Here is a 42,634-nt window from a genome sequence, read left to right as displayed (position 1 = left end):
GCCGGTGTGGCCGAGCCGATCCTGCTGGAGCTCGCAACCAAAGCGGGCGCGGCGGAGGTGGCCAAGGCCGGGCGTTATCTGCGGGCGGTGCTGGATCCTGATGGGGAGGACCGTGATGAGCGGGCCGAGTACGGGCGGCGGTTCCTGCGGGTGCGTCCCGGGCGGGGCGGCGGCCTGGAGGGGGAGTTCTCCCTGCCGCGTGAGGCGGCAGCCCGGCTACGGGCCCTGCTGGACGCCTACGCCAAACCGCGGGCGGAGGGCGATGACCGGCCGCTGAGCGTGCGTCAGGCCGATGCCCTCATCGCCCTGCTGGAGCAGAAGATCGCCACCGAACTCCTGGTCCTGGTCAACGCCGAATCCCTCCCCACCGACCCCACCACCGACCACCCCGAGGACACCAGCGGCTCTGCCGTGGGTGAGGCCGCCACCACCGAGCACCCCGCCGACCCTGACCACGCCGGAAGCACCGACGGCCCCAGCGAGGCCGACGACACCGTCCCCGGCGCGACGGGCGACCCCGGTCACGCGGGCGGCACCGACGACCCGGACGAGCCGGACGACCTCGACACTGGCGAGGACGAGGCAGATGCCGGTGCGGGGAGCGACGCCGGTGCCGGAAGCGCCGACCGCGCTTCCGCCGGTCCCCGCGATGAGGAGTCTCGCCAGCCAGGGCCCGACGAGCGCGGGGCGGGTGAGCACGGAACCTCCGAGCGTGGGACCGGTAGGCGCGCACCCTGTAAGCGCGGGACTGGTGAGCACCGGGCCGGTGAGTGCGAGCCGAGCGACGCCGCGAACTCCGCCTCTGCCGAGGGCGACGACCGCGGCCGTGCCGGGACACAGACTGGGGCAACGCACGCCAGGCGGCGCGGGTCAGCATGGCCTGCTGACGGTGGCGGGCCTTTGCACGCAGCGCCTTCGAACAGAACACCCTCGAACACAGCACCCCCGGGCACAGCGCCTTCGGATGCAGAGCGGCCCGATCCTCCTCCCGAGGACGCCTTCTTGCATCACACCCACGCCGGGCCTCGGTCTGCGGGGGACTGCTGGCATGGGCAGGGCGCGTGCCGGTGCGGCGGCGCGGGGCGGTGTTCGTGTGCGACGCAGGCACCGGGAACAGCGGGAACGCCGGGGCAGGGAGCGTCACCGGGGACGGCGCCGGGGGCATTGTTCGGGACGGCGCCGGGGGCGTTGCTGGGGATGGCGTTGGGGACGGTGCCGGGGTTGTTGCTGGCGACCGGGCAGATGCTGCCCGTCACCAGCGTGCACCGCCTGGCCCGCACCAGCACCCTGGTGCGGCTGGTCATGGACGCCGAGGGGCAGGTGCTCGACATGGGCCGCAAGGTCCGCCTGGCCACCCCCGCCCAACGACGAGCGATCTTCGCCCGCTACGCCACCTGCTGGATCGACGGCTGCCCGCTCCCGGCGACCATGTGCCAGATCGACCACGCGGACAACTGGAGCACCGGCGGCCTCACCGACCTGAAGCTGCTGGGCCCGGCGTGCCAGTTCCACAACCGCGACCGCTACCAGCACCCCCACCGCTACACCCGCCGCCGAACCGGCACCGACCGCTGGACCTTCACCTACCACCGTCTCGGAGCCACACGGCTACGGGTTTAGGCGGGCAGTGCCCATGCCTGCTGTGCTGCGACACGGCCGGGAGGATGACTCGGAGCAAGTTGCTGTGATCGAATCGAGGGGAGGAGGCGGGCGATGTCACGGTTCACGGGGAAGTTCGCGGTGGTCACCGGTGCGGCGCGGGGTATCGGTGCGGCGATCGCACGCCGGCTGGCTGCCGAGGGCGCGGCGGTGGCCTGCGTGGACCTCACCGCGGACCGGTGCGTCTCGATCGTGGACGAGATCACCGTCACCGGGGGCAGAGCGGTCGCGTTCGGCTGCGACGTCTCTGACAGCGCTCAGGTAGAGGCGCTGGTGCCGGGGGTGATGGCCGAGTTCGGGCGGATCGACGTGCTCGTGAACAACGCCGGGCTGACCCGCGACAACCTGCTGTTCCGCATGTCGGAGGAAGACTGGGACAAGGTCGTCGACGTGAACCTCAAGAGCGTCTTCCTCGTGAGCCGGGCCGTCCAGAAGCACATGGTGGAGCAGCGGTCGGGAGCGATCGTCAACCTGTCGAGCAGGTCGGCGCTGGGAAACCGGGGCCAGGCCAACTACGCGGCGGCCAAGGCGGGCATCCAGGGGCTCACCGCGACCATGGCGATCGAGCTGGGCCCGTTCGGCGTGCGGGTGAACGCCGTCGCGCCGGGGTACGTCGCGACGCCGATGACCGAGGCGACGGCCGTCCGACTGGGGGCGACGCCGGAGGAACACCAGGCCGCGGTCGCGCAGGGGGTGCCGTTGCGGCGGGTCGGCCAGCCGACCGAGGTCGCGTCCGTGGTGGCGTTCTTCGCCTCCGACGACGCGTCGTACGTCACCGGCCAGACGCTCTACGTCAACGGTGGCCCTCGGTAAGGACGCGGCCGCGAGCATGAGGATCGGCGTCTTCCTGGTCGCGGCGGGCTTCCCGGGTATGGCGCCGGGGGACGTGCTGCGCGGCACGACGGAGGCGATCGAGGCCGCCGAACGGGCCGGGTTCGACGACGCCTGGATCGCCGAGCACCACTTCATGTCGTACGGCGTCTGCCCGTCGGCGGTGACGCTGGCGGCCGTGGCGCTGGGCCGGACCTCGCGGATCACGGTCGGGACGGCGGTCAGCGTGCTGTCCGCCCAGCATCCGGTCGCGTTGGCGGAGCAGGCGGCGATCCTCCACCACGTGTCGGACGGGAGGTTCCGGCTCGGTGTGGGGCGTGGTGGGCCGTGGCTGGAACTGGAGGTCTTCGGGACCGGTACGGCGAGGTTCGAGCGGGGTTTCCCGGAATCGCTCGATCTGCTGTGCACGGCACTGAACGGCGGCCCGGTGGCGGCGGAGGGCGAGTTCTTCCGGTTCAGGGAGGTCTCGATGGTCCCGCAGGCCCGGATGACGCCGGTCGTCGCCTGCACGTCGGACGGCACGGTCCGGCTCGCCGCGGAACGGGGACTGCCCATGCTCCTCGGCATGCATGTCGGCGACGACGAGAAGACGGAGACGATCGCCGCCTACGAGTCGTACGCGACAGGCCTGGCGGCGATCGTCGGCGCGGCGCACATCGGGGCCGCGCTCGGCTACGTGGCGGACACCACCGAGCAGGCCGTACGGGAGATGCGGGAGTCGCTGCCGCGCTGGCTCGGGCCGGGGCTGGCCGGGTATGTGCCCGTGGACGGCCGGCCGCCGCCGCGACGGGACATCGCGGAGTACGTGGACCTGCTGTGCCGGATCCACCCGGTGGGCTCGGCGGAGCACTGCGTGGAAAAAATCATGACCACGGCGGCGCGGACCGGGCTGCGGCATCTCATCCTGATGGTCGAGGGCGCCGGAGACCGTGCGCGGACGCTGGAGAACATCGCACGCCTCGGCGCGGAGGTGCTTCCGGCCGTGCGAGCGCTGAGACCGGGGGCGGCGTGAAACGGATCGCCGCCCCCAGCCCGATAAGACAGCCCGATCGAACCGGCAGGATCAGCAGTCGACCAGTTCGGGGCTCTGGTTCAGGATCTGCGCGCGGGGAGTGACGAACTCCCGGTACGCCTCGGTGGCATCGGGGCGGAACACCGCGACGCGGTGGCAGTTCTGGAAGGCCAGCCGTACGCCGAAGTGCCTTTCGAGGGCGCCGCGCATCGCGTCGCTGGCCAGGCAGCGCAGCAACTGACCGCGAGCGGTCTCGTCGGGCGGCGGCACCTGGTTGTCGGCGAAGTCGGCGCCGGACCGGTCCCGCCGCTCGACCAGTGTGGTGATCGTCGCCCAGGCGTACGGCAGCGAGTCGCGGACACAGGCGACGAAGGCCGCGTCGTCCACCTCACCGGTACGGGCCTGGTCGAGCAGGTCGTTGGACACGGACAGCGACATGAGCTGTTCTCCTCTCGGCGTCTGCTCAGAGAGCGGGGACGCAGTTGACGGTAGATCGAACACCGTGGTCCTCCATCTGGCGCGGAGGCGACACGTTCATGAGGCGGCGACGGCGGGGCCGTACACGAAACCGGGGTCGATCTGCGCGACCAGGTCCTCTCCTGTCGCCCGGTTGGCCCACGCATGGGCGTTCCTGATGTGGAACTCCGCGGCCTGCCTGCCGAACTTCGGCCAGTCCTTGGGCTGCCCGTCGAGGCGGTCGAGCATGGTGGCGAGCGCGTGGTGGGCGGCGGGCTCCAGGTCGTCGAGCGCGAAGGGCCGGCCCTGCTCCATGCCGCGGATGGCGGGGGAGTGGCCGAACCAGGTCAGCAGGTCGTCGCCGACGTGCTCGCGGAGGAAGTCGACGTCTTCCGGCGAGTGGACTTTGTTGCCCAGGACGGCGATCGCGACGTCGAACCCGGCGGCGTGGTCGCGGTACTGCCGGTAGACGCTCACCCCCTGACGGGTCGGCTCGGCCACCAGGAAGGTGAGGTCGAAACGGGTGAACAACCCGGAGGCGAAGGAGTCGGCCCCCGCGGTCATGTCCACCACGACGTACTCGCCGGGGCCGTCGACCAGGTGGTTGAGGTAGAGCTCCACCGCGCCCAGCTTCGAGTGGTAGCAGGCGACGCCGAGGTCGTCCTCCTCGAACGGGCCGGTGACCATGAGCGAGACGCCCTCGACGGAGCAGGAGGGGAAGAACGGGTCTCCGAGGCGGACCAGCCGCGATCCGCGCCCCGGCGGGGTCGTCTTGACCATGGACGCCGCGTCGCGGATCAAAGGATTGTCGCCGCGCAGGTAGTCCTTGATCTCGGTCAGCATCCCGCCCAGTGGCGGCGGGTGCTCAGCCGGGTCCACCCCCAGGACCAGGCCGAGGTGCTGGTTGATGTCGGCGTCGATCGCGACGACCGGCCCTCTCCGCGTCGCGTACCTCACGAACAGCGACGACAGCGTGGTCTTGCCGCTGCCGCCCTTGCCGACGAACGCCACTCGCATCACGGCCCCCGATCAGGAATGAAAACCGTTGTCACTTTCACTGTGCGTAATCATGACACAGCAGAGGAGCGCGCGGGTGGATTTCAGGCCGCGGAAGGCGTCGGGACGGCCGACGGAGGCTGGAAGAGCGCGAGCACCTTGACGAGCGTGGGCCGCAGGGCGTCCCAGCCGGCGGCGGGGGTGGTCCAGGTGAGCACGCTCGTCGTCGTGTCCGTGGAGATCACCCGGCGGTACTGGTGATACTTCACTCCCCTGGCCAGGTGGTCCCGTGGCGAGGCCTTGCGCGGGGTCCAGGTGAACTCCCAGTCGGCGGACGCGCCGTGCTCGCCGGTCACGGTCCGGAGGCGCAGTTTGCGATAAGTCCCGGCGTCCGGGCGGAGAATCTCCTCCGCCTCGCCGAGCGCCGCCAGGGGATCGGTGCCGCGCTGCGCGGTCACCTCGACCGTGAACACCGCCTCGCCGTCGTGCGAGCGCCACGAGGTCGAGTACGGCCCGTCCTCGCGTGTCCAGCCGCGGGGCACACCGGCCCGCCAGCCGGCGTCGGACGTGTGCCACTTCAGCTTCAGCCGCCGCGCGGGCGGCCCGGACGCCGATGCCGATGCCGAGACCGAGACCGACGGGGTGCCCGACGGGGAGACCGGGGCCGATGCCCCGCGAGAGGCGGCCGCCTGGGCCCGGTTGTCCTCGCCGGGACGCAGCCCCGCCCACCCCCCGACAGCCCAGCCCCCGACCGCCCAGCCTCCCACCGCGCAGGCGACGAGCACGGCCGCCGCGATTCCGGTGATGCGACGAGCACGGCCGGGGCGGTGGCGTACGGGCCGAGATGGGGCGGGCGGTTCGATCTCGGCGAGCAGACGGTCGGCGGTCTCCGCGTCGATCCGCCGCCTGGGCTCCCGGGCCAGCAGCCCGGCGAGCACCGCGCGCAGTTCGCCGGGCACCTCCTCCGACGGCCCCTGAACCGCGGGCGGTCTGCCGGTGGCGGCGGTGTGGAGGGTGGCGCCCAGCGACCACAGGTCGGCGGCGACCGTGCGCGGCCCGCCGCCGGCCCGTTCCGGGGCGAGGTAGGTCTCGGCGCCACGATCGGTGAGAGAGCCGGCGGGTCCGGGAATCGACACGCCGAAATCGGCGAGCACCACCCGTCCGTCGTGCGCGAGGAGCACGTTGGCGGGCCGGACGTCGCCGTGCCGTACGCCGGCGGCGTGGGCGTGCGTGAGCGCGGACAGCACCGTGCGGGCGATCCGCGCGGCCTCGGCCGGGGGCAGCGGTCCGTCGCCGGAGACCACCCCGTCGAGCGAGCGCGAGGGGACCAGCTCCGTCACGACGTAGAGGGCGCCGTCCTCGTCGACGACGTCGTAGACGGCGGCGATGTGGGGGTGGCGCAGCCGCTCGGCCTGGCGGGCGTCACGGGAGATCCGCTGGACGAGCCGTAACCGCGCGGTCTCGCTCAGGTTCGGGGGCAGCAGGACCTCGCGGATCGCGACGGGCCGGTCGAGCAGCGTGTCGCGGCCCTCCCACATCAGCCCGGAGCGGCCGTGGCCGAGGGCGCGGACCAGCCGGTATCGCCCGACGATGAGCTGCCCAGCAGTACCCATCCCGCCTGCCTCTACGCCCCGGCACGTTCCACCTGAATGTGGAGTCTTCCATAACTATCGGGATCAGAGGGGTGGAAGTGAACCGGTAGCGATGTGGGCGAGCGTGACCTCGGTGAGCGTCGCATGCTCGTGGTCGCGCAGCGCCGTCCAGACGTCGCCGAGGGGCTCCGCGACCCCGTGGAAGCCCTCGTTGTCCGGGGGCGTCCCCTCCATGATGAGGACGACGTCGGCGAGCGTGATCTGCTCGGCGGGCCGGGCCAGCCAGTAGCCGCCGTCGGGCCCGCGCTGGCTGTGGATGAGGCCGGCCCGCCGCATCTGCAGCAGGATGTTGTCGAGAAACCGCCGGGGAATGCGCTGGGCGGCCGCGATCCGCTCGGCCGGGACCGGTCCCGGCGCCGCCGCGGCCAGTTCGGCGGCGGCGCGCAGGGCGTACTGGGTCCGTACGGATAGCCGCATGTCTCACACAGCGTCCATAACAGCGTCCGTCGCTGTGTCCGTCACAGCGCGAGCACCAGGGATCGGGCGCCCGGCGCGGGCCGGACGTGCACGGTGTCGCCCGGCCCGAGACCGAGCCGGTCGGCCTGCTCCCGCGTCACCTGGACCCAGGCCTCCTGCCCGCCGATCTCCACCTCCACGCGCACCTCGAAGCCGAGCCGTACGACGCGGGAGACCACGGCGGGCGAGGCGCCTTCGACGGGGCCCGGGCTGATCTCGATGTCGTGCGGGCGGACCAGGCTGCCGCCGATCTCGGTGACCGGGCCCAGGAAGCGCATCACGAACGGGTTGGCCGGGTTGTCGTACACCTCGCCGGGGCTGCCGGTCTGCACGACCTCGCCCCCGGCCAGCACCACGATCGTGTCGGCGACCTCGATGGCCTCCTCCTGGTCGTGGGTGACGAACACCGTGGTCACGTGGACCTCGTCGTGCAGCCGCCGCAGCCACGTCCGCAGTTCCTTGCGCACCTGCGCGTCGAGGGCGCCGAACGGTTCGTCCAGCAGCAGCACCTGGGGCTCCACCGCGAGGGCCCGGGCCAGGGCCATGCGCTGGCGCTGGCCGCCCGACAGCTGGGACGGGTAGCGGTCGGCCAGTTTCTCCAGGTGGACCAGCTCCAGCAGCTCCATGACGCGTTTGCGGATCTCGTCCTTGGGCCGCTTGCGGATCTCCAGTCCGAAGGCCACGTTGCGGAAGACCGAGAGGTGCTTGAAGGCGGCGTAGTGCTGGAACACGAAGCCGACGCCCCGCCGTTGCGGGGACAGCCGGGTGGCGTCGACGCCGGAGATCCGCACCGTGCCGGTGTCGGGCCGCTCCAGGCCGGCGATCACCCGCAGCAGCGTCGACTTCCCCCCGCCGCTCGGGCCGAGCAGGGCGGTGAGCGACCCCGCGGCGACGTCCAGCGACACGTCGTGCAGGACGGGCGTCGTCCCGAACGACTTGTTCACGTCGCGTACCTCAATTGCCATCGATGCGATCCTTCGGGCGCAGGAGCTTGGTGAGCAGCAGGGTGACCACGGCGATCAGGGCGAGGGCCGTGGCGGCGGCGAACGCGGCCGGCTGGTCGAAGTTCTGGAACCGCTCCTCCACGAACAGCGTCAGCGTCTGGGTCTGGTCCACGAGGCGGCCGGATACCACCGCGACCGCGCCGTACTCGCCGAGCGAACGGGCCAGGCAGAGCACGATGCCGTAGCCGAGGGCCCAGCGGATGCCGGGGAGCGTGATGCGGAGGAACGTCTGGAGGCGGCTCGCCCCCAGCGTGTGCGCCGCCTGCTCCTGCTCGTCGCCGAGCTCCTCCAGGACCGGAACGACGGCCCGTACGACGAGCGGCAGCGCCACGAACACGGTGGCCAGCACCATGCCGGGAGTGGAGAAGATCACCTGGATTCCCCAGCTCTCCAGCAGGCCGCCGAAGGGGGAGAACCGGCCGTACACGAGGATGAGCGCGAGCCCGACGACGACCGGCGAGACGGCCATCGGCAGGTCGATGAACGCCCCCAGCAGCCGCTTTCCGGGGAACTCGTGCCGGACGAGCAGGAGCGCGGTGCCGACCCCGAAGACCGTGTTGGCCACGACCGCCCAGCCGGCGACCGTCAGCGTGACTTTGAAGGCGTGCAGGGCCGACGGGGAGGTCAGGGCCTCGGCGAACGGCGCCAGCCCGTCGCCGAAGGTCCGCCAGATGATCAGCATCACGGGCAGGACCAGCAGGAACAGGACGTAGGCGACGGCGACCAGGCGCAGGACGTGCTTAGCCACGGCGGCTCCCCCAGCGCTGCAGGACGTCGAGCGAGATCAGCGCGACCAGGGCCACCACGAGCAGGACCGTCGAGATCGCCGCCGCGCCGGTGGTGTTGTCGCCCTCGATCTGGCTGAAGATGTTCACCGCCGCGACCTGTGTCTTGAACGGCAGGTTGCCCGAGATGAGCACGGTCGAGCCGAACTCGGCGATCGCCCGGGTGAAGGCGAGGGCGGTGCCGGACAGCATCGCGGGGATCAGGTTCGGCAGGATGACCCGGCGGAAGATCTGGAACGGGCCCGCGCCGAGGGAGGCCGCCGCCTGCTCCATCTCCGCGTCGAGCTCCAGCAGGACCGGCTGCACCGTGCGGACGACGAACGGCAGTGTGACGAACAGCAGCGCCAGCACGACTCCGGCCCTGCTGTAGGCCAGGTTGATCCCGAGCGGGGACTGCGGGCCGTACAGCGCGAGCAGGACGAGGCCGGCGACGATGGTCGGCAGCGCGAACGGCAGGTCGATGATCGTGTCGAGCACCGCCCGGCCGGGGAAGCGGTCGCGGACCAGCACCCAGGCGATCGCCGTGCCCATGACCAGGTTGATCAGGGCGACGAGCGCGGAGGCGCCGATGGTCAGCGTGAGCGCCGCCCAGGCGTCGGGGGTGGTGACCGAGCGCCAGAAGTACCCCGGCCCCTCGTCGGCCGAGCGCCAGACGACGGCGGCCAGCGGGATCAGCACGATCAGGCTCAGGTACAGGACGGCGACGCCGAGGCCGGCGGCGGTGCCGCCGGCCAGGCGCCGGGCCGGACGTACGGTGATCGCGGTCATCTTCGCGTCACTTCTCGCGTCACTTCTCGGTGGCCACGCCGAGCTTGCGCTCGATCTCCGCGACCTTGCCGGCCTTGGGGTCGAAGAACTCGGTCGTGATCTTGTCCCAGCCGCCGAGGTCCTGGATCGTGAACAGCTGCGGCGGGGTCTGCCAGTCGAAGCCGGTGACACCGTCGATCACCGGGCGGTAGCCGTTCTTCGCGAAGATCGTCTGGGCTTCGGTGGAGTAGAGGTACGTGAGGAAGGCCTGGGCCTCCTTGGGGTGGGCGCTGGTCTTCGTCACGGCCACGGGGTTCTCGATGAGGAGCGTCGCGTCCGGAATGGTGTACTCCAGCTCCTGGCCGTTCTGCTGGGCGAAGATGGCCTCGTTCTCGTACGTGAGGAGCGCGTCGCCCTTGCCGCCGGCGAAGGTCTGCAGCGCCTTGCGGCCGCTGTCGTCCTGGACCGGCACGTTCTTGAGGAGCGCGTCGAGGTAGGTGAGCCCGGCCGCCTGGTCGGCGCCCTTGTTCGACTTGGCGCCGTAGCCCGCGAGGAGGTTCCAGCGGGCGGCGCCGGAGGTGAAGGGGTTCGGGGTGAGCACCTCGATCCCCGGCTTGACGAGGTCGTCCCAGGTCTTGATGCCCTTCGGGTTGCCCTTGCGGGTGCCGATGACGACGACGGACTTGGTGAGCATCCCCTTGGTGGGGCCCGAGTTCCAGTCCTCGGCCACGATGCCGGCCTTCACCAGCCGGGTGATGTCGGTCTCCAGGGAGAACTCGACGATGTCCGCCTTGAGGCCGTTCGCCACGGCGCGGCTCTGGTCGCCGGACGCGCCGTACGACTGGGTGAAGGTGACGTTCTTGCCCTCGGGCGTCTTCTGGAAGGCCTTGATGACGTCCTCGAACGCCGCCTGGGGGGTCGAGTAGGCGACCAGCGCCAACTGCACCTTGCCTCCGCCGTCGCCCCCGCCGGCGTTGTCTCCCCCGCAGGCGGTGACCAGGGTGGTCGTCGCCACGACGGCGGCTGCGATGGCCCCGAGCCTGCGCACTGTCATGCCTGTTCCTCTATTCCGGAGATTCCTACCAAGTCAGTCGGATTAGTCGATATTAAAGACCGTTCCAGGATTCCCGTCAAGCCCGATGGGTTTCCTGGGTTTGTGGCGTACGTGACAAATCTGCTTCCAGTGATTGTTGTGAAATTTCCAGACAAGACGTGTCGACCAGTGCTAGGAACGTTCGCTATTGGGACATGACCCAAAAGCTCTCTGAGGAAGGACCTTCATGCGCGACCCGGTCACCGAGGACGCCTACGAGCAGGACGGCTCCTACCTCCGGCCGTACATCACGGGCGAAGGCCAGTACGGCGGGGAGGGAGACCGGTTCTGGTCCGAGGAGCAGGACGAGCACGCTCTCGCCGGCGCGCCGGGCGAGCAGGGCGACGTGTTGTCAGAGGACTGGCAGCCGGACCATCCGGCGCAGACCCCCGCCGACCACGCCGACCAGGACGACTACGCCGCCGGACGCACCCCACGGTTCCGGTCCGAGGGACCGGTGGGCGACGAGGAGATGATGCGCGACGGGGAACTGATGCGCGACGGGGAGATGATGCGCGACGGGGACACCGATCCGCGCGGTTTCCTCGGCTCCGGCTGGCGCAGCGCCCCGGACTTGGACGAGGACGACGACGAGCGTTCGGGGCGCGGCGGGATGCTGCTGCGCACCGGGCTGATCGCCGTCGGCGTCCTGGGCGCGATCTGGGCGCTGGCGCTGTGGGTCGGGCAGCCCGACGGGGCGGAGTGCGAGGGCGGGGCGAACTGCACCGCCAAGGCGGGGACGGCCGCCACGGCGCCGGTCTCGCCGGCGCCCGACGGCGACGCCACGGGCGGGGAGTCCGACGCGCTGCCCACCGACGAGCCCACTGACGAGCCCGTCGACGAACCCACCGCGACGGCGCCGACCGACGCTCCCACGGCACAGCCCGCACGCACCCGGCCGGGAACGTCCGGGACCTCGGCGCCTACCGCGTCGTCCGCGCCCACGCGCAACTCGTCCCGGTCGCACGCGCAGGACACCGGCTCCCAGGGCGACGACGCCCAGCGCCCGTCGCGGTCCCGGGTGTCGGTCGACACGAACGAGCGGTCGTCCGCCGGCGAGCGGTCGGGCGGGCAGACCTCGGGAACGAACACCGGTGGGTCCGGGGACCAGGCGGCCACGGCCCCCACCGCCGATCCGGCCACCGAGCAGCCGACCAGCGCGCCCGCCCCCACGCAGGAGTCGTCGGGCCGGGGCGGCGGTCTGTTCGGCTGGCTCTTCGGCTAGCGGCCAGCGGCTCAGGAGGCCGTGCAGCTGTCCTGAGTGGCGTCGAAGCCCTCCACGTCGTCGAGCGTCTTGGGGGGCTTCATCCCCTGCCAGTCGGCCCCGATCCCCAGGATGAGGGTCTGCGTGGTTCCCGTGCGCACCAGGTGGGACCGCGACTTCTTGAGTTCGCGGAACAGCCTGGACGCACGGCTCTCGCCGTTCCCCGAGTACGCGACGACGGTCTTGGCGTACGGCCTGGGCGCCTGCTCGACCTTGACGATGTGGTAGCCGCGCTGCTCCAGCTCCGCGGCCACCTGGGTGCCGAGTCCCTGCTGCCCGCTGCCGTTGCGGACCACGATGTGGATCTGCGACTTGGGGATCTTCTGCTCGCCGCTCTTGACGTTCTTGGCGATCTGGTCGGCGGCGACCATCTTGAACAGCCGCTGGGCCTGCGGCTCCACCCACTCCACCCGGCCGGGGTTGGTGATCGAGTAGCGCCAGGGGGTGGTGACGAAGCGGATCTGCCCCGCGGTCAGGCCCTCCGCGCTCGTCGCGAGGTCCTTCATCACGCCGATCGTGAGGTCGGGGTCGGTGGTGATCGACTTGGTCGCCGCGTCGAGGAACCCGAACAGCGTCGCGGGGTTGGTCAGCGTCTCGCCGCTCATGGCCTTCTTGGCCATCGAGGCGAGGAACATCTGCTGGCGCTGGATCCGTCCGATGTCGGAGCCGTCGCCGAGCGAGTAGCGGGCGCGGACGTACCCCAGTGCCTGCTCGCCCTTGAGGGTCTGCCTGCCCGCGGGCAGGTCGAGCAGCGCCTTCTTGTCGTGGACGGCCTGCGGCAGGCAGACCTGCACGCCGCCCAGCGCGTTCACCATCGTCTTGAAGCCGGTGAAGTCCACCTTCACGAAGTGGTCGATGTGGATGTCGGTGAGGCCCTCGATCGTCTTCCAGGTGCAGGCGATGCCGCCGGAGTTGAACGACTCGTTGATCATCCCGACGTGCGGGCGCTGACCCGGCAGGTTGCCCCTGGCCGGGCAGGCGGGGAGGCGGACGAGTGAGTCGCGTGGGAAGCTGATCAGCACCGCGCCGTCCCGGTTCGGGGAGATGTGCGCCACGATGATCGTGTCGGTGCGCTCGCCGGGGAACTTGCCGTATTTGGCGTTGGCGCCGTTGCGCTGGTCCGAGCCGACGATCAGCACGTTGAGCGCCTTGCTGATCTTCTGCGGGCGTGCCTCGCCCCCGAGATCCTTCTGGGTCACCGTCTCGTGCTTGACGTTGCCGCTCAGCTTGACGTACCCGCCGACGGCGAAGGTGGCGGCACCGGTGAGCACGCCCAGCGCTCCCGACAGCGTGACCCATAGCCACGGCCGCCATTTGGGCGGCGTCCGTTGCGGCGGCGCCGGGAGGTCCTCCACCGGGGGGGCGGGACGGACGTCGACGTGACCCACTGTCGTGCTCCTGAGGGTCGGACCAGGTGTTTCTCACCAGGTCGAGAGCCAGTAGCGGCAAACGGGGCCAAGTGTAGCGATCTCTCCTGAACGTCACCTTTCAAACCCGATAACCGTCCTGTAAGCGTTGACCAGAGCCGTCCGCGGGTTCGCGCTCCCCACGCAGGTCTGACCTCCCTTGACAGTCGCTTGAGGGTCGGCGATCCTGATGGCGGCGTCGATCCAACGCCCAACCTCCCTCGGCCCTCCCCGGCAGGGCCGCCCGGCGGAGGCAAAGGGGATCCCTTTCCTCGGATCGCTGGTCATCCGCCCGCCACGGGCTCTTCGCCGGGGGTGGGGCCTCCGTGGTCGTCGAGGGCCTGATGACAGCGAACAAGCACTTCAAACGGCGTGTCCGCGAGCGCGCCCGCCGCACCGGCGAGTCCTACACGGCTGCTCTCAGGCACCTGCGACGCGTCGACGCCGAGGAGCATCGCGTGCAGTGGAAGCGCATCGAGCGGCCGGACTTCGCCTACGCCGTCCACGTCCCGCAGGGCTGGCACGAGCGGCCGCCGAACACGAAGAACAGTCCTTGGGAGACCGCCAGATATGGAGATCACTCCGATCGCCGGCACGGCGCCATCGTCTTCCGCCAGCCCGTCAGGCCCGGCCGCACTTCGGCCGAGATGGCGGAGATCGCGCGAAGCTCACTGGAGAGCCTGGGCTTCGCGGACATCGAGATCGTCCCCGCCCGGCTCGGCGAACGCGACGGTGCGCTGCTGAGCGGCGTGAAGCGCGACGCCGGCCGAGCCCTGTCCATCCGCGAATACATGGCCATGGACGGTGACGTCGGCTTCTGCCTGGGCTGCTGGTCGACCGTGCCGGAGGAGGACCTGCCCCTGTTCGAGGCCATGGCCGGGCGCTTCGAGATTCTCGTGGATGTTTAGGGACGACGCTGGAGACTAGGCGGGCGGCGCCGTGCTGCCGCGGGTGGTCAGGCGCGGGGCCTCGTCCTCCAGCGGCCTGGTCTCCGCGCCGTCGATCAGCGCGAGCAGCCGCTGGGCCGCGTGCGCGCCGTACGCCGGGATGTCGCGGGTGAGCACGGTCAGCGGCGGTCGGACGACCTGGCAGAGCGGGGAGTCGTCCCAGGCGACGACGGACAGGCCGGCCGGTACGTCGAGCCGCATCTCCTGCGCGACCGACAGGCCGGCCACGGCCATGATGTCGTTGTCGAAGACGATCGCCGTGGGCCGCTCGGATGAGCTGAGCAGCCGCCGCGTGGCCCGCGCGCCCTCCTCGCCCGTGTAGTCGGTGTGCACGATCGGGCAGGCGTCCAGCCCGAGGCCCGCGCAGACCTCGTCGAACGCCCGGTCGCGGATCGCCGTGTGCGACAGCCGGGGCAGCCCGGCGACGCGGGCGATCCGCCGGTGCCCGAGCGCGACGAGATACTCCACCGTCTCGCGTACGGCCGCGCGGTCGTCGGCCCAGACCGGCACGAGCGATCCGGCGGCCGAGGGGTGCCCGAGGACGACGACGGGCATGCCCATCTCCTCCACCTGCGGCACGCGGGGGTCGTCGAGGTGGAGGTCGACGAGGATCGCGCCGTCCACCCGGCCCTCTCCCCACCAGCGGCGGTAGACGCCCATCTCGGCCTCGTGGTCGCCGACCACCTGGAGCAGCAGCGCGTAGGAGCGGGAGGACAGCTCCGCCTCGATGCCGCTGATCAGCTCCATGAAGAACGGCTCGACGCCGAGGAACCGGGCGGGCCGGCACAGGGCGAGGCCCACGGCGTGCGCCCGGGCGCCGTTGAGCGCCCTGGCCGCGATGTTCGGGCGCCAGCCGATCTCGTTCGCGATGGCCAGGATGCGGGCCCTGGTGGCTTCCGACACTCCTGGCTGGCCGTTCAGGGCGTACGAGACCGCGCCCTTGGAGACCCCCGCCTGCCGTGCGATGTCCGCGATGGTCGGTCTTCTCACGTGTCCCCTCGACTGAACCGGTCCAGTGGCCCTCACCTTACTACCGTTACTTTGCCTCCATCTTCTTCCTATTGACACCAGATACATGCTGATTTTACGGTCTCGGTACTTATCCGGTTCAGCAATTGCGAGCCGAACATCATCGGGGCCTGGCGGTAGTGCGGACCCCGCGCGGTGTCGCGTGGGGGAAGGAGAGTCACCATGCGAAACCGAACGCGGTTTCTTATACCGGTGCTGGCGGCCGGCCTGTTGAGCGCGGCATGTTCGGGAGGCGGTGGGTCGTCCACGCCGACGGGCCCGGCGGGAGACGGCGCGGCGGGAGGCGGCGCTGCCGCGCCCGCGGGCGGCAGCGGCGGGGCCTTCCCCCGCAACGAGACCCTCTACACCAGCGGCACCCAGTGGGGACCGCCCGCGAACTGGAATCCGCTGCGCGAATGGGATTTCGCCACCGGCACCAAGGGCCTGGTCTACGAGACGCTTTTCATGTACGACCCGAACACCGACAAGTTCACGCCCTGGCTGGCCGAGAGCGGCGACTGGACCGGAGAGCTGGAATACACGCTCAAGCTGCGCAAGGGCATCACCTGGTCGGACGGCAAGCCGTTCACGGCCGACGACGTCATCTTCACGTTCGAGCTCGGCAAGATGGAGACCGTCCCCTACCACCCGCTCTGGGACTGGATGAAGAGCGCCGAGAAGGTCGACGACTACACGATCAAGTTCACCTTCGCCACGGCCAACTACCAGGAGTGGGCCAACCACCTCTACAGCCGGGCCATCGTCCCCAAGCATCTGTGGGAGGGGCGGTCCGAGGACGAGGTGATGAACGGGGTCAACGAGAAGCCCGTCGGCACCGGCCCGTACGCCTACCAGTCGCACGACCAGGACCGCATGGTCTGGGTCAAGCGCGACGGCTGGTGGGCGACGAAGGCGCTGAACAAGGACGTGAAGCCCAAGTACATCGTCGACATCGTCAACTCCAGCAACGAGGTCGCGATGGGCCTGCTGCTGCAGAAGGGCCTCGACCTCAGCAACAACTTCCTGCCGGGCATCGCGAACCTGGTCAAGGGCAGCTTCGGCATCAAGACCTACTACGACCAGCCGCCGTACATGCTGCCGGCGAACACCACCTGGATGTGGTTCAATACGGCGAAGAAGCCGATGGACGACAAGGAGTTCCGCAAGGCGGTCGCCTACGCCATCGACACCAAGAAGATCGTCGAGGGCGTCTACGGCAACCTGGTCAAGGCGTCCGACCCGTCCGGCCTGCTGCCGCAGTGGGACAAGTACGTCGACAAGAACGTCACCTCGGCGCTCGGCTTCTCCTACAACCCGGACAAGGCCAAGCAGCTGCTCGCCGACGCTGGCTACAAGGACCGCAACGGCGACGGGCTGGTGGAGTCGCCGAGCGGCGCCAAGATCTCGCTGAAGCTGATCGTGCCCGCGGGGTGGACCGACTGGATGGAGGCGGCCCGGGTCATCAGCTCCAGCGCCAAGGCCGCCGGCATCGACATCGAGGCCGACTTCCCCGACTACAACGCGCTCGTCGACGTGCGCAACCAGGGCAAGTTCGACCTCGTCCTCAACAACGACAAGCAGCTCGCGAACACGCCCTGGCTGTACTACGACTACCTGTTCCGGCTGCCGGTGCAGAAGCTGCAGAGCACGACGAACTTCGGCCGGTACGAGAACAAGCGGGCGTGGGAGCTCACGCAGCAGCTCGACCAGGTCAAGCCCGAGGACGTCGAGGGCATGAAGAAGATCACCTCGGAGCTGCAGAAGATCCAGCTCGGGGACATGCCGGTCGTCCCGCTCTGGTACAACGGCCTGTGGTCGCAGACCACCGACTCGACCTGGAAGAACTGGCCCACCAGCGCGGCGGACGCGCCGAAGTACCCGCCGACGGTGTGGCGCAACTGGCTGGAGATGGGCGGCACGCTCATGCTCACCGAGCTCCAGCCGGCCTCCGGAGGCTGATCTTCTCGCGCCCCCCTTCCACCCTGCGTACGGGAGGGGGGCGCCGTTCCGCGACCGGGAGGTCGAATTGCGCCGCTATTTCGGCAGAAAACTTCTCATCTACGGCCTGACGTTCTTTGTGGCCGTGACCATCAACTGGATGATCCCGCGGTTCATGCCGGGCGACCCCGTGCAGAGCATGCTCTCGCGGGCCAACGTCGCACAGCCGGCGGCCGTCGAGGCCATGCGGGCGCACTACACCGCGATGTTCGGCTTCGACCTGCCGCTGTGGCAGCAGTACCTCAACTTCTGGGGCGCGCTGCTGAGGGGCGACCTCGGCATCAGCATCTGGCTGTTCCCCACGCCGGTGTCCGACGTCATCATCCGGGCGGTCCCGTACACGCTGGGCCTGCTGATCCCGTCCATCCTGCTGAGCTGGTTCGCGGGCAACCGGTTCGGCGCGTTCGCCGCGCGGCGCAAGTGGCTCGACAACACCGTGCTTCCCGTCGGCTACGTGCTGACCGCCACCCCGTACATGTGGCTGGCGATCCTGCTGGCCTGGGCGCTCGGCATCGTCGCGGGCGTGTTCCCGGTCGCCGGGGCGTACGGCTTCGACCTGCAGCCGTCCCTGTCGTGGGGGTTCGTCGGCAGCCTCGCCGAGCACTGGTTCCTCCCGTTCGCCTCGCTGTTCCTGGTCGCGTTCGGCGGCTGGGCCATCGGCATGCGCAACATGATCATCTACGAGCTTGAGGCGGACTACGTCAACTACCTGCGGGCCCTCGGCGCTCCGGCGCGGCTGGTGCGGCGCTACGCCTTCAGGAACGCGATCCTGCCCCAGGTGACCGGCCTGGCCCTGCAACTCGGCGTGCTCGTGGCCGGCGCGCTGGTCACCGAAATCGTCTTCAGTTACCCCGGGCTGGGGCACCTGATCCTCCAGGCCATCCAGAACCAGGACTTCTTCCTGCTGCAGGGCACCTTCCTGTTCATCGTCATCGGTGTGCTGATCGCCAACTTCGTCATCGACGTCGCGTACGTCCTGGTGGACCCGCGCACCAGGACCGGGATGGGGGAAGCGGCGTGAGTAGCGCTGAGAGAAGCGGTGTGAGATACGAGGCGCTGCACTTCGCGCTGCGCAACCGCAAGCTGGTCGCCGGCACGGTCGTCATCCTCGTGTTCCTCGTGGCCGGCCTGGCAGGGCCGCTGATGTTCGACCACGGACCGAACGACTACGTCGGGCCGCCCATGGCCGCGCCGTCGGGGGAGTTCTGGTTCGGCACGACCACCTTCGGCCAGGACGTCTTCGCCCAGTTCCTGTACGGCCTGCGCGCCACGTTCCTCGTGGGCGTGCTCGGTGGCGTGCTGGCGGCGGCCGTCGGCATGGTCGTGGGGTTCGTCGCGGGCTACCGCGGCGGGTGGGTCGACGAACTGCTCACCATGCTCACCAACATCGTGCTCGTGCTGCCCGCGCTGGTCGTGCTGCTGATCGTCAACGCCTACCTGGGGGTGCGCAGCATCGGCGTGCAGGCGCTGTTCATCGGGCTGACCTCGTGGCCGTGGGCGGCGCGGGCGATCAGGGCGCAGACGTTCTCGCTGCGCTCGCGCGACTTCGTCGACCTCGCCCGGCTGAGCGGGGTGCGCACCCCGAGGATCATCCTCCGGGAGATCGCGCCCAACATGAGCTCGTACCTGTTCCTGACGTTCATCCTGCTGTTCGGCAGCGCGATCCTGATCGCCGCCTCGCTCGACTTCATCGGCCTCGGACCCACCGAGGGGGTCTCGCTCGGCCTGATGCTCAACAACGCCGCGCGGTGGAGCGCGCTGCAGCTCGGCCTGTGGTGGTGGTTCATCCCTCCGGGCGCCGGCATCACGGCGATCGTCGGCGCGCTCTACGTCATGAACGTCGGGCTGGACGAGGTGTTCAACCCGAAGCTGAGGGAGATGTGACGTGGCGCTGAATGTCACCGACCTCCGGGTCTACTACCGGACGCTGCGCGGCGAGGTGAAGGCGCTCGACGGCGTCACGTTCTCCGTCGCCGACGGCGAGATCATGGGCCTGGCCGGGGAGTCCGGCTCGGGCAAGTCCACGCTCGCCAAGAGCCTCATCCGCCTGGACGGCCGCATGCGGCACGTCGGCGGCACCGTCGAGCTGGACGGCGCCGCGATGCCGCTGTCGGACGACGACGCGATGGACGAGTTCCGCTTCCGGAAGGTGTCGCTCATCCCGCAGTATTCGATGAGCGCGCTCAACCCGACCAGGAAGATCGGCAGGATGGTCGGCGAGCTGCTGGACTCGCGCGGCGAGCGGCCGGACCGGGCCGAGCTGGAGCGGCGGCTGGAGCTGGTGGGCCTGTCGAAGGACGTGCTCGACCGCTATCCGATCGAGCTGTCCGGCGGCATGAAGCAGCGGGTGGTCATGGTGGTCTCCACGCTGCTGAACCCCTCGCTGCTGATCGCCGACGAGGTCACCTCCGCGCTCGACGTGTCGAGCCAGAAGGCCGTGGCCACGACGCTGCTCGGGTTCCGCGACCGCGGCCTCGTCACGAGCATGATGGTGGTCACCCACGACATCTCGCTCGTCTACCAGATCGCCGACTCGATCATGGTGATGTACGCCGGGCGGCTGGCGGAGAAGGCCCCGGCCGACGTGCTCGTCACCGCCCCGAGGCATCCGTACACCCAGCAGCTCGTCTCCGCGCTGCCCGAGGTGGGGGTGCGCTACGAGGACCGCCGGCTGGCGGGGATCCCCGGCAGTCCGCCGTCCCTGCTCAAGCCGCCCGGGGGATGCCGGTTCAGGGACCGCTGCCCGCTCGCGTTCGACCAGTGCGCCGAGCAGCCGCCGTTCGCCGAGGTGGCCCCGGGCCACCTCGTCGCCTGCTGGAAGGCCGAATAGATGCTCAAGCTCGACGGTGTGTCCAAGGTCTACCGCGTCGGCGCGTTCGGCGGGCGCGAGCTGAAGGCCGTCTCCGACGTGAGCTTCGAGGTCGGCGAGGGGGAGGTGGTCTCGCTCATCGGGGAGAGCGGCAGCGGCAAGAGCACGCTCGGCCGGATGATCCTGCGCCTGGCGTCCGTCAGCGGCGGCACGATCACCCTGGACGGCAGGGACATCACCTCGATCAAGGACCGCAAGGAGTACTACCGGCAGGTGCAGGGCGTCTTCCAGGACCCCTTCAGCTGCTACAACCCCGTCTTCCGCGCCGACCGCGTGTTCGCGATGATCAAGGAGCAGTACTTCCCCAGGGCCGGCGCGGACGAGTGGCGAAAGCGCGTGGAGGGCGCGCTGGAGAGCGTGCGGCTCGACCCCGGCAACGTGCTCGGCAAGTATCCCCATCAGCTCAGCGGCGGGCAGCTCCAGCGCATGCTGATCGCCCGGGCGGTGCTCCTCGACATCCGGCTGCTGGTCGCCGACGAGATCATCAGCATGCTCGACGCGTCGACCCGCATCGACGTGCTCAACCTGCTCGCCGACCTGCGGGCGCGCGGCCTCGGCATCCTGTTCGTCACGCACGACCTGTCGCTCGGCAACTACGTCAGCGACAGGACCGTGGTGCTGCGGCACGGGAAGATCGTGGAGATGGGCCGGACGGACCTCGTCTTCGGCAGCCCCGCTCATCCCTACACGCGCTCGCTGCTGGCCTCGGTCCCCCGGCTGCACGCCAAGTGGACGGACGCCGAGATGACGGACGCCGTCGAGGACGTGCCGTGCGCGTACCACGAGGCGCCGCAGGAGAGCCGGACCCGCCCCGGGCTGGCCGAGATCGACAGTGATCACTATGTGGCGTGCGCCGATAAGGAGAAAGCGTGAGCTCGTACCGTCCCCTGCACGACGGGTGGACCGTCACCGCCGTGTCGTCGACCGGGCAGCTCCGGCCGGTGGTCGCGGGACTGCCCGCGGCCGTTCCCGGTTGCGTCCACACCGACCTGCTCGCCGCCGGGCTGATCGAGGATCCGTACCTGGACGACAACGAGGACCGGCTGACCTGGATCGGCCGTACGGCATGGTCGTACGAGACCATCTTCGTGTGGGAGTCAGCGGGGGACGGCGCCGACGACGACCGGGCGGACCTCGTCTGCGAGGGGCTCGACACGGCCGCCACGCTCGTGCTCAACGGCGTCGAGATCGGCACGACGGCCAACATGCACCGGTCGTACCGGTTCCCCGTGCGGCACCTGCTGAGCGAGGGCGAGAACACGCTCAAGATCCTGTTCGACCCGCCGTACGGGTACGCGGAGGCGCAGAGGGCGGCCCTCGGCGACCGCCCCGGCGCGTACGCCGAGCCGTACCAGTTCATCAGGAAGATGGCCTGCAACTTCGGCTGGGACTGGGGACCGACGGTGGTCACCGCCGGGATCTGGCGGCCCATCGGCATCGAGACCTGGAGCACCGCCCGCATCGCCGAGGTGCGCCCCCTCGCCGCGGCGGACGGCACGGTCGAGGTGTACGTCGCGGTCGAGCGCGCCGCCGAGCGGCCCCTCACCCTCTCGGCGTCGGTCGCGGGCGTGACCGAGAGCGTCACCGTCGCAGCCGGGCAGCGGCGGACGGTCGTCACGCTGGCCGTGCCGGACCCCGACCTGTGGTGGCCGCGCGGGTACGGCGAGCAGCCCCTGTACGACCTCGTGGTCCGGCTGGAGGACCAGGAGTGGACGGGCAGGATCGGATTCCGGTCGGTCGAGCTGGACCGGACCGATGACGCGTTCACCTTTGTGGTCAACGGCAAGCCCGTCTTCGTCAAGGGCTTCAACTGGATCCCCGACGACTGCTTCCCCAGCCGGATCACCCGGGAGCGCCTCGCCGAGCGGTTCGCCCAGGCGGCCGCCGCGGGCGCCAACTGCCTGCGGGTGTGGGGCGGCGGCAGATACGAGAGCGAGGACTTCTACGACCTCGCCGACGAGATGGGCCTGCTCGTCTGGCAGGACTTCCCGTTCGCGTGCGCGGCATACCCGGAGGAGGGCCGCTTCGCCGCGGAGGTGGAGGCGGAGGCCCGCGAGCACGTCGCCCGCCTGGCCCGCCACGCCAGTCTCGTGCTGTGGTGCGGCAACAACGAGAACATCGAGGGCCACGCCGACTGGGGCTGGCAGGAGAAGCTGGAGGGACGCAGCTGGGGCGGCGGCTTCTACTACGACCTGCTTCCCCGGGTCGTCGCCGAGCTCGACCCGAGCCGGCCCTACTGGCCGGGCAGCCCCTACTCCGGATCCCCGGACCTGCCGCCGAACGACCCGGCCAAGGGCACGGTCCACATCTGGACGGTCTGGAACACCCACGACTACACCCACTACGCGACCTACACGCCGCGGTTCGTGGCCGAGTTCGGCTTCCAGGGCCCGCCCACGTACGCGACGCTGCGCGCCGCGGTGTCCGACGACCCGCTGACGCCGGTCTCCCCGGGCGTGGCCCACCACCAGAAGGCGATCGACGGCGACCTCAAACTGCTGCGCGGCCTCGGCGAGCACCTGCCCCGGCCGGACGGGTTCGACGACTGGCACTACTACACCCAGCTCAACCAGGCCAGGGCGATGGCGTTCGGCATCGAGCGGTTCCGGGCGCTCGCGCCCCACTGCATGGGCACGATCGTGTGGCAGCTCAACGACTGCTGGCCGGTCACCTCCTGGGCGGCCGTGGACGGCGGCGGCCGGCGCAAGCCGCTGTGGTACGCGCTGCGCCGCGCGTACGCCGACCGGTTGCTGACCTTCCAGGGCGACCAGGGCGGCACGCTGGCGGTCGTCAACGACACCGACGAGCCGTGGTCGGGCGAGCTCGCCGTCGACCGGCTCACCCTGGCGGGGGAGATCCTCGCCAAGGAGCGCTTCGACGTGTCGGTCCCGGCGCGGGGCACGGCGTCCGTCAAGCTGCCCGAGGGAGGCGCGTGGGCAGGACATCCGGCGGGCGAGGTGCTGGTGGCCACCCTCGACGACGTACGCGCCCTGCGGTTCCCGAGTGAGGACCCGGCCATGGACTACCCGCCGGCGGAGATGGACACGGTGGTCGAGGAGATCGAGGGCGGGCTGCGGGTGCGGGTGACCGCGCGGACGATCGTGCGCGAGCTGGCGATCTTCCCCGACCGGCTCGATCCTCGCGCGACCGTGGACGACCAGCTCGTCACGCTGCTGCCGGGGGAGACCGCGGTCTTCCACGTCACCGGCGGCGAGGTGGACCCCGGCGCGCTCGTGCGTCACCCCGTGCTCCGATGCGTCAACGAACCCCGTTAGTCTCGGAACCCCCCCTTGACGCCCGAAGGACGCATGTGGACCTGCTCACCAATGTCATCAAGGACTATCCCTGGGGCTCCCGGACGGCCATCGCCGAGCTGACCGGGCGGCCCGCCTCCGGGCCGGAGGCCGAGATGTGGCTGGGCGCCCACCCGGCCGCGTCCTCCCGGCTGACCAGGGACAGGGCCGAGATCACCCTCGCCGAGGCGGTCGCGGCCGACCCGGCGGGGACCCTCGGTGAGGCGGTCGCCGGTCGGTTCGGGGAGCGGCTGCCGTACCTGATGAAGCTGATCGCGGTGGACGCGCCGCTGTCGCTGCAGGTCCACCCGGACGCCGAGCAGGCCGCCGACGGCCACGCCCGGGGGGACGCGAACTACACCGACCCCTGGCACAAGCCGGAGCTGGTCTGCGCGCTAACGCCGTTCACCGGACTGGCCGGGTTCCGGCCGCCCGGGCAGGCGGCGATGCTCGTCGAGCGGCTGCACGTGAACGCGCTGCGGCCGGTGGTCGCGGCGCTGCGCGACGGCGACGTGCTCGCCGCGCTGCGGGTGCTGCTCGAGTGGCCCCGATCCGGGGGCACGTCCCGGCGGGAGCTGGTCGAGTCGGTGGTGTGGGCGGCCTCCGCCTGCCACACGCCCGACTACGCGCTCGTGGTACGGCTGGCCCGGCGATATCCGGAGGACCCGGCCGTGCTGGCGCCGCTGCTGATGCGCCGCCACACGCTGGCCCCCGGCGAGGCGCTGTTCCTCGGGGCCGGGGTGCTCCACTGCTACCTCGACGGCTTCGGCGTGGAGATCATGGCCTGCTCGGACAACGTGCTGCGGGCGGGCCTGACCGGCAAGCGCATCGACGTGGAGGAACTGCTGCGGATCACTGACGCCGCGGCGCAGCCCCTGCCGGTGGAGCCGGCCGACGGCGCGTACGTGCCCCCGGTGCCGGAGTTCCTGCTCCGCAGGATCGCGCCCGGCGCGGACGGGGCGCTCCCGGGGGGCCTGCCGAGGATCGTGCTGTGCACAGAAGGCGTCGTGAACGTGGGCACGGCCGACGCGGAGGTCAAGCTGCGGCCGGGCGAGTCGGTGTTCACCGCCGCGTCGGAGGGCTCCGTCGAGATCGGCGGGGACGGCGTCGCCTTCTGCGCCGAACCCCACCTGTGACTCACTTAGCGTGATGTTTGTCCTACGTGGCGTGATGTGAGCGCGTCCCGCGGGTAGGAGCCCCTCATTGTCACGCGCGGCCCGATGAGGGGGATCCATGGGGCGCTTCAGGGTAGCCGGTATCGCCGCGGCGTCGTTGGGGGCGGTCGCGCTCTCCGCCTGCGCCGCCGGTGGGGGCAAGCAGGTCACACACGCGAGCCCGGCCGGTCACCAGCAGAAGAACGCGGCGGCCGGGGCGGCGCTGCGCAAGTCCGAGACGGCCGCCGCCGCTCAGGTGAAGGCCAACGAGCTGGGGCAGGTCCCGGTGATCATGTATCACCGGATCGTCAAGAACCCGCCGCCGGGCGACGACCGCAGCCCGAAGGACTTCCGCGACGAGCTGGAGCGGCTCGCGGCGGAGGACTACGTGCCGGTCACGGCGGCCGAGTACGTCACCGGAAAGATGGACATTCCGGCGGGCAAGCACCCGGTGGTGCTGACCTTCGACGACTCCTCGCCCTCCCAGCTCACACTCGACGGCATGGGCAATCCGACCCCGGACTGCGCGATCGGCATCCTGATGGACGTCGCGAAGAAGCATCCGGGCTTCCGGCCGGTGGCGACCATGTATGTGATCAAGGACCTGTTCGGCAAGGCCCGGCAGGAGGAACAGCTCCAGGTCCTGCAGTGGCTCAAGGACCACAACTTCGACATCGGCAACCACACCCGCGACCACCTCAACCTGCTCGGCAAGCCGAAGGACCAGGTGGAGAAGCAGGTCGCGTCCGGGCAGACGCTGATCACCTCGCTGATCAAGACGCCGCCGGTCACGCTCGCCCTGCCGTACGGCAACCAGCCGCACGAGAAGAAGTGGGCGCTGCAGGGAACGTCCGGCGGCACCCGCTACGACTACAAGGGCGTGTTCCTCGCGGGCTACACCCCGTCGCCGTCGCCGTTCACCAAGGACTTCGACCCGGTCGGCATCCCGCGGATCAGGTCGAAGGAGAAGGTCGGCGACTGCAAGAAGTTCTGCTCGATGGCGTGGCTCGACTGGCTCAAGGCGAACCCCACCGACCGCTACACCTCGGACGGCAACCCCAACACGGTCGCCTTCCCGAAGTTCAAGGCGGCCTTCGTCGCACCGTCGTTCACGTCGCGTGCGCTGCCGTACTGACGGGACGGATGACCTTGCGGGGGCGGCTACCCTGCCTGCATGGACGACGCCATCGCCGACGAGACCGCCCTGCGGGGACTCACACCGCGGCTGATCGGCCCGGAGATCATCGCAGTCTTCGCGGTCTCGCTCGGCGCCAGCGCGCTGCTGTCGCTCATCCGCCTCATCGGCGCGCTGACCGCGCCGAAGGACCTGGGCGACCAGCACGCGGTGCTCGTCGGCTCGCTGGCGCCCGGCCGGCCGTGGCTGGATCTCTCGCTGCACCTCGCGGGGATCGCGGTGAACGTGGCGCCGGTGGGCCTCGTGGCTTACCTGCTGGCCCGGTCGGGCGAGTCCGTGCGCACGATCGGGGCCGACTGGCGCGAGCCTGGCCGCGACACGGCGCGCGGCGCCGCGCTCGCGGCGGTGATCGGCGGCAGCGGGCTGCTGTTCTACCTGTTCGCCTTCCGATCCGGGTTCAACCTGAACGTCGTGCCCGACAGCCTGCCGGACTACTGGTGGCGGATCCCGGTCCTGGTCGCCGAGGCCGCCCAGAACGGCGTGCTGGAGGAGGTGCTGGTCGCCGGTTATCTGCTGCACCGGTTGCGGCAGCGCGGCTGGTCGCCGTGGCGCGCGGTCGGGACGTCGGCCGTCCTGCGCGGCTCCTACCACCTCTACCAGGGCTTCGGCGGCTTCCTCGGCAACATCGCGATGGGCGTGGTCTTCGGCCGGCTCTACCAGCGCTGGGGGCGGACCATGCCGCTGATCATCGCGCACACGCTGATCGACGTGGTCGCCTTCGTCGGGTACGGCGTGCTGCGCGGCCGAGTCTCCTGGCTGCCCTGATCTCCTGTCTAATCGGGCGGAATGCGTTCTCTCTGGCGCGCCTGATTGATTTGGGCCCGATCCCGATGCATCGTTGACGGGCCGCCGCACGTCTGGATCCCCCCGGGCAAACCGGCCTGTCCTGGCCGCATTTTCATTCGGGGAATTCGCATGAGGCGTTTATCGATACGCATTCCATATTCGGCGCGCCGTCGCGCCGCCGTCGACCGCCGGCCCGGGGGTCCCACCCGGCCACCCGGTCGCAGACGTCCGGTCAGCCCGCCGTACCGATGCCGCGTGGGCGGCGGGGCGGGCGTGCACGGCTCCGTCGTACGGGCCGGCGCGATCGCCGTGCCCGTGCGCGCGGCCCTGCCCGTACGGCCCGCTCCCGGGTGCGCCGGGTCGTGGGCGGCGGTCCCGCCGAGGCGGGAGACGGGCGTCTTATTACCACCGGTGCCGAGGGCACGGTCCGATCCGTTATGTCCAGCACGCCGGGTGCCCGCAGGGGCGCCCGGCGTGTCTCGTCTTCACCCGCTCAGGTTCATCCGCTCAGGCGAGGCAGCGCAGCGCGCTCCTGAGGCGGGCGTCCAGAGGATGGTCGGCGGGCAGACGGCCGACGGTCGCCTCGACGAACTCCTCGGGGGGAAGGTCGGCGGTCAGGCCGTCGTCCACCTGCACCAGCACCCGGCCGCAGGCGTGTTCGACCCGCGCCGTGGACCCCTGCTCCTCCAGCACGAACATGCCCACCCGGACCCGCCAGCCGAGGCGGTCGCCGGCCTCGCCCGGCGACACCGGAGCCCCGACGTCGTCGGCGTGCGCGGCGTACTCCGAGTCGTAGTGGAAGGTCTGGAGGCCGGCCGGGTAGGGGCCGGCCGACGTGTGCAGCGTGCCGTCGCGGCCGAGGGCCCGCATGCGCCTTCGCGTCTCCCCGTTCCTGGTCCGCCACTCGTCGAGCACCTGCTCCACCGGCAGGCCGCGCCGCCTGCGCACGCACCACTCGTTGAAGTCGCCGAAGCCGCCGTGCACGCCCTCGTGTTCGAGCAGCTCGTAGAACCCGTCGATGTCGTCGTCCAGGCACGCCTGGTTGTACAACTCCTCGCCGGCCAGGTGCGCGAGCACGTCGCGCACGGTCCAGCCGTCGCACCGGGAGGGGCGGTTCCAGCCGTCCTCGTCGAGGGAGGAGAAGAAGCGGTCGAGCCGCGCCGCCTCGGTGTCGAAGATGTCGAAGGGGTCGAGCCCCGCAAGTTCGTCCCGTGCAGAGGTCATGCCTGAGCCGTACCCGGACCCGCCGCACCCTCACTTCGCGGCGGTCCGGCAGGAGGCATCGGGCGGTGTCACGACATTTCTCTCCTAAGTCGGACATTTAAACCTGCGGCGGCCTCAACAATGCGCAGGGGAAGGGAAAGACCGGGTGTTAGCTCGTTTGTCCGGTGATCTGCGCGGAAACCCCGAGATCGGTAAGCACGGTGGTTGTTCTCTGGTTGTTCTAGGGGGAAAACGAAATGGCTAAAAGCACGAGCGTCGCCGGGGTCCTCGCGATCGGCGCCGTCCTCGCCGGTGGCGCCGTGATCGCGAGTGCTCCTCTCGTCGCGGCTCCGGCGGGGGCCGCCACGATGTCCGCCACGATGTCCGCACAGCACGGCCTCGTCCGGGCCGGCCATCCGCACGCGCGGGGCCAGCGCAACCGCCAGAAGAACGGGAACCGGCACAACCAGCGACTGCGGGAGGAGCAGCGCCAGCACCAGTTCCTGATGCGTGACCTCACGCTGGTCCTCGTCCCGTTCCAGAAGGACACGACGGGCGCGACGGCCCTGCCGTACAACTGGCAGAACGACAGCGTCTCCGCCCAGCAGTACGCCGACCTGGACCAGCTGGACGCGATGCAGGACATGTCCAAGGCGGTCGAGATCAACGCCGAGGGCCAGGAGGGCGACAACAAGACGACGGTCTCCCCGCGGACGGACGAGCACGACGTGGACAAGACCGTCACGGTCGACAAGGGGAAGCACGACCGCCCGGCGCCCCGGCCGATCACACCCACGCCCACACCCACGCCCACAGTCACGGTGACGCCCACGCCCGCCGCGTCGCCCGCCCCGGCGCCGGCCGTGCAGCCCGCCGCGCGGCCTGCGGCGCAGCCGGCCGCCAAGCCCGCTCCGGCTCCCGTCGTGAAGCCGGTCGTGAAGCCGGTCGCCAAGCCGGTCGTGAAGCCCGCCGTCGCGCCCGCGGCGTGCGCTCCCGCCTGTTCGCCCGGTCTCCTCTCCCTGCCCCTGACCCTGTCGCTCACGGCCAAGGTGTCCCTCGCGCCGGACGCGAACGCGGGCACGGGCACAGGCACGGGCACGGCGGCGAAGCCGGCCACCGCGACGACCGCGACCACCGGGGCCTGCCAGCCGCCGCTCGCGAGCTGAGGCGTCAGGCGTCCCTGCGGGCCAGCAGGACGGCGGCCAGCGCGTACGGCACCGCCACCCAGGCGACCATGACCGCGAGCGCGGCGAGGGGCGACAGGAGCTCGCCGCCGAGCGACTGGGGGTTGCCGGTGCCGGCCAGCTGGCCCGCCAGGGCGCCGGGGAGGATCGAGCCGATGCGCTCGTTCCAGGGCGCCGGGACGTTGTTGACGATGATCGGGAGCACGTACCAGACCGCCACGAGCGTGGCGATGGCGGCGACGGCCGACCGCGTGATCGCGGCCAGGCACAGGCCGAGCAGCGCGAACATCGCGATGGACAGGCTCAGCGCGAGGAAGAGCGGCATCTGCCGGCTCAGCGCCTCGGCCGACTGCCCCCGGATGGGCCGATAGCCGATGATCAGCCGTCCGGCGGCCCACGTGGCGAGCACGGCCGCGAGCCCGGTGCAGAAGGAGACGACCGCGACGACGCCCGCCTTGGCGGCGAGCACCCGCCCGCGCGACGGCAGCACGGTGAACGTGGTGCGGATCATGCCGGTGCCGTACTCGCCGGAGCAGGCGAGGACGCCCAGCACGGCCAGGCACAGCGAGGCGAGCCAGTTGGCGAGCTCGGGCAGCGACGACACCTCGAGGCGGTCGCGCTGCCCGGGCGGCAGGCCCTCCCACAGGTGGACGGCGTACCACGCCAGCAGGGCCATGAGAGCGACGACGACGCCGACCACGCCGAGGACGACGGAGGTGGACCGGAGGGTGCGGAGCTTGAGCCATTCGGCGGCGAGGGCGTCGATCATCGGTCCGCACCCCCACCCGTGAGCTCGGCCGTGAGCCGCATGTAGGTCTCCTCCAGCGAGGCGCCGCGCGGGGTGACCTCGTGGAGGGGGATCGCGTGCCGGGCGGCGAGGTCGCCGATCTCCGTCGGATCGAGGCCGCGCACCGACAGGCCTCCGCCGTCCTCGGCGGTGACCGTCCCGCCCGCGGCCGACAGCGCGGCGGCGAGGTCGGCGGCGCGGCTGCTGCGGACGAGGACGTCCCGTACGGCGGTCAGCTCCCGCATCGGCGTGTCCGCGATGAGCCGCCCCCGGCCGATGATGACGAGATGGTCCGCGGTGAGCTCCATCTCGCTCATCAGGTGACTCGACAGGAGCACCGTGCGGCCTTCGGCGGCGAGACCGCGGAGCAGGTCGCGGATCCAGCGCACGCCGTCGGGATCGAGGCCGTTGACCGGCTCGTCGAGCAGCAGCACCGCGGGGTCGCCGAGGAGCGCGGCGGCGATCCCGAGGCGCTGACGCATGCCGAGCGAGAATCCGGCGATCCGCTTGCGGGCCACCCCGGCCAGGCCCACCTGCTCGATGACGGACACGACCCGGTCCCGGCCGATGCGGTTGGCGCGGGCCATCCAGCTCAGGTGGGCGAGGGGCGTACGGCCGCCCTGCACCGCGCCGGCGTCCAGGAGGGCGCCCACCTCCCGCATCGGATGGCGGATGCGGTCGTAGCGGCGGCCGCTCACCAGCGCCTCGCCGCTCGCCGGGCGGTCCAGGCCGAGGACGACCCGCATGGTCGTGGACTTGCCCGCGCCGTTCGGCCCGAGGAACCCGGTCACGCGGCCTGGTTTCACGTGGAACGTCAGCCCGTCCACGGCGACCGTGCGTCCGAAACGCTTGGTCAGCTCTCTGACTTCGATCATGTCCCGACGGTCTCGCGGGCCGCCCGCTCCCCGCGTCGGAGCGGGGTGCGATCCGCAGGACCCGCCTCAGACCGTGGCATGACAGACCGTGGCAGGAGGCGCGCGTGCGCGCGTATGGCTAGCGTGGGCGCGTGGACGATCCGGACGTGCGGCCGTTGTTCCCCCGGCCGCTGCGCCCCCGTGAGCTGGTCGCGCTCGACGTGCTGGCGGCGATGGGGTACGCGTTCGTGCTGGTCGTCGAGTCCCCGGCCGCGCGGCGCCCGGCGGCCTTGGCTCTGATCGCCGCGATGACGCTGCCGCTCGCGGTCCGGCGGCGGTGGCCGCTGCCGGTCTTCTGCGTCGTCGCGGTCGCGTCCGTGGCGGCCATGACGCTCGGCGTCGTGCGGGAGCCGCTGGCCGCCGCGGCGTACGCGCTCTATCCGGTCGCGCTCGGCACTCGGCGGCGCCGGTGGGAGCCGACGGCGGCGATCGGCGCGCTGACCGTCGGGGCGCTGCTGCTGGCGGCGTTCGGCGGCGTCGCGGCCGGGCCGGAGGTCAGGCGGGTCGTGGAGACCGTCGTGCTCGGCTCACTCGCCCTGGGCGGCGCCTGGACCATCGGCCGGGCGGTGCGGGAGCGCCGGGCGTACGCCGCGCACCAGGCCGAGCAGGCCGCCGAGCACGCCGTCACCGAGGAACGGCTGCGCATCGCCAGGGAGATGCACGACGTGGTCTCCCACACGCTCAGCCTCATCGGGGTCAAGGCCGGGGTCGCCGCGCACGTGGCGGACCGGCGGCCGGAGGAGGCGCTGGAGGCGCTGCGCGTCATCGAGGCCACGAGCAGGCAGGCGCTGACCGAGATGCGGCACATGCTCGGCGTGCTGCGCACGGCCCCCGGCGCTGTCCCCGGCACGCTGTCTCCGGCGCCGGGCCTCGCGGCGCTGCCGGACATCGCCGAGCGTGCGGCGGCCGCGGGCGTACGCGTGGATCTGGACGTGCGGGTGGCGGACGGACTGCCCCCGGCCCTGGAGCTGGCGGTGCACCGGATCGTCCAGGAGGCCGTCACCAACGTGGTCAGGCACGCGGCCCCCGCGGCCTGCCGGGTGCTGGTGCACGACGAGGGAGGACAGGTGCGGATCGAGGTGACCGACGACGGGCCGGGCCGCCGGGTCCTGCCCGCCGGTCCACCCCGGCATGGGGCCGGGCATGGGTTCGGGCACGGGGTGATCGGCATGCGCGAGCGCGTCGCGGCGTACGGCGGGGCCTTCACGGCAGGTCCGCTGTCCGGCGGCGGGTTCCGCGTGCTCGCGCTCCTGCCGCGGGAAGGGGAGGGGACGTGAACGAGCCCGATCCGATCCGGGTGCTGCTCGCCGACGACCAGGAACTGCTGCGCGGCAGCCTGCGCCTGCTGGTCGACAGCACGCCTGGGCTGGTCGCGGTCGGCGAGGCGGGCACCGGGACGCGGGCGGTCGAGCTGGCCCGCGCCGAGCGTCCCGACGTCGTGCTGATGGACGTGCGGATGCCCGGCATGGACGGCATCGAGGCGACCCGGCGCATCTGCGCCGAACCTTCCGGCGCCAGGGTGCTGATCCTCACCACGTTCGACCTCGACGAGTACGTCTACGCGGGGCTGCGGGCCGGGGCGAGCGGGTTCCTGCTGAAGAACACGCCGCCCGCCGACCTGCTGACGGCGATCCGCGTCATCGCCGCGGGCGAGGGGCTGCTGGCGCCGAGCGTGACGCGGCGGCTGATCGCCCAGTTCACACAGTCCACACAGTTCGCCCGGACCGGCGCGGACCGGCCTCGCTCGGGGCCCTCGCTCGACGGCCTCACCGTCCGGGAGCGTGAGGTGCTCACGCTCGTCGCGCGCGGCCTGTCCAATCTGGAGATCGCCGCGAGCCTGCATGTGAGCACGGCCACCGTGAAGACCCACATCGGGCACCTGCTCGCGAAGCTCGGCGCGCGCGACCGGGCCCAGCTGGTCATCGCCGCCTACGAAGGGGGGCTCGTCTCCACGACACAGGGACGCCCGTGACAGGCTGGAGTGCGTGGAAGACTTCGATGTGATCGTGATAGGCGCGGGTCCGGCAGGCGAGGTCGCGGCGGGACGGCTGGCGGCCGCCGGCCTCAGCACCGTCATCGTGGAGAGCGAGCTGGCGGGTGGGGAGTGCTCCTACTGGGCCTGCATGCCGAGCAAGGCGCTCCTGCGGCCGGTGGACCTCGCGGGAGAGGTGGGCCGGGTCACCGGCCTGCGGCTCGCCGGTCCGATCGACGCCGGCGCGGTGCTGGCCCGGCGTGACGCCGTGGTCTCGCAGTACGACGACGCGGGGCAGGCCCGGTGGCTCGACTCCGCGGGCGTGACGCTCGTGCGCGGCGCGGGACGGCTCGCCGGACCCCGGCGGGTCGAGGTCACGACGGCCGACGGCGGCGTCCGCACGCTTGTCGCGAACCACGCCGTCGTGCTGGCCACCGGCAGCCGCTCGGTGATCCCACCCGTGGCCGGTCTCGCCGCGGCCGGGCCGTGGACGAACCGTGAGGCGACCGGCGCGCGTGCCATACCGGAGCGGCTCGTGGTGATCGGCGGCGGCGTGGTCGCGTGCGAGATGGCCCAGGCCATGCGCGGGCTCGGGTCCCGGGAGGTCACGATGCTCGTGCGGGGCGGCGACCTGCTGACGAGGATGGAGCCCTTCGCGGGGGAGATGGTCGCGCGGTCGCTGGCGGACCAGGGGGTCGACATCCGCACGCACGAGAGCGCGGAGAAGGTCGAGCGGCCGGAGCCGGGCGGCGAGGTCACGGTGCGCCTCGCGAGCGGGGGGACGGTCAGGGCCGACGAGATCCTGGTCGCCGCCGGTCGCCGGTCCGCTACCGACGACCTCGGACTGGCCTCGGTCGGGCTGCCGGAGTCCCGTCCGGTCGAGGTGGACGACAGCATGCGGGCCACCGGTGTGGCGGACGGCTGGCTCTACGCGGTGGGAGACGTCAACGGTCGCGCGCTCCTCACGCACATGGGCAAATACCAGGCGCGGGCGGCCTCCGACGTGATCGTCGCGCGTGTCCGGGGCGAGGCGGACGACCGGCCCGGCATGCGCGATCGCGCGGACCGCGCGGGGGCGCCGCAGGTGGTCTTCACCGATCCGCAGGTGTGCGCGGTGGGCCGTACGGAGGCGCAGGCCCGCGCCGAGGGCTTCGACGTGCGGGTCGTGGAGCACGACATGGAGCAGGTGGCCGGCGGCTACCTCCTCGGCGAGGGCTATCGGGGCAAGGCCAAGGCGGTGGTGGACGAGCGCCGCCGGGTGCTGCTCGGCGTGACCTTCGTGGCTCCGGGAGCGGCCGAGCTGCTGCACGCCGCGACGATCGCGGTCACGTCCGAGGTGACCCTGGACGACCTGTGGCACGCCGTCCCGTCGTACCCGACGGTCAGCGAGGTGTGGCTGCGCCTGCTGGAGGCGTACGGGCTCTAGGGAGCGCGGTCACCCGTCAGGGCTGACCAGTCCTGTCTGGTAGGCGATGACGACCAGCTGTGCGCGGTCACGCGCAGCCAGCTTCGTCATCGCGCGGCTGACATGGGTGCGGGCGGTGGCCGGGCTGAGGGACAGCTCGGCGCCGATCTCGTGGTTGCTCAGGCCCCGGCCCACCAGGGCCAGCACTTCCCGCTCGCGCTCGGTGAGCACCGCGAGCCGGTCGTCCGCGGCCTTGGCCGCCTTCCGCAGCGCGGTGAACCGGCCGATGAGACGTCTGGTGATCCGCGGTGCCAGCAGGGCCTCTCCCGCGGCGACCACCCGGATGGCGTGCAGGAGCTCGGCCGGTCCTGCGTCCTTGAGCAGAAAGCCGCTGGCGCCGGCCTGCAGTGCCTCGAAAACGTAGGCGTCGGTGTCGTAGGTGGTCAGGATGAGGATCCGGACGCGCTCGAGCCCACGCATCCGGGTGATCTCGGCCGTGGCCCGGATCCCGTCCAGCTTGGGCATGCGGATGTCCATGAGGACGACGTCGGGACGGGTCGTGCGGGCGCTCTCTACGGCTTCGGCCCCGTTGGTCGCCTCGCCGACCACGGTGATGTCGTCCTCGACGTCGAGCAGCAGCCTGAACCCCGATCGCACGAGCCTCTCGTCGTCGGCGAGCAGCACCTTGATCGGAGTGGCGGCCGACGGTGGGACGAATGCCGTGTTCACAGGCGCGCTCCGGTCGGTACGAGGGGCAGCCGGGCCCTGACCTCGAACCCTCCGCCAGGAGTCGGCTTGGCGTCGAGGTCTCCGCCGAGCAACTGACAGCGCTCGCGCATGCCCGATATGCCGCGGCCGGCCCCGGCCGGCGCGTCCGTGCCGTCGCCGGATGCCCGATCCGCGGGGCCGCCGCCGGATCCGGTGCGGCGGCCTTCGTCGGCCACACGGATCTCCAGGCTGTCGACGCTCGGATTCAGTGCGACCGTGACCCGGGTCGGACCGACGTGGCGGATCACGTTGGTGAGCGACTCCTGCAGGATCCGGTAGGCGGCGCTGTCCACCGCGCTCGGCAGCGGCGTCGCGGGGGCGGGCGCTTCGAGCGTGACGTCCAGTCCGGCGTCGCGTGCCTTGGCGGTGAGTTCGCCGATCTGATCGAGGCCGGGGTGGGGCGCGCGGCCGTCGTCGTCGTCACGGAGCACACCGAGGATGGCGCGCATCTCGTGCAGCGCCCGCGAGCTGGTCTGCTCGATGGCCCGCAGCGCCGCGCGGGCCTGTTCCGGTCTCTTGTCGAGCACGTGCGCGGTGACCCCGGACTGCACGTTGATGATCGCGATGGCGTGCGCGACGGTGTCGTGGACTTCGCGTGCGATTCTGAGCCGTTCGGCGTCGACCCGCGCACGTGCTTCGTCCTCACGGGTCCGTTCGGCCAGTTCCGCGCGCGCCTCCGCTTCGGCCGCGATGACCCGCCGGGACCGGACGGACTCGCCGAGAGCCACGCTCATGACCGACGCGCCGATGCGGAAGTACACCCATCCGATGGCGGCGCGCGGCTGGATGTCGGCCGCCGCGACCAGCCACCAGACGGCGAGCACGCCGGTGCCCACACCGGCGATCACCAGCGACCGGTGCCCGTCACCGTAGGCGGCGAGGGTGTACAGGGCGACGAAGAGCCCGAGCCAGCCGGGCCCGTCCGGGAAGTCGAGACCGTAGTACACCAGGCTGGCGAGCGCGGCGGTGACGAACACGGCGACCGGCCACCGGCGGCGGACGGCCAGCACCAGGCCGTTCACCGCCAGCAGCGCGAACCCGAGGTGTCCGAAGTCGGTGAGCGGACGGATCGTCCCCTCGGCGGCGACGCGGATGAGCGTCCCCTGCACCTGCATCACGGTGACGAAGAGCGCGAGTGCCACGTCCTGCGCCACCACATGCACTGGGGACGACGCGGCACGGTGATTCATGCCGTGATCGTACTGTTTCCGCACCCGGACGAGGCTTCGCTCAGACGCGTGAGCCGCTACCCCGGCGGGCGTAGCGGAACGGGAGACGCCTACGTCCGATCGCGTAGACGCCGCCATCCGATGTCAGAGGCTGCGGCGGCTTCACCCGCACGACGATTGCCGCCATGAACGATCACTCTCTCGCACGGCACCGGCCCGGTACGGATGGAGCCCTGGCGAGACTGGCCCGGTTCTGTCATCGGCGGCGCCGCCTGGTCGTCCTGGCCTGGATCGCCGGCGTGGTCGCCCTGGCGATCGCCGGTTTCGGCTACGGCGCCGCCCCCGAGAACGACTTCTCCGGCGGTGACTCCGACTCCGCCAAGGCGCAGGCGCTGATCGAGAGGCACTTCCCCGAGAGGCAGGGGGACACGCTGACTCTCGCGATCAGGACGGAGAGGGGAATCGACGACCCCGTCGCCCGCCGGAGGATCGAGAAGACGCTCGCCGATCTGGCGGCCTCACCAGTCGTGGGACCGGTGACCTCGCCATACCAGGACAGGAGCCTGGCGACGCAGGACCGCCGCATCGCCCGCACGACTGTCCCGCTGACCCGGAAGGAGGTGGACAAGACCGAGGTCAAGCCCTTGGTGGAGATGGTCAGGAACGCCTCCGGCGACGGTGTCACGCTGGCGCTGGGCGGAACTCAGGCGGAGAAGGCCGAGACACCTCCGCAGGGTTCGGCCGAGAGCGTGGGCATCCTGGCCGCAGCGGTGATCTTGTTCATCGCCTTCGGGTCCCTGGTGGCGATGGGCCTGCCGATCGTGACCGCGCTGCTGGCGATCGTCGCCGGAATCGCCCTGATGAAGCTGGTGGGCTACGTGGTCCCCGCGCCGGATTTCACCGTCGTCATCGCCGCCATGGTGGGGCTCGGCGTCGGCATCGACTACGCGCTGTTCATCGTCACCCGCTACAAGGACGGCCTGCGGGACGGAGACGAGCCCGAGACCGCCACGGTCAAGGCCATCGCCACCGCTGGTCACGCGGTGCTGTTCGCGGGCACGACCGTCGTGATCGCGCTGATGGGCCTGATCGTCATGGGACAGCGGCTGATGACCGGGGTGGCCGTCGCCACTTCGGCGATCGTGCTCGTGACGATGATCGCGGCGGTGACTCTGCTGCCGGCGTTCCTGGGCTTCACCGGCCACAAGATCGACTCGTTGCGCCTGCCCCGTCGCACGTCCCGGGAGCGCCGTACCCTCGCCGAGCGCTGGGCCGGCGTGGTGCAGCGCAGGCCGCTGGTCTCCGCCGTTCTGGCCGGAGCGGTCCTGGTGGTGCTGGCCGCTCCCACGCTGTCGATGCGGCTGAGCAACCCCGACGCCAGCGTCCAGCCCCGTGACAGGAGCAGCTACCTCTCGTACGAGATCCTCTCCGAGGGCTTCGGCCCCGGCTACGGCGCACCCCTGATCTTCGCCACCGAGGTGGGATCCGGCCACGGCGATCCACGTCCCCTCGTCGCGGCGGTCGGCGCGACCGAGGGCATCGCCTACGCCACGCCTCCTCAGGTCAGCGCGGACGGGCAGGCCGCCGTCTTCATGGCCTTCCCCACCACCGGATACCAGGACGAGGCGACCGCGGACCTGGTGCACCGGCTCCGCGACGACGTGTTGCCCAAGGCACCCGGCGGTGATGGGGTCTACGTCGGTGGCCCGAACGCCGCGACCGTCGACACCGCCGACGACGTCGGCTCGCGCCTGCCCCTGATGATCGCGGTCGTCGTCGCGGTGTCCCTGGTGCTGCTGATCGCGCTGGTCCGGTCGGTCACGATCGCGCTGCAGGCCGCCGTCATGAACCTGCTGTCGATCGGCGCCGCCTACGGCGTGCTCGTCGCGGTCGTCCAGTGGGGGTGGCTGGGCTCGGCCCTCGGCTTCCCCACCGCCATGCCGATCACGACGTGGGTGCCGATGATGATTTTCCCCGTGCTGTTCGGCCTGTCCATGGACTACGAGGTCTTCCTGATCTCGCGGGTGCGCGAGGAGTACGAGCGCACCGGCGACACCCGGGCGGCCGTCGCCCACGGGATGGCGCGGACCGCCAAGGTCATCACGGCCGCGGCCGCCATCATGATCGCCGTCTTCACGACATCCCTGCTCGGCTCCGACGTCGCGGTGAAGCAGGGTGGTCTCGGCATGGCCGTGGCCGTACTGATCGACGCCACCGTCATCCGGCTGGTCCTCGTCCCCGCGGTGATGGAACTGTGCGGCAAGGCCAACTGGTGGATGCCCGGACGCCGGGCACCGAAGCGGGCCCCGGCGCCATCCGCCGAGGCCGGGGAATCCGCGGTCGGGGAAGAGATCAGGGTCTGAGTCATCGGATCACCAGGGCGGGATGGCGGGGGTCCTCGACGCGGACGACCACGTCGGCGGCCCGCAACGGCCCGGTCTCCCGCTCGTATCGCTCGTAGGCGGGCAGCGTCCACCGCTCCTCCGGCGGCGTGCGGCGGGCCAGCGCGGCGGCCGACAGGGACAGGTGGACGGTCACGTCGAACGGCAGGCCGCGCCCGAGCAGCAGCGCGCCGTCGAGCAGCACCACCCCGCCCGGCTTCAGCGTCACGTAGTCCGCACGGGTGGCCCGGTCGCGCTCGCTGTCCCACAGCGAGGGCAGCACCCGGCCCGTACGGCCCGCCTCCAGCGGCCCGAGCACCTCGCGGACGAGGCCGCCCACGTCCAGCCACTCGTCGTGGAAGACGTCGGGGTCGGTCCTGCCGAACTCCAGCCGGAGCGAGGCGGGGCGCAGGAACCCGGCCGCGGGCACCCGCAGGACCTCCCGGCCGCGCAGGCGCAGCGGCTCCACCAGGTCGTCGGCCAGCCGCCCCGGCTCGGCGGCGGGGGCGCCGTCCACGGCGACGCGCACCCAGGCGTCGCGCGGCCGGTCGGCGATCAGGTCGGCGAGTTCCTCCACGAGCAGGGACGGGGAGACGGGACGCGCACGCACGCCCCCATCATTGCCCACGGAGTGACCAAGGTCCCCCCGGGGCGGGTCGGGCAGCCCTGTGACCATGATCCGGGCTGAGTCAGGCTTCAGACGTCCCTTCATGACTGTGGAGCCCTCATGGACGTCCTGGATCTGTCCCGGTGGCAGTTCGGCATCACAACCGTCTACCACTTCCTGTTCGTGCCGCTCACGATCGGCCTGTCGGTTCTCGTGGCCGGGTTCCAGACGGCCTGGCACCGCACGGGTGACGCGGCGTACCTGCGGATGACGAAGTTCTGGGGCAGGCTGTTCCTGATCAACTTCGCGATGGGCGTGGTCACCGGCATCGTCCAGGAGTTCCAGTTCGGGATGAACTGGAGCGCGTACTCGCGCTTCGTCGGCGACGTGTTCGGCGCGCCGCTCGCGATGGAAGGGCTGATGGCCTTCTTCCTGGAGTCCACCTTCCTCGGCCTGTGGATATTCGGCTGGGACAAGCTGCCGAAGAGGGTCCACCTGGCCACGATCTGGCTGGCCGCGATCGGCACGAACATCTCCGCGTACTTCATCCTCGCGGCCAACTCCTGGATGCAGCACCCGGTCGGCTACCGGCTCAACCCGGCCACCGGACGCGCGGAGCTCACCGACATCTGGGCCGTGCTGACGAACGTCACCACCCTCGCGACGTTCCCCCATGTGATCTTCGGCGCGTTCGTGACGGCCGGCGCGTTCGTCATCGGCGTGAGCGCCTGGCAGCTCGCGCGCAGGCGTGAGGTGGACCTGTTCCGCGCCTCGGCCCGCGCCGCCCTGGTCGTCACATTGGCCGCCTCGGCCGGGGTGATGCTGAGCGGCCACTGGCAGGCGCAGATCATGACGAGGCAGCAGCCCATGAAGATGGCCGCCGCCGAGGCCCTGTGGGAGGACGAGGCCTCCGCGGGCTTTTCGATCTTCGCGGTCGGCGACGTGGAGAACGGCCGCAACCACATCAACGTCCAGATCCCCTATGGCCTGAGCCTGCTGTCCACCAACACCCTGGACGGCAGGGTCGAGGGCATCAACGACATCCAGGCGCGCTACGAGAAGACGTACGGACCCGGCGACTACCGGCCGGTCGTCGGCCTCGCGTACTGGTCGTTCCGCCTGATGATCGGCTTCGGCGCCCTGGCGGGGCTGCTGGCGCTGGCCGGTCTGTGGTTCACCCGCCGCCGCAGGCTGCCCGGCACCCCCTGGTTCTACCGGATCGGCGTGCTCGGCATCGGCCTGCCGTTCCTGGCCAACACGCTCGGGTGGATCTTCACCGAGATGGGCCGCCAGCCGTGGACCGTGTTCGGCGTCATGCGGACCGCCGCGGCCGTCTCCCCGGGCTCCGACGTCGGCGAGGTGGCGACCACCCTGATCGGGTTCACGCTGGTCTACGCCGTGCTGGCGGTCATCGAGGTCCGTCTGCTGCTGAAGTTCATCCGGAAGGGGCCGGAGCCCGAGGACGCGGTCCACCGGGACGAGCCCGCTCTCCCCGCCCTGTCGTACTGAAGGACGATCTCATGGAGCTCACCACCGTCTGGTTCCTGCTCATCGCCGTCCTGTGGACGGGCTACTTCGTGCTGGAGGGGTTCGACTTCGGCGTCGGCGTCCTGCTGCCGTTCCTCGGCCGCGACGAGGCCGAGCGCGGCACGCTCACGCGCGCCATCGGCCCGGTCTGGGACGGCAACGAGGTCTGGCTGCTGGTCGCGGGCGGCGCGACGTTCGCCGCCTTCCCCGAGTGGTACGCCACCCTGTTCAGCGGCTTCTACCTGCCGCTCTTCCTGATCCTGCTGGCTTTGATCGTGCGCGGGGTGGCGCTGGAGTATCGCTCGAAGAGCGACAGCACCCGGGGCTGGGACCACGCGTTCTTCTGGGGCTCGCTCGGCCCGGCCTTCCTGTGGGGCGTGGCCTTCGCCAACATCGTGCGCGGGGTCCCGCTGGACGCCCGGCACGAGTACACCGGAGGCCTGCTCGACCTGCTCACCCCCTACGCTCTGCTGGGCGGCGCGGCCACGCTGGCGCTGTTCACCCTGCACGGCGCCGTGTTCACCGCGCTCAAGACGACCGGCGAGCTGCGGGAACGGGCCAGGACGGCCGCCCGGTGGACCGGCCTGGCCGCCCTCGTGCTGGGCGGGGCGTTCCTGCTGGTCACGCAGCTCATGACCGGCGCGGCGGGCACCTGGGCGAGCGTGGCGGTCGCCGCTGCCGGGATCGCCGGCGCGCTCGTCGCGACGCTGCGCGGCCGGGACGGGTGGGCCTTCCTCGCCAACGCGGCCGCCATCGTCGCGGTCACCGTCACGCTGTTCGGCGGCCTGTGGCCGGACGTCATGCCCGCGCTCGACCCGGCCAACAGCCTGACCGTCCACAACGCGGCGTCCACGCCGTACACGCTGGGCGTCATGACCTGGGTGGCGGCGATCTTCACTCCGGTGGTCCTCGCCTACCAGGCGTGGACCTACTGGGTGTTCCGCCGTCGCCTGACGGTCACCCGCTGACGCATACGAGAGCGCCCGCCTCGGGAGACGAGGCGGGCGCTCTTCACGGGCGCTATCGGTTGAGCCGGCGGCCGGAGATCTGTTCGGGGGCCATGACGATGAAGTGGTCGTGGGTTCCGGGCACCCACGGTGTGAGCGGCAGCGCCGACAGGCGGGCGATCTCCTCCGGTTCCGAGACCGCGCGGGCGTGCCCGACCGCGGTCACCGACCAGCCCCGGCGGAACGTCACGTCGAAGTCGTCGGCCTCGAAGGCGACGACGGCGTTGCGCGCTGCCGCGGCGAGCTTGGAACCGGGGGCGGTCCGGATGACGATGTTCCCGTCGAGCAGGCAGAAGTTGACCGGCTGGACGGCGGGGAGAGCACGATCGGTGAAGACGATCCTGCCGATGGGGGCGGAGGCCAGCAGGTCCAGGCATTCCCCTCCGCTGAGGATCTCCAGGCCGGCCGAGTCGAGCTTCATGTCTGCAAGCCTGCGGGATCGACCGCCGCCGGGTTAGGGACGAAGGTCCCGTCGTCGACGTCGATCGGCCCCGGCTCAGCCGTCCCGTCCGGCCTTGAGGCGGGCGGCGAGCGCGGCGGCCTGGGTGCGGCGCTGCATGTCGAGCTTGCTGAGCAGGTTGGACACGTAGTTCTTGACCGTCTTCTCGGCCAGGAACATCCGCTCGCCGATCTGGCGGTTGGTCAGGCCCTCGCCGATCAGCTCCAGGATCTGCCGCTCCTGGTCCGACAGCGCGGCCAGTGGGTCCTTCTTCGCGGCCTGGTCGCGCAGCCGGTGCAGCATCGCGGCCGTGGTCTGCGGGTCGAGCAGCGACTGCCCGCCGGCCACCGTGCGCACCGCGCCCACCAGGTCAGAGCCGTGGATCTGCTTGAGCACATAACCGGCCGCCCCGGCCATGACCGCGTTGAACAACGCCTCGTCGTCGGCGTAGGAGGTCAGCATCAGGCAGGCCAGGCCGGGCACCTTCGAGCGCACCTCACGGCAGACGTCCACGCCGTTGCCGTCGGGCAGGCGCACGTCGAGCACCGCCACGTCCGGCTTCAGCGCGGGGATGCGGGCCACGGCCGACTCGGCCGTCCCCGCCTCGCCGACGATCTCGATGTCGTCCTCGGCGTCCAGCAACGCCGCCACCCCACGCCG

39 protein-coding genes are annotated in these 42,634 nt (G+C 71.2%); 21 read left to right on the top strand and 18 right to left on the bottom strand.

The window, feature by feature from the left end; genetic code table 11:
* The 3 genes from BXA11_RS39070 to BXA11_RS39060 form a co-directional block, all read left to right on the top strand.
* Positions 1-1,620 (top strand): HNH endonuclease signature motif containing protein (locus BXA11_RS39070; protein WP_143734779.1); only part of this gene is annotated, 1,620 nt, incomplete at its 5' end.
* 93 nt (positions 1,621-1,713) lie between these two features.
* Entirely contained in the window at positions 1,714-2,472 is a 759-nt protein-coding gene (locus BXA11_RS39065; RefSeq protein ID WP_076442878.1) for a glucose 1-dehydrogenase, read from the top strand.
* A 16-nt stretch (positions 2,473-2,488) separates the two neighbouring features.
* Positions 2,489-3,502, top strand: a complete 1,014-nt coding sequence (locus BXA11_RS39060) for an LLM class flavin-dependent oxidoreductase (protein ID WP_076442876.1) — start codon at positions 2,489-2,491, stop codon at positions 3,500-3,502.
* A gap of 51 nt (positions 3,503-3,553) precedes the next feature.
* Here the strand turns inward: BXA11_RS39060 and BXA11_RS39055 are convergent, their stop codons facing one another.
* From BXA11_RS39055 to BXA11_RS39020, 8 genes are all read right to left on the bottom strand, one after another.
* Positions 3,554-3,940 (bottom strand): SCO5389 family protein, encoded by a 387-nt coding sequence (locus BXA11_RS39055; protein WP_076442874.1) that lies wholly within the window; start codon positions 3,938-3,940, stop codon positions 3,554-3,556.
* A 96-nt stretch (positions 3,941-4,036) separates the two neighbouring features.
* A complete protein-coding gene (locus BXA11_RS39050; protein ID WP_076442888.1) occupies positions 4,037-4,975 on the bottom strand; it encodes an ATP-binding protein in 939 nt (312 codons plus the stop codon).
* 83 nt (positions 4,976-5,058) lie between these two features.
* The gene (locus BXA11_RS39045; RefSeq protein WP_076442872.1) at positions 5,059-6,567 is read right to left on the bottom strand and encodes a serine/threonine-protein kinase; all 1,509 of its coding nucleotides are present in this window, start codon (positions 6,565-6,567) and stop codon (positions 5,059-5,061) included.
* 63 nt (positions 6,568-6,630) lie between these two features.
* Entirely contained in the window at positions 6,631-7,023 is a 393-nt protein-coding gene (locus BXA11_RS39040; RefSeq protein ID WP_036406946.1) for an RrF2 family transcriptional regulator, read from the bottom strand.
* Between the two features lie 41 nt (positions 7,024-7,064).
* A complete protein-coding gene (locus BXA11_RS39035) occupies positions 7,065-8,027 on the bottom strand; it encodes a sulfate/molybdate ABC transporter ATP-binding protein (RefSeq protein ID WP_076442870.1) in 963 nt (320 codons plus the stop codon).
* Positions 8,017-8,814 (bottom strand): sulfate ABC transporter permease subunit, encoded by a 798-nt coding sequence (locus BXA11_RS39030; protein WP_076442868.1) that lies wholly within the window; start codon positions 8,812-8,814, stop codon positions 8,017-8,019. Before BXA11_RS39030 ends, BXA11_RS39035 begins: the two co-directional genes overlap by 11 nt.
* Positions 8,807-9,619, bottom strand: a complete 813-nt coding sequence (gene cysT, locus BXA11_RS39025) for a sulfate ABC transporter permease subunit CysT (RefSeq protein WP_076442866.1) — start codon at positions 9,617-9,619, stop codon at positions 8,807-8,809. The genes BXA11_RS39030 and cysT overlap by 8 nt, the downstream gene beginning before the upstream one ends.
* A 19-nt stretch (positions 9,620-9,638) precedes the next feature.
* On the bottom strand, positions 9,639-10,652 hold the full coding sequence (locus tag BXA11_RS39020; RefSeq protein WP_076442864.1) for a sulfate ABC transporter substrate-binding protein: 1,014 nt from the start codon (positions 10,650-10,652) through the stop codon (positions 9,639-9,641).
* Between the two features lie 226 nt (positions 10,653-10,878).
* Here BXA11_RS39020 and BXA11_RS39015 point away from each other — a divergent pair, with 226 nt between their 5' ends.
* The gene (locus BXA11_RS39015; RefSeq protein WP_076442862.1) at positions 10,879-11,916 is read left to right on the top strand and encodes a hypothetical protein; all 1,038 of its coding nucleotides are present in this window, start codon (positions 10,879-10,881) and stop codon (positions 11,914-11,916) included.
* Positions 11,917-11,927: 11 nt separating this feature from the next.
* On the opposite strand, the gene BXA11_RS39010 is transcribed toward BXA11_RS39015, so the two are convergent.
* Positions 11,928-13,343 (bottom strand): LCP family protein, encoded by a 1,416-nt coding sequence (locus BXA11_RS39010; protein ID WP_076442860.1) that lies wholly within the window; start codon positions 13,341-13,343, stop codon positions 11,928-11,930.
* Between the two features lie 362 nt (positions 13,344-13,705).
* On the opposite strand from BXA11_RS39010, the gene BXA11_RS39005 reads away from it, so the two are divergent.
* Positions 13,706-14,269 (top strand): hypothetical protein, encoded by a 564-nt coding sequence (locus BXA11_RS39005; RefSeq protein ID WP_204054086.1) that lies wholly within the window; start codon positions 13,706-13,708, stop codon positions 14,267-14,269.
* A gap of 15 nt (positions 14,270-14,284) precedes the next feature.
* Here the strand turns inward: BXA11_RS39005 and BXA11_RS39000 are convergent, their stop codons facing one another.
* Complete coding sequence (locus tag BXA11_RS39000) at positions 14,285-15,298, bottom strand: LacI family DNA-binding transcriptional regulator (protein WP_076442858.1); 1,014 nt, start codon at positions 15,296-15,298, stop codon at positions 14,285-14,287.
* Positions 15,299-15,499: 201 nt separating this feature from the next.
* Between BXA11_RS39000 and BXA11_RS38995 the strand changes: the two genes are divergently transcribed.
* The 9 genes from BXA11_RS38995 (at position 15,500) to BXA11_RS38955 (ending at position 26,590) form a co-directional block, all read left to right on the top strand.
* The gene (locus BXA11_RS38995; protein ID WP_030508698.1) at positions 15,500-17,275 is read left to right on the top strand and encodes an ABC transporter substrate-binding protein; all 1,776 of its coding nucleotides are present in this window, start codon (positions 15,500-15,502) and stop codon (positions 17,273-17,275) included.
* 67 nt (positions 17,276-17,342) lie between these two features.
* Positions 17,343-18,335 carry an ABC transporter permease gene (locus BXA11_RS38990; RefSeq protein WP_076442856.1) on the top strand — a complete coding sequence of 331 codons (993 nt, stop codon included), beginning with the start codon at positions 17,343-17,345 and terminating at the stop codon, positions 18,333-18,335.
* Positions 18,332-19,198 carry an ABC transporter permease gene (locus BXA11_RS38985; RefSeq protein WP_076442854.1) on the top strand — a complete coding sequence of 289 codons (867 nt, stop codon included), beginning with the start codon at positions 18,332-18,334 and terminating at the stop codon, positions 19,196-19,198. Before BXA11_RS38990 ends, BXA11_RS38985 begins: the two co-directional genes overlap by 4 nt.
* Before the next feature lies 1 nt (position 19,199).
* The gene (locus BXA11_RS38980; protein ID WP_030508701.1) at positions 19,200-20,144 is read left to right on the top strand and encodes an ABC transporter ATP-binding protein; all 945 of its coding nucleotides are present in this window, start codon (positions 19,200-19,202) and stop codon (positions 20,142-20,144) included.
* Positions 20,145-21,056 carry an ABC transporter ATP-binding protein gene (locus BXA11_RS38975; RefSeq protein WP_076442852.1) on the top strand — a complete coding sequence of 304 codons (912 nt, stop codon included), beginning with the start codon at positions 20,145-20,147 and terminating at the stop codon, positions 21,054-21,056. It abuts the gene before it with no gap.
* Positions 21,053-23,458 (top strand): glycoside hydrolase family 2 protein, encoded by a 2,406-nt coding sequence (locus BXA11_RS38970; RefSeq protein WP_076442850.1) that lies wholly within the window; start codon positions 21,053-21,055, stop codon positions 23,456-23,458. Before BXA11_RS38975 ends, BXA11_RS38970 begins: the two co-directional genes overlap by 4 nt.
* Positions 23,459-23,493: 35 nt before the next feature.
* The gene (manA, locus tag BXA11_RS38965; RefSeq protein WP_076442848.1) at positions 23,494-24,612 is read left to right on the top strand and encodes a mannose-6-phosphate isomerase, class I; all 1,119 of its coding nucleotides are present in this window, start codon (positions 23,494-23,496) and stop codon (positions 24,610-24,612) included.
* Positions 24,613-24,709: 97 nt separating this feature from the next.
* Positions 24,710-25,765 carry a polysaccharide deacetylase family protein gene (locus BXA11_RS38960; protein WP_030508705.1) on the top strand — a complete coding sequence of 352 codons (1,056 nt, stop codon included), beginning with the start codon at positions 24,710-24,712 and terminating at the stop codon, positions 25,763-25,765.
* A gap of 39 nt (positions 25,766-25,804) precedes the next feature.
* The gene (locus BXA11_RS38955) at positions 25,805-26,590 is read left to right on the top strand and encodes a CPBP family intramembrane glutamic endopeptidase (RefSeq protein WP_197042660.1); all 786 of its coding nucleotides are present in this window, start codon (positions 25,805-25,807) and stop codon (positions 26,588-26,590) included.
* Between the two features lie 528 nt (positions 26,591-27,118).
* Here the strand turns inward: BXA11_RS38955 and BXA11_RS38950 are convergent.
* Entirely contained in the window at positions 27,119-27,835 is a 717-nt protein-coding gene (locus tag BXA11_RS38950) for a maleylpyruvate isomerase family mycothiol-dependent enzyme (RefSeq protein ID WP_076442846.1), read from the bottom strand.
* Positions 27,836-28,071: 236 nt separating this feature from the next.
* Here BXA11_RS38950 and BXA11_RS44175 point away from each other — a divergent pair, with 236 nt between their 5' ends.
* On the top strand, positions 28,072-28,980 hold the full coding sequence (locus tag BXA11_RS44175; protein WP_076442843.1) for a hypothetical protein: 909 nt from the start codon (positions 28,072-28,074) through the stop codon (positions 28,978-28,980).
* A 4-nt stretch (positions 28,981-28,984) separates the two neighbouring features.
* Here the strand turns inward: BXA11_RS44175 and BXA11_RS38940 are convergent, their stop codons facing one another.
* Both BXA11_RS38940 and BXA11_RS38935 read right to left on the bottom strand, forming a co-directional pair.
* Positions 28,985-29,767, bottom strand: a complete 783-nt coding sequence (locus BXA11_RS38940) for an ABC transporter permease (protein ID WP_076442840.1) — start codon at positions 29,765-29,767, stop codon at positions 28,985-28,987.
* Positions 29,764-30,660 carry an ABC transporter ATP-binding protein gene (locus BXA11_RS38935; RefSeq protein ID WP_076442838.1) on the bottom strand — a complete coding sequence of 299 codons (897 nt, stop codon included), beginning with the start codon at positions 30,658-30,660 and terminating at the stop codon, positions 29,764-29,766. Before BXA11_RS38935 ends, BXA11_RS38940 begins: the two co-directional genes overlap by 4 nt.
* Before the next feature lie 131 nt (positions 30,661-30,791).
* Between BXA11_RS38935 and BXA11_RS38930 the strand changes: the two genes are divergently transcribed.
* The 3 genes from BXA11_RS38930 to BXA11_RS38920 are packed head-to-tail and all read left to right on the top strand — an operon-like array spanning position 30,792 to position 34,097.
* Positions 30,792-31,976, top strand: coding sequence for a sensor histidine kinase (locus tag BXA11_RS38930; RefSeq protein WP_239105324.1), 1,185 nt, complete (start codon positions 30,792-30,794; stop codon positions 31,974-31,976).
* Positions 31,973-32,671, top strand: a complete 699-nt coding sequence (locus BXA11_RS38925; protein WP_076442836.1) for a response regulator — start codon at positions 31,973-31,975, stop codon at positions 32,669-32,671. The genes BXA11_RS38930 and BXA11_RS38925 overlap by 4 nt, the downstream gene beginning before the upstream one ends.
* A 13-nt stretch (positions 32,672-32,684) precedes the next feature.
* A complete protein-coding gene (locus BXA11_RS38920; RefSeq protein ID WP_204054085.1) occupies positions 32,685-34,097 on the top strand; it encodes a dihydrolipoyl dehydrogenase family protein in 1,413 nt (470 codons plus the stop codon).
* Between the two features lie 9 nt (positions 34,098-34,106).
* Here the strand turns inward: BXA11_RS38920 and BXA11_RS38915 are convergent, their stop codons facing one another.
* Positions 34,107-34,805: a response regulator transcription factor gene (locus BXA11_RS38915; protein WP_076442832.1), complete on the bottom strand. Its 699-nt coding sequence runs from the start codon at positions 34,803-34,805 to the stop codon at positions 34,107-34,109.
* Positions 34,802-36,034 carry a sensor histidine kinase gene (locus BXA11_RS38910; protein WP_076442829.1) on the bottom strand — a complete coding sequence of 411 codons (1,233 nt, stop codon included), beginning with the start codon at positions 36,032-36,034 and terminating at the stop codon, positions 34,802-34,804. Before BXA11_RS38910 ends, BXA11_RS38915 begins: the two co-directional genes overlap by 4 nt.
* Positions 36,035-36,198: 164 nt before the next feature.
* On the opposite strand from BXA11_RS38910, the gene BXA11_RS38905 reads away from it, so the two are divergent.
* The gene (locus BXA11_RS38905) at positions 36,199-38,376 is read left to right on the top strand and encodes an MMPL family transporter (RefSeq protein WP_076442826.1); all 2,178 of its coding nucleotides are present in this window, start codon (positions 36,199-36,201) and stop codon (positions 38,374-38,376) included.
* 1 nt (position 38,377) lies between these two features.
* On the opposite strand, the gene BXA11_RS38900 is transcribed toward BXA11_RS38905, so the two are convergent.
* Positions 38,378-39,004: a nucleoside/nucleotide kinase family protein gene (locus BXA11_RS38900; RefSeq protein WP_076442824.1), complete on the bottom strand. Its 627-nt coding sequence runs from the start codon at positions 39,002-39,004 to the stop codon at positions 38,378-38,380.
* A 117-nt stretch (positions 39,005-39,121) separates the two neighbouring features.
* Between BXA11_RS38900 and BXA11_RS38895 the strand changes: the two genes are divergently transcribed.
* Both BXA11_RS38895 and cydB read left to right on the top strand, forming a co-directional pair.
* Positions 39,122-40,510, top strand: coding sequence for a cytochrome ubiquinol oxidase subunit I (locus tag BXA11_RS38895; RefSeq protein WP_076442821.1), 1,389 nt, complete (start codon positions 39,122-39,124; stop codon positions 40,508-40,510).
* A gap of 11 nt (positions 40,511-40,521) precedes the next feature.
* Positions 40,522-41,496 carry a cytochrome d ubiquinol oxidase subunit II gene (gene cydB / locus BXA11_RS38890; RefSeq protein ID WP_076442819.1) on the top strand — a complete coding sequence of 325 codons (975 nt, stop codon included), beginning with the start codon at positions 40,522-40,524 and terminating at the stop codon, positions 41,494-41,496.
* Positions 41,497-41,548: 52 nt separating this feature from the next.
* On the opposite strand, the gene BXA11_RS38885 is transcribed toward cydB, so the two are convergent.
* Positions 41,549-41,956: a pyridoxamine 5'-phosphate oxidase family protein gene (locus BXA11_RS38885; RefSeq protein WP_030508720.1), complete on the bottom strand. Its 408-nt coding sequence runs from the start codon at positions 41,954-41,956 to the stop codon at positions 41,549-41,551.
* A 75-nt stretch (positions 41,957-42,031) separates the two neighbouring features.
* Positions 42,032-42,634: response regulator (locus tag BXA11_RS38880; RefSeq protein WP_076442882.1), on the bottom strand; the 603-nt coding region annotated here is incomplete at its 5' end.

Origin of the sequence: Microbispora rosea, from assembly GCF_900156315.1 — a bacterium.
Classification (GTDB): domain Bacteria; phylum Actinomycetota; class Actinomycetes; order Streptosporangiales; family Streptosporangiaceae; genus Microbispora; species Microbispora rosea.
This window is presented reverse-complemented; position numbering and strand designations above follow the sequence as displayed.

Bases quoted from the DNA above. Each gene is read 5' to 3' on its own strand.
- BXA11_RS39065 (WP_076442878.1), top strand. From the start codon at position 1,714: ATGTCACGGTTCACGGGGAAGTTCGCGGTGGTCACCGGTGCGGCGCGG.
- BXA11_RS39060 (WP_076442876.1), top strand. From the start codon at position 2,489: ATGAGGATCGGCGTCTTCCTGGTCGCGGCGGGCTTCCCGGGTATGGCG.
- BXA11_RS39055 (WP_076442874.1), bottom strand. From the start codon at position 3,940: ATGTCGCTGTCCGTGTCCAACGACCTGCTCGACCAGGCCCGTACCGGT.
- BXA11_RS39050 (WP_076442888.1), bottom strand. From the start codon at position 4,975: ATGCGAGTGGCGTTCGTCGGCAAGGGCGGCAGCGGCAAGACCACGCTG.
- BXA11_RS39045 (WP_076442872.1), bottom strand. From the start codon at position 6,567: ATGGGTACTGCTGGGCAGCTCATCGTCGGGCGATACCGGCTGGTCCGC.
- BXA11_RS39040 (WP_036406946.1), bottom strand. From the start codon at position 7,023: ATGCGGCTATCCGTACGGACCCAGTACGCCCTGCGCGCCGCCGCCGAA.
- BXA11_RS39035 (WP_076442870.1), bottom strand. From the start codon at position 8,027: ATGGCAATTGAGGTACGCGACGTGAACAAGTCGTTCGGGACGACGCCC.
- cysT (WP_076442866.1), bottom strand. From the start codon at position 9,619: ATGACCGCGATCACCGTACGTCCGGCCCGGCGCCTGGCCGGCGGCACC.
- BXA11_RS39020 (WP_076442864.1), bottom strand. From the start codon at position 10,652: ATGACAGTGCGCAGGCTCGGGGCCATCGCAGCCGCCGTCGTGGCGACG.
- BXA11_RS39015 (WP_076442862.1), top strand. From the start codon at position 10,879: ATGCGCGACCCGGTCACCGAGGACGCCTACGAGCAGGACGGCTCCTAC.
- BXA11_RS39005 (WP_204054086.1), top strand. From the start codon at position 13,706: ATGACAGCGAACAAGCACTTCAAACGGCGTGTCCGCGAGCGCGCCCGC.
- BXA11_RS38995 (WP_030508698.1), top strand. From the start codon at position 15,500: ATGCGAAACCGAACGCGGTTTCTTATACCGGTGCTGGCGGCCGGCCTG.
- BXA11_RS38975 (WP_076442852.1), top strand. From the start codon at position 20,145: ATGCTCAAGCTCGACGGTGTGTCCAAGGTCTACCGCGTCGGCGCGTTC.
- BXA11_RS38960 (WP_030508705.1), top strand. From the start codon at position 24,710: ATGGGGCGCTTCAGGGTAGCCGGTATCGCCGCGGCGTCGTTGGGGGCG.
- BXA11_RS38955 (WP_197042660.1), top strand. From the start codon at position 25,805: ATGGACGACGCCATCGCCGACGAGACCGCCCTGCGGGGACTCACACCG.
- BXA11_RS38950 (WP_076442846.1), bottom strand. From the start codon at position 27,835: ATGACCTCTGCACGGGACGAACTTGCGGGGCTCGACCCCTTCGACATC.
- BXA11_RS44175 (WP_076442843.1), top strand. From the start codon at position 28,072: ATGGCTAAAAGCACGAGCGTCGCCGGGGTCCTCGCGATCGGCGCCGTC.
- BXA11_RS38940 (WP_076442840.1), bottom strand. From the start codon at position 29,767: ATGATCGACGCCCTCGCCGCCGAATGGCTCAAGCTCCGCACCCTCCGG.
- BXA11_RS38935 (WP_076442838.1), bottom strand. From the start codon at position 30,660: ATGATCGAAGTCAGAGAGCTGACCAAGCGTTTCGGACGCACGGTCGCC.
- BXA11_RS38910 (WP_076442829.1), bottom strand. From the start codon at position 36,034: ATGAATCACCGTGCCGCGTCGTCCCCAGTGCATGTGGTGGCGCAGGAC.
- BXA11_RS38905 (WP_076442826.1), top strand. From the start codon at position 36,199: ATGAACGATCACTCTCTCGCACGGCACCGGCCCGGTACGGATGGAGCC.
- BXA11_RS38895 (WP_076442821.1), top strand. From the start codon at position 39,122: ATGGACGTCCTGGATCTGTCCCGGTGGCAGTTCGGCATCACAACCGTC.
- cydB (WP_076442819.1), top strand. From the start codon at position 40,522: ATGGAGCTCACCACCGTCTGGTTCCTGCTCATCGCCGTCCTGTGGACG.
- BXA11_RS38885 (WP_030508720.1), bottom strand. From the start codon at position 41,956: ATGAAGCTCGACTCGGCCGGCCTGGAGATCCTCAGCGGAGGGGAATGC.